Below are 46063 nucleotides of genomic sequence, written 5' to 3'. Positions count from 1 at the left end.
CTCGGCCATGGGCTGTAGCTGGCGCTGATCGTTCACCTCGCAGACCACCTCATGCGCCACGATCACGTGGCTTTGCGTCTCCACCGCTGTCTGCAGGTTGTAGCCCGGACGGCTGTCAAGACTGCGCATCGGGCGTGCCTCGGGCTCGCCGTTGACAATGGTGCTGGCACCGCTGCGCATGAGTTGCTGGGCCTGGTTGGCAATGGCACGGCCCTCGGCCTTCAGGCGCTCCAGGGCGGCGCGTACTTCATCTGATTTGCCAGTGCCCCCTTCGGCGCCATCGCTGCCCTGGTCATCCTCTCTGTCCCGCCTGTCCAGCAACCGCAGATAAGCCGCGATCTCCTGCGCGTTGCGCTGCGCCTGGGCGGCCAACTCACACTGGCCCACCACCGCCTTGCGCGAGGCCACCGCCTGCACCTTCGAGCCATCGATGGCCACGGTGGATCCTTGAATCAGCCGGCTGGCCCGCGCGAACTGCACGAAGGCTGCACAGCTGGCCACCAGGGCCGTCGAGTTCTGGCGCCTGAACTCGGCGATGGTCTTGTGATCCGGGGCCAGGCGCCCCAGCAGCCACATGCACTCCACATTGCGATGGCACTCGCGCTCCAGTGCCCGCGAGGAACGGATCGCGCTCAGGTACCCCCAGAGGTACAGCCGCAAGAGATCGCCCGGGTCGTAGGGCGGTGTTCCCAGACGCTGCGCCTGCGCCTTGGCAAAGCCCAGCGCCTTCAGGTCCAGCGCCTGCACCCAGGCGTCCACCACCCGAACCAGTGCTTCCTGACCTACCAGCTCATCGAGCATCAGTGGGAACAACGTCGCCTGTCCCCGCGCCTGTCCGTGTCGATGTCCCATTGGTCAGCCTCCAATGAAAAATGCCCTCCAGACAACGCCTGGAGGGCACTTCTCGCGGACTCAACGCCGACTATTTACACAGACTGCCTGTGGCCGGCTTTTTTTTGCCTTGGCCAATCAGGCCGCGAGTCGCTGCTCGATGGCGGCCCGGGTCTCGGGCAGCTCCTTCGGCAGGTGGTGCTTGAGCTGTTCGAACAGCTCGGCATGCAGCTTCAGCTCGGCCTCCCAGGCGGCCTTGTCGATGCTGGTGACGCTCTTGAACTGTTCGGCGCTGAAGTCCAGGCCGGTCCAATTGAGCTCTTCGTAGCGCGGGCTGACGCCGAACACATGGTCGACGCCCTCGGCCTTGCCCTCGATGCGGTCGATCATCCACTTGAGCACGCGCATGTTCTCGCCATAGCCGGGCCAGACGAACTTGCCGTCGGCGCCCTTGCGGAACCAGTTGGTGGTGAAGATGCGCGGCTGCTTGGCGCCCGAGGCCTCGAGCTTCTTGCCCAGATCGAGCCAGTGCTGGAAGTAGTCGCTCATGTTGTAGCCCATGAAGGCCAGCATCGCGAACGGGTCGCGGCGCACCACGCCCACCTGGCCGACGATGGCGGCGGTGGTCTCGGAGCCCATGGTGGCGGCCATGTAGACGCCTTCGGTCCAGTTGCGGCCTTCGGTGACCAGCGGCACCGTGGTCGAGCGGCGGCCGCCGAAGATGAAGGCATCGATCGGCACGCCGGCCGGATCGTCCCAGGCCGGGTCGAGCGCCGGGTTGTTGGTGGCGGCCACGGTGAAGCGCGAGTTCGGGTGCGCGGCCTTGGCGCCGGTTTCCTTGGCGATGGCCGGGGTCCAGTCCTTGCCCTGCCAGTCGATCAGGTGCTCGGGCAGCTGCTTGCCGGGCACGTCGTCCTCGAGGCCTTCCCACCAGACGTCGCCGTCGTCGGTGAGCGCCACGTTGGTGAAGATCACGTCGCGGTCCAGGCTCTTCAGGCAATTCGGGTTGGTCTTGAGGTTGGTGCCGGGGGCCACGCCGAAGTAGCCGGCTTCGGGGTTGATGGCGTACATGCGGCCATCCTTGCCGGGCTTGATCCAGGCGATGTCGTCGCCGATGGTGGTGACCTTCCAGCCTTCGAAGCCGGCCGGCGGCACGAGCATCGAGAAGTTGGTCTTGCCGCAGGCCGACGGGAACGCGGCGGCCACGTGGTACTTCTTGCCCTCGGGCGAGGTCACGCCGAGGATCAGCATGTGCTCGGCCAGCCAGCCTTCGTCGCGGCCCATGGTCGAGGCGATGCGCAGCGCGAAGCACTTCTTGCCGAGCAGCGCGTTGCCGCCGTAGCCCGAGCCGTAGCTCCAAATCTCGCGCGTCTCGGGGTAGTGGACGATGTACTTGGTCTTGTTGCAGGGCCAGGAGACGTCCTTCTGGCCGGGCTCGAGCGGCGCGCCCACGGTGTGCACGCAGGGCACGAACTCGCCGTCGGCGCCGAGCACGTCGTACACGGCCTTGCCCATGCGGGTCATGATGCGCATGTTGACGGCCACGTAGGGGCTGTCGGAGAGCTCGATGCCGATGTGGGCGATGGGCGAGCCGAGCGGGCCCATGCTGAACGGCACCACGTACATGGTGCGGCCCTTCATGCAGCCGTCGAACAGCGGCTGCAGCGTGGCGCGCATCTCGGCCGGGGCCATCCAGTTGTTGGTGGGGCCGGCGCTTTCCTTCTGCTCGGAGCAAATGAAGGTGCGGTCCTCGACGCGTGCGACGTCGCTCGGGTCGGACAGTGCGAGGAAGGAATCCGGGCGCTTGGCCGGGTTGAGCTTCTTGAAGGTGCCCGCGTCGACCAGTTTCTGGCAGAGGCGGTCGTACTCTTCCTTGCTGCCGTCGCACCAGTAGATGGACTCGGGTTTGCAGAGCGCGGCCATTTCGGCCACCCAGGCAATCAGCTTCGCGTTCTTGACGTATGAGGGTGCCTGAATGGCGAGGCCCTGCATCGTGGGTGCGTTCATCGGAAATCTCCTAAGTTGAAAAATCGTCTTTCCGAACGGGACGCCGTACCGGCATGGCACGGAGGTCCGTTTGAGAAAACGTTTCGCCTCGCGGAGACTGCGTCACCCGGGGCCACCCGGCCCACGGACGAAGACGCAACCGGCTGTCAGGCCAGGTAGACGGCGATCGATGCCAGGAGGAGCATCAGCACCGCGCCTGCCACGGGGAGCACGACGGGCATCAGGTGCACGACCGATTCGACGGCATCTGCTTCAACGGCCGCGGCATGGCCGGGCTCGACGGGAGTGGTGTTGGACATGGGAATACCTCGAATGCACAAAGACGGAAAAACTGCGGGCATTTTACAGATGGACCCCGTCCATCCGGTCTAGGGGGTTCCGAGCCCCCTTTTTCAGTGCTGCTCCTCGGCCTCGAAACCGGCCTCGTGCAGCGCGCCCAGCACGCTCGCGAGGTGGGCCCGTCCGCGGGTCTGCAGCACCAGCTCGATGTCGACGTTCTGCGCCGCCAGCATGGTGAAGGCGCGCTGGTGATGGACTTCGTCGACGTTAGCGCCCGCTTCTGCCACGGTGGCGGTGATCTGGGCCAGCGAGCCCGGCACGTCGCGCGCGCTCACGCGCACGCGGGCGAGCCGGCCGGCGCGCACCATGCCGCGCTCGATGATCGCCGCGAGCAGCAGCGGGTCGATGTTGCCGCCCGAGAGCACCAGCCCCACGCGCTTGCCCTTGAAGCGCTCGGGATGCCGGATCAGCGCCGCCAGGCCGGCCGCGCCGGCGCCCTCGACCAGCGTCTTCTCGATCTCGAGCAGCATCAGCACGCCCTGCTCGATGTCGCCCTCGTCGACAAGCAGCAGGTCGTCGACGTGGCGCGCGATGATCTCGCGCGTCAGCACGCCGGGCGTGCCCACTGCGATGCCTTCGGCGATGGTGCTCTTGCCCTGCAGGTGCTGCGTGCCCTTGACTGCATTCACCATGCCGGGGAAACGCGTGGTCTGCACGCCGACGATCTCGATGCCGGGCCTGCGGTGCCGCGCCGCGACGGCCATGCCGGCGATCAGCCCGCCGCCGCCCACCGACACCACGAGCGTGTCGAGTTCGTGCACCGCATCGAGCATCTCGAGCGCCACGGTGCCCTGGCCCGCGATGATCGCTTCGTCGTCGTAGGGATGCACGAAGCTGAGGCCTTCGCGTTCGGCCAGCTCGAGCGCATGCGCGCGCGCCGCATCGAGCGTGTCGCCATGCAGCACCACTTCGGCCCCGAAGCCGCGCGTGCGCTCGATCTTCACGCCCGGCGTGAAGCGCGGCATCACGATGAGCGCGCGCAGGCCCAGGCGCTCGGCGTGGTAGGCCACACCCTGCGCATGGTTGCCGGCCGACATCGCGATCACGCCGCGGGCGCCGCCCTCGGACAGGTCGACCAGCTTGTTGCAGGCGCCGCGCTCCTTGAACGAGGCGGTGAACTGCAGGTTCTCGAACTTCAGGAACACCTGCGCGCCGACGATCTCGGAGAGCGTGCGCGACTCCACGCAGGGCGTGTCGAGCACCTGGCCCCGCAGGCGCGCCGCGGCACGCTGGATTTCTTCGATTCCAACCATGGCGGGCATTGTGGCTGGAATCGCACCATCAGGGTTTTTACCGTTCCCGCATCTTCCCGAAGCCAAAACTCTGCGCTATGGTCGCTTCAGTAATTTCCTCATGCCAGGAGGTCGGTGGATGGTCAAGCGCGCGGGTGTCGATGTGGTGGCTGCTGCTGTGCGCGGGCAGGCATTGCCGTCGCCCGGGCTCAAGGGCGCGCCGGTGCTGGAGCTCATGTGCTCGCACTTCGTGCTCACGCTGGCCGCCAAGCAGGGCCCGCGCTTCAACGTGCGCCGCGACATCAACGGCCTGCTCTCGCTGACCGGCCGCCACCTGGTGTGGCCGCTCGCGGTGCTGCAGCGGCTGAGCGAGTTCCTCGGCCGGCGCTGCGCGGGCAACGAGGCCTGGAAGGGCGTCGAAGACCTCGACGGCCGCACGCTGCTCGAGCGCCATGGCGTGTGGCGCGGCCCCTATGAGGAAGGCACGCTGTTCTTCTACCTCGACGAGTACGCGAAGGACCATCCCAAGGACCTGCTCTCGGTGCTGTCCGTCACGCGCGACTGGCTCACGCATGCGCTGCGCAAGCAGTCGACGCTGGTCGAGAAGAACATCGATGCGCTCGCCGGCCTGCTGCAGCTCAACAAGGCCGAGCGTGCGCTGCTGCTCTACGGCACGCTCGCGCGCTACCAGCGCGACCTGCGCTCGCTGCTGGTGGAGTTCAAGGTCAACAACGCGCCCGAGGCCTATGCCGCCATCGCCGACATCGCGGGCGTCAATGCAAGCGAAGTCGGCGAGGCGCTGCGTGCGGGGTCGCGGCTCGAGCGCATCGGCCTGGTCGAGAACCTGATCTCCGAGCACAACATCACCGACCTGGCCGATCTCATGAAGGTCAGCGAGAAGCTGCCGCCGGTGCTGATGCGTGAGTACCGCGACCACAACGAGCTCATGGCCGTGTTCACGCGGCCCTCCGCAAAGAGCACGCTCACGCCCCACGATTTCTCCTTCGTCGAGGAAGACGCGCAGATGCTCGTCACGCTGCTGCGTGCGGCCGTGGCGCGCAAGGAGCCTGGCGTCAACGTGCTGCTCTACGGCCCGCCCGGCACGGGCAAGACCGAACTCGCCAAGGTGGTGGCGCAGGCCGCGGGGCTCGATCTGTTCGAGGTCGAGTACGCCGACCGCGACGGCAACTCGCTGTCGGGGCGCGACCGCTACCGCTCGCTACAGATCGCGCAGGTGTTCCTCAAGGGCAGCGCCCAGGCGGCGCTGCTGTTCGACGAGGTGGAAGACGTCTTTCCGCCCATCAGCACCGAGGCCGCGCAGTTCATGGCGCGTGCCGAGCAGGTTCCGGCGCCCCCGAGCGGCAGCGTGAGCGGCAAGGCCTGGGTCAACCAGATCCTCGAGGCCAACCCCGTGCCCACGCTGTGGGTCACCAACCGCATCGAGCAGATCGACCCGGCGTTCCGGCGCCGCTTTGCCTACCACCTCGAACTCAAGTCGCCGCCGCCCGGCGCGCGCGAGCAGCTCGTCAAGAAGACGCTCGACGGCATCGTCGTGTCCGAGGCGTTCACCGCCAAGCTGGCAGAGCGCAAGGGGCTCACGCCCGCGCAGATCCGCACCGCGGTGCGCTTCGCGGGGCTGGCCTGCACCGACGGCGCGTCGATGGAGGCGCTGATCGAGCGCCAGCTGCGCAACGCCGACCTCGCGCTCGGCACGTCCGATGCCGGGCTCGGCGAACGGCGCAACGTCACCACCTACGACCTCGACATGCTCAATGTCGAGACCCGCTTCGAGGTGCCGCGCATCGTCGCGGCGCTGAAGGCGCGCGGCCACGGCACGCTGTGCTTCTATGGCGCGCCGGGCACCGGCAAGACCGCGCTCGCCGAGCACATCGCCCGAGCCATCGGCCGGCCGCTCATCATCAAGCAGGCCAGCGATCTCATGAGCAAGTACGTCGGCGAGACCGAGCAGAACATGGCTGCCATGTTCCGCGAGGCGGAAGCCGAAAAGGCCGTGCTGCTGCTCGACGAGGCCGACAGCTTTCTGCAGGACCGCCGCGGCGCCCAGCGCACCTACGAGGTGACCGAGGTCAACGAGATGCTGCAGGGCATGGAGCGCTTCAACGGCGTGTTCGTGTGCACCACCAACCTGCTCGAACGGCTCGACCAGGCGGCGCTCAGGCGCTTCACGTTCAAGATCAAGTTCATGCCGCTGACCGCGCAGCAGCGCGAGCGCATGTTCGTGACCGAGGCGCTCGCGGGCGATGCCGCGCTGCTCACGGGCGAGACCCGCGCGCGGCTCGCGCAACTGCGCCAGCTGTGCCCGGGCGACTTCGCTGCGGTGAAGCGGCAGACCGACATCCTGGCGGTCGAGTTCTCGGCCGCCGAATTCCTCGACCAGCTCGAGGCCGAACACCGCATCAAGCCCGAGGTGCGCGAATCGCGCGGCATGGGTTTCGTGCAGTAGGTAGCCAGGCAGCAGTGAGCGAACGCCGGCGGGGGGCCGGCCGCACGCAGAAAAAAAGAACACAGGGAACGCAGCGACAGGAGGAGGCTTTCGATGACAGAGCAAAAGACACATGCCGCAGCGGCAGGGGGCATGCCGCGTTTCACTTTATGGCGGTTCGCGGCATTCGCAGGGACGGGCCTGCTTTGCGGCGCGATCGCCGCATGCGGTGGCGGTGGGGGAGGTGGCGGCGGCGGCGGGTTTCCGATCATCCCGGGCGGGGGCAATCCCCCGGTCGGCGACGGCGGCGGCGACGGGCCGGGCGACCCCGATGCGATCGTGGCCTCGGCGAGCGTGGCCGGCCTGTGCGCCGCGCCGCGCGCCGGCACCAATCCCGCGACCGGTGCCGCCTACCCCGACCGGCCCGGCACGCTGACCGACGAGAAGCGGTGGGTGCGCGGCTGGATCGACGAGACCTATCTCTGGTATGGCGAGGTGCCGACCACGCTCAAGGCCGCCGACTACGCCACACCGGTCGCGTATTTCAACGTGCTCAAGACGCCGGCGCTCACGCCCTCGGGGCGCGCGAAGGACCGCTACCACTACGTCGTCGACACCGAGCGCTATCGCCAGCTCTCGGAAGCCGGCGTGTCGCCGAGCTACGGCATCGAGCTTGCCGTGCTGCGCAGTTCGCCGGCGCGCAACATGCGCATCGCCTTCGTCGAGCCGAACTCGCCGGCCGGCAGGGCCGGACTGCCGCGTGGCGCCAAGCTGGTGGAGGCCGACGGCGTCGATGTGGTACGCGCCACCGGCACCGCCAACGTCAACGTGATCAATCGCGCCATCTCGCCGCAAGAAGCCGGCGAGTCGCACACCTTCGTCTTCGAGGTGGGCGGCGTGCGGCAGGCGCCGGTCCAGCTCACGGCCGAGCAGGTCAGGCGCACGCCCGTGCAGTTCGTCAAGAGCATCGACACCGGCAGCGGCCGCGTCGGGTACCTGCTCTTCAACGACCACATCACCACCTCGGAGGCGCAGCTCATCAATGCGGTCAACCAGCTGCGCAACGACGGCGTGCAGGACCTGGTGCTCGACATGCGCTACAACGGCGGCGGGCAGCTCAACATCGCGAGCCGGCTCGCCTACATGGTGTCGGGGCCGGCCGCGACCGACGGCAAGGTCTTCGAGCAACTGGTGTTCAATGACAAGAACCCGTTCCACCTGCTGCCGGCGCAGACGCAGATACCGTTCTACGGCACCAGCCGCACGGGTGCGGCGCTGCCCCGGCTGGGGCTGTCGCGCGTCACCGTGCTCGTCGGTCCGGACACCTGCTCGGCCAGCGAGTCGGTCATCAACGGCCTGCGCGGCGCCGACGTGAGCGTGAACCTGGTCGGCGGTACAACCTGCGGCAAGCCTTACGGCTTCTCGCCGCAGGACAACTGCGGCACCAGCTATTTCGCGATCCAGTTCCAGGGCGTGAACGCGAAGAACTTCGGCGACTACGGCGACGGCTTCCGGCCCGACTGCGCCGTGGCCGACGACTTCGCGCATCCGCTCGGCGACCCGGCCGAGGCGCGGCTCGCCGCGGCCCTGGCGATGCGCAATGGCGGCGCCTGCCCGGCGATATCCGCCAAGACCCTGCCGGGGGTCGAGAAGCCCGGCATGTCGGAAACCGAGCCCTATTTGCGCGACCGCTCGCCGCTGCGCGAGATGCGCGTGCTCGACATGCCGGGCGCGCCGGCAGCACCGGGATGACCGGCGCCGGATTGGCGTAAACCCTGCGGTCTTTCGACTCTCTTGCTGCGCAAGCGCGCGGCCGATAGAGTGGCCTTCATCAGTAGCAAACGTTTGCGCAAACGTTTGGCATTTTGTTCTACACGGCTTCGGCCGCGATGAGGAGACCACGATGAAGATGCGAATCCAGCGCCGCCGGTGGCTCGGCGCGGCCTTGCTCGCCACGGTACTTTCGGCCTGCGGCGGGGGCGGCAGCGGCAACGACGGCTTTGCGCTCGCGCCGGGTTTCGGCGCCGCGCCGCCGCCCGCGCAGAAGATCATCATCGACAGCGACTACAACACCATGAGCGACGACGGCCAGCTCGGCGTGATGGCCGCGCAGCTCCAGGCCGAGGGCAAGGTCGAGGTCCTCGGCATCACCGTGGTGTCGGGCAACAAGTGGCTGCGCCAGGGCGTGGCCGAGGCGCTGAAATCGGTCGAGCGGCTCGGTGTGGGCCACCGCATCCCCGTGTTTGCGGGCGAGAACTACGCCTTCAACCACGACCGGGCTGCGATCGAGGCCGAGCTGGCGGCCGGGGCCGGCGGCGACGGCTATCTGGGCGCCTGGAGCACGCCCGAGCCCAGGACCGACGCCGAGCTGGCGCCGATTCCCGACGGCTTCGCCACGCACACGCGGGTGCAGCCGCGCAGCGCGGTCGACTTCATCATCGACACGGTCAAGGCGCATCCGCACGAGGTGACCCTGCTCGCGATCGGCCCGCTCACCAACATCGCCAAGGCGGTGCAGCGCAGCCCCGAGATCGTGCCGTTGATCAAGCAGATCATCTACATGGGCGGCGCCGTCCATGTGCCCGGCAACACCACCAAGGCGGCGGAGTTCAACTGGTGGTTCGATCCCGACGCCGCGCAGTTCGTGGTGCGGCTGCCGATCCCGCAGGTGGTGGTGCCGCTCGACGTGACCGACACCGTGCTCATGGACAAGGCGATCTACGACCGCATTGCGCACCCGCCCCGCCCCACCGCGGTGACCGAGGCGTTTCGCCAGGAGTGGTTTGCCGCCGACTTCGAGAAGGACCCGAACCACACCTCGAACATCTGGGACACGCTGACCATCGCCTACCTGCTCGATCCCGCCTACGCGACCCAGGTCTCGGAAGAGTACGTGGACGTGATTGCGCGGCCGGGCGATCCCGAGAACGGCCGCTCGGTTGGCTACACGACGCCGCCGGCGGGCGCGCCGCTGCAGAAGATGAAGGTGGTGACGCGTTTCGACAACGCGCGGTTCTTCGCGCTCTACGTGGATCTGCTCACGCGGCCGGTGCCGGTGCGCCTGCCGCGCTGAGGCCGCCTAGAAAGCCGAGCACACCCGCAGCACCTCGCTGCCATAGGCCTCGAGCTTCTTCGTGCCGATGCCGCTGATGCCCTGCAGGTCTTCGAGCGTGGCCGGTGCGCGCTCGGCGATCGCGGCCAGGGTGGCGTCGTGGAAGATCACGTAGGCCGGCAGGTTGTGCTCGCGCGCCACTTCGGCACGCCAGGCCTTGAGCGCCTCGAAGCGCTTCTGGCCCTCGGCGTCGAGGGCGGCCGCGGCCGGTGAGGGCGCGCCGCGCGCGGCCTTCTCGCGCCGCGTCTTGCCGCTGCGTGTGGCGGGCGACGAGATCGATTCGCGCAGCGACACCAGCGTCTCGCCGCGCAGCACCGCGCGCGAGGCTTCGGTGAGCTTGAGCGTGTTGTAGGCCTCGGCATCGACCGCCACGGCGCCGATCGCGATGAGCTGGCGCAGCACGCCGCGCAGCTGCACCTCGCTGAACTCCGCGCCGAGCCCGAAGGTGCTGATGCGCTCGTGCCCGTACTGGCGGACCTTGTCGGTCTCCTTGCCGCGCAGGATGTCCATCACATGGCCCGAACCGAAGCTGATGCCGCTTTGCTGCTGCACGCGGTACACGGTCGACAGCAGCTTGCGCGCCGCATCGGTGCCATCCCACACCTGGGGCGGCGCGATGCAGTTGTCGCAGTTGCCGCAGGGCGTGCTCTTCTCGCCGAAGTAGCCCAGCAGCCGCACGCGCCGGCAGTCGCTCGCCTCGGCCAGCGAGAGCAGCGCGTCGAGCTTGCCGCGCATCACCTGCTTGAACTCCTCGCCCGCGGGGCTCTCGTCGATCATGCGGCGCTGGTTGACCACGTCCTGCAGACCGTAGGTCATCCAGGCATCGGCGGCTGCGCCGTCGCGGCCGGCGCGGCCGGTCTCCTGGTAGTAGCCCTCGATGTTCTTCGGCATGTCGAGGTGCGCCACGAAGCGCACGTCGGGCTTGTCGATGCCCATGCCGAACGCGATGGTCGCGACCATCACGATGCCTTCCTCGCGCAGGAACCGGTCCTGGTGCCGCTGGCGCACCGCTGCGTCCAGGCCCGCGTGGTAGGGCAGGGCATTGATGCCGGCGCCCTGCAGCATCACGGCCACGTCTTCCACGCGCTTGCGCGACTGGCAATAGACCACGCCCGCATCGCCCTCGTGCTCGCGTTCGATGAAGCGCAGCAGCTGCGTGGTCGCGTCCTTCTTCTCGACGATGGTGTAGCGGATGTTCGGCCGGTCGAAGCTCGAGACGAACTGGCGCGCCTCTTCGAGCTGCAGCCGCTCGACGATGTCGGCCCGCGTGAGCGCGTCGGCCGTGGCCGTGAGCGCGATCCGCGGCACGCCGGCATAGCGCTGGTGCAGCACCGTGAGCGCGCGGTACTCGGGGCGGAAGTCGTGGCCCCACTGGCTCACGCAGTGCGCCTCGTCGATCGCGAACAGCGAGAGCTTGCCGCGCGCGGCAAGCGCGTCCATCAGCTCGAGGAAGCGCGGCGTGGTCACGCGCTCGGGCGCGGCGTACAGCAGCGTGATCTCGGCGCGCGCCATGCGGCGCTCGACGTCCTGCGTCTGCTGCCAGTCGAGCGTCGAGTTGAGGAAAGCCGCGTCCACGCCGGCCTCGTGCAGTGCGCCCACCTGGTCGTGCATCAGCGCGATCAGCGGCGAGACCACCACCGCGAGGCCGTGCCCGGCGCGCTGCCGCGCGATGGCCGGGATCTGATAGCACAGCGACTTGCCGCCGCCGGTGGGCATCAGCACCAGCGCATCGCCGCCGGCCACCACATGCTCGACGATGGCTTGCTGCGGCCCGCGGAACTGCGCATAGCCGAAGACCTCGTGGAGGATGTCGGCGGGCGCGCTCGACGTGCTGTGGTCGGCGTCGGAGGGGAGGGGGGCAAGCGAGGACACGGGCGGCAGGCGGGCGGCGGAAGAACGGAACGAACGAAGGAAAAGGCGAAGAGGGAGCGCGGCCGTGGATTGTCCCCCAGCCACCAGGAAATGACCGTGGCACGAGGTTTGCAATCGCAACGCCAGTCTCGAAGCCCTTCTTGTATAGACAGCAAAGTGGTGCATTGTCGTCCTGCCATGCACCGAATAGGTTCTCTCGGGTTATCCTGTATATACAAGTTGGGGCACACGGCAACAATGCGAGGCGCGCGCCACCCGGACGGACGACGGGGGCGCATCGCCGAGCCATCTCTTTCTCAAGAACGGAACCAGGAGTCCCCATGGTCAAGACGCTAGTTGTGAAGATTTCCCCGCTGCTGGCAGCGCTCGCCTGCACCGCAGGCCTGGCCGGCACGGCCGCTGCGCAGGAAACCAAGATTGCGCTCGGCATGTCGGGCTGGACCGGCTTTGCGCCGCTCACGCTGGCCGACAAGGCGGGCATCTTCAAGAAGAACGGCCTCGACGTCGAGATCAAGATGATCCCGCAGAAGGACCGGCACCTTGCGCTGGCCGCGGGCGCGATCCAGTGCGCCGCCACCACCGTGGAAACGCATGTGGCCTGGAACGCCAACGGCGTGCCGATCGTGCAGATCTTCCAGATGGACAAGTCCTACGGCGCCGATGGCATCGCGGTGCGCAACGACGTGAAGAGCTTCGCCGACCTCAAGGGCAAGACCATCGGCGTGAGCGCGCCCGGCACCGCGCCGTACTTCGGCCTGGCCTGGATGCTCAACAAGAACGGCATGACCTTGAAGGACGTGAAGACCGTCTCGCTCGAGCCGCAGCCCGCCGCGCAGGCCTTCGTGGCCGGCCAGAACGACGCGGCCATGACGTACGAGCCGTACCTGTCGACCGTGCGCGCCAATCCGGCGGCCGGCAAGATCCTGGCCACCACGCTCGACTACCCGATGGTGATGGACACCGTGGGCTGCGCGCCGACCTGGCTCAAGGCCAACCCCAAGGCCGCCGCCGCGCTCACCAAGTCGTACTTCGATGCGCTCGAGATGATCAAGGCCGACCCGGCCAAGTCGAACGAGATCATGGGCTCGGCCGTCAAGCAGAGCGGCGAGCAGTTCGCCAAGTCGTCGGCCTACCTGCGTTGGCAGGACAAGGCCGCGAACCAGAAGTTCTTCGCAGGCGAGCTCATGAGCTTCATGAAGGAGGCCACGACGATCCTGCTCGAAGCCGGCGTGATCCGCAAGGCGCCCGAAGACTACGCCGCCACCTTCGATGCCAGTTTCGTCAAGTAAGGCCCTGCCGCCGATGGCGCCACGCGCGGCGCCTGCCGGCGAGGTCACGCAGCCCGCAGGGGCCGCGCCCGCCGCAACGGCACCGCCCCTGCGGCGGCGCCGCGCATTCGCGCCGCTCGAACCCATCGGCGCGCGTGCGCGGGTGCTGCTCGGGCTCGGCTTCTTCGTGGTGTTCGTGCTCGCGTGGTCCGTCGCCACGCTCGGTGGCTTCGTCTCGCCGACCTTCCTCGCAAGTCCGCCGACCATGGTCAAGGAAGGCTGGCTGCTCTTCACCGAGTACGGCTTCAGCCTGGACGTGGGCATGACGGTCTGGCGCGTGTTCGGCGGCTTCGTGCTGGCGGCCGTGTTCGCGGTGCCGCTGGGCATCGCCATGGGCACGTGGAAGACGGTCGAGGCCTTCTTCGAGCCCTTCGTCTCGTTCTGCCGCTACCTGCCGGCCTCGGCCTTCATCCCGCTGCTCATCCTCTGGGCCGGGCTCGGCGAAATGCAGAAGCTGCTCGTGATCTTCATCGGCTCGTTCTTCCAGATCGTGCTGATGGTGGCCGTCACCGTGGGCGGTGCGCGGCGCGACCTCGTCGAGGCGGCGTACACGCTGGGCGCCAAGAGCCGCGGCATCGTCGCGCGCGTGCTCATCCCCAGTGCCGCGCCGGGCATCGCCGAGTCGCTGCGCCTGGTGCTCGGCTGGGCCTGGACCTACGTGATCGTGGCGGAGCTGATCGGCTCGTCCTCGGGCATCGGCCACATGATCACCGACAGCCAGGCGCTCCTGAACACCGGCCAGATCATCTTCGGGATCATCGTGATCGGCGTCATCGGGCTGGTGTCCGACTTCGCTTTCAAGGCGCTCAACCGCCGCCTCTTCGCCTGGGCCGCACTGTGAAGACGATGATGAACAACCAGCTTTCGATCCAGGGCGTGTCGCGCGTCTTCACCGGTGCCAAGGGGCAGAGCACGCAGGCGCTGCTGCCGATCGATTTCGAGGTGCGCGAGAACGACTTCGTCACCATCCTCGGGCCTTCGGGCTGCGGCAAGTCGACGCTGCTGCGCATCGTCGCGGGGCTCGACTTTCCCACCACCGGCCAGGTGCTGCTCGACGGCGAGCGCATCGAGGGGCCGGGTGCCGACCGCGGCGTGGTGTTCCAGAGCTACACGCTGTTCCCCTGGCTCACGGTGGCCCAGAACATCCGCTTCGGCCTGCGCGAGCGCGGCATGAGCGAAGCCGAGCAGAAGGAGCGCAGCGCGTTCTTCATCGCCAAGGTGGGCCTGCGCGGCTTCGAGAACCACTATCCGAAGCAGCTCTCGGGCGGCATGCAGCAGCGCACCGCCATTGCGCGCGCGCTCGCCAACGACCCCAAGATGCTGCTGCTCGACGAGCCCTTCGGCGCACTCGACAACCAGACCCGGGTGCTGATGCAGGAACTGCTGCTCGGCATCTGGGAATCGGCGCAGAAGACGGTGCTGTTCGTCACGCACGACATCGACGAGGCCATCTTCATGGCCAACCGCGTGGCCGTGTTCAGCGCCAGGCCGGGCCGCATCAAGACCGAGATCGCGGTCGACTTCCCGCATCCGCGCAAGTACACGATCAAGACCTCGCCCGAGTTCATGGCCATCAAGGCGCGCCTGACCGAAGAGATCCGGGCCGAGTCGATGGCGGCTGCGGAGCATTGAGATGAGTCACCTGGCCGCGTGGGCTCCTCGTCTTCTTTCTCCCTCCCCCTCTGGGGAAGGGCAGGGGTGGGGGCACGACGGCCCCGGGCGATACGAAGCGCCTGATTGGCGCGCTGCCCCCATCCCCGCCTTCCCCCAGGGGCGGAAGGCGCAAGACCAGACAGGGGCCGCACGATGAAACGCGACCTGCCGTCCCTCGCGCTCTATGCGCAGGTCAAGGACCACATCTCGCGCAAGATCCAGGACGGCACCTGGCCGGCCGGCCATCGCCTGCCGTCCGAGAGCGAGCTGGTCGCGCAGTTCGGCATCTCGCGCATGACGGTGAACCGCGCACTGCGCGAGCTCGTGGCGCAGGGGCGCATCGTGCGCATGGCCGGCGTCGGCAGCTTCGTGGCCGAGACCAAGCCGCAGTCCACGCTGCTGCAGATCGCCAACATCGCGAGCGAGATCCGCCAGCGCGGCCACGACTACCGCTGCGAGATGCTCGCCGTCGAGCGCCTCGCGGCCTCGCCCGACGTGGCCGCCTGGCTCGACATGCGCGCGGGCAGCTCGGTGTTCCACAGCGTCTGCCTGCACCTGGACAACGACACGCCGGTGCAGCTCGAGGAGCGCTACGTCAACCCGCAGGTCGTGCCCGACTACCTCGCGCAGGACTTCGCCGCGGTGCCGCCCAGCGAATACCTCGTGCGCCACGTGCCCTTCGACCAGATCGAGCATGTCGTCGATGCCGTGCTGCCCACACCCGAACAGGCCGGCCACCTCGCGATGGCGCCCGCCGACCCCTGCCTGCTGCTGACGCGCCGCACCTGGACGCGCAACATCCCGGTGACGTGGGTGCGCTGTCTGCACCCGGCCTCGCGCTACAGCCTGGGCAGCCGCTTTCGCGCCGACGGCAATCCTTCATTCGGCTGAGCCCGCGACGGCAACCAAAGTCTTCTGACGCAACCACTTGTATAGACAGGTTCACATGGCCCAACCTTCCACTCCCGCCACCCTGACCCTCATGCCCGGCCAGGTCGACCTTGCGATGCTGCGCCGCATCCACCAGCACAGCGGCCTGCGCCTTGCCCTCGATCCGTCGGTGCAGGAAGGCATGGCCCGTGCCGAAGCCGCCGTGCGCCGCATCGTCGAGAACGACGAGGTGGTCTACGGCATCAACACCGGCTTCGGCAAGCTCGCGAGCACGCGCATCGGCAACGACCACCTGGCCGACCTGCAGCGCAACCTCGTGCTCTCGCACAGCGTGGGCACGGGCGAGCCGCTGGCCGCGCCGGTGGTGCGGCTGGTACTCGCCACCAAGGCCGTGAGCCTGGCCCGCGGCCATTCGGGCGTGCGGCCCGCGCTCGTCGATGCGCTGCTGGCGCTCTTCAATGCGGGCGTGATGCCGCGCATCCCGTGCAAGGGCTCGGTCGGCGCCTCGGGCGACCTCGCGCCGCTCGCGCACATGGCCTGCGTGCTGATCGGCGAAGGGGAAGCGACCCTGCCCGACGGCCGCGTGGTCGGCGGTGCCGAGGCGATGCGCAGCGTGGGCCTCGAACCCTTCGTCCTCGGCCCCAAGGAAGGCCTGGCGCTGCTCAACGGCACGCAGGTGTCGACCGCGCTCGCGCTCGCGGGTCTTTTCGGTGCCGAGAACGTGTTCGCCTCGGCCTTGATGTCGGGCGCGCTGTCGCTCGAGGCGATCCAGGGGTCGATCAAGCCCTTCGACGCGCGCATCCATGCGGCGCGCGGCCAGCCGGGGCAGATGGCGGTCGCGGCGGCGGTGCGCACGCTGCTCGACGGCAGCGAGATCGTGCCCTCGCACGCCGACTGCGGGCGCGTGCAGGACCCGTATTCGGTGCGCTGCATTCCGCAAGTGATGGGCGCCTGCCTCGACAACCTCGCGCATGCCGCGCGCGTGTTGGCGATCGAAGCCAATGCGGCATCGGACAACCCACTGGTGTTCTGCGACACCGGCGAAGTGATCTCGGGCGGCAACTTCCACGCCGAGCCGGTGGCCTTCGCGGCCGACATCATTGCGTTGGCCGTGAGCGAAGTGGGCGCGATAGCCGAGCGCCGCATCGCGCTCTTGCTCGACACGGGCCTGTCGGGCCTGCCGCCGTTCCTGGTGCACGACGGCGGCCTGAATTCGGGCTTCATGATCGCGCAGGTCACGGCCGCGGCCCTTGCGTCGGAGAACAAGTCGCTCGCGCATCCCGCGAGCGTCGACAGCCTGCCCACGTCGGCCAACCAGGAAGACCATGTGTCGATGGCCACTTTCGCGGCGCGCCGGCTCGGCGACATGGTGAACAACACGGCGGTCGTGGTGGGCATCGAAGCGATGGCCGCCGCGCAGGGCATCGAACTCAAACGCGGCGTGGCCCCCGGCGGCGGGCTCAAGAGCTCCGCGCTGGTCGAAGCCGAATTCGCCAACATCCGCCAGAAGGTCGCCTTCCTCGAGCGCGACCGCTACCTCGCGCCCGACATCGAAGCCATGCGCCAGTGGGCGCTCGCGGCCGAGCTGCCGCGCGCGCTGCGCGACATCCTTCCCAGCCATTCCTGAAACTGGAGATCCACCGATGAATGCTCCCGACACCCTCGCGCTGCAAGGCGCCGACCCCCGCCACGACCCGACGCGCGTGATCCGCGCCCCGCGCGGCAGCCAACTGAACTGCAAGAGTTGGCTGACCGAGGCGCCTTTCCGCATGCTGCAGAACAACCTCGACGCCGAGGTCGCCGAGCGGCCGCAGGACCTCGTGGTCTATGGCGGCATCGGCCGCGCCGCACGCAACTGGGAATGCTTCGACCAGATCCTCGCGTCGCTCAAGGAGCTGGACGACGACGAGACGCTGCTGATCCAGTCGGGCAAGCCGGTCGGCGTGTTCAAGACGCACCCGGATGCGCCGCGCGTGCTGCTCGCCAACTCGAACCTCGTGCCCAAGTGGGCCAACTGGGAGCACTTCAACGAGCTCGACCGCCTCGGCCTCTTCATGTACGGCCAGATGACCGCGGGCAGCTGGATCTACATCGGCAGCCAGGGCATCGTGCAGGGCACCTTCGAGACCTTCGTCGAGGCCGGCCGCCAGCACTACGGCAACAGCCTCGCGGGCAAGTGGATCCTGACGGCCGGCCTGGGCGGCATGGGCGGCGCGCAGCCGCTCGCGGCCACGCTCGCGGGCGCGGTGTCGCTCAACATCGAATGCCAGCAGTCGAGCATCGACTTCCGCCTGCGCACGCGCTACGTCGACAAGCAGGCGCGCGACATCGACCATGCGCTCGAACTCATCCGACAGCACTGCGATGCGAAGGAGGCGGTGTCGATCGCACTGCTCGGCAACGCGGCCGATGTGCTGCCCGAACTGGTCAAGCGCGCGAAGGCCGGCGGCATCCGGCCCGACCTCGTGACCGACCAGACCTCCGCGCACGACCTGATCAACGGCTACCTGCCCGCGGGCTGGAGCGTTCCGCAGTGGCAAGCAGCGATGAAGGACCCGTCGCAGCACGACGCCCTCCGGACCGCCGCCGCCAAGTCGTGCGCCGTGCATGTGCAGGCCATGCTCGACTTCCAGGCCATGGGCATTCCCACGGTCGACTACGGCAACAACATCCGCCAGGTCGCGTTCGACGAGGGTGTGGGCAATGCCTTCGACTTCCCGGGTTTCGTGCCGGCCTACATCCGGCCGCTGTTCTGCGAGGGCAAGGGCCCGTTCCGCTGGGTGGCGCTCTCGGGCGACCCCGAAGACATCTACAAGACCGATGCCAAGATCAAGGAACTGTTCCCCGACAACACCCACACCCACCGCTGGCTCGACATGGCGCGCGAGCGCATCGCCTTCCAGGGCCTGCCCGCGCGCATCTGCTGGCTGGGCCTCGGCGAGCGCCACATCGCGGGGCTGGCATTCAACGAGATGGTGAAGAACGGCGAACTCAAGGCGCCCATCGTCATCGGCCGCGACCACCTCGACACCGGCTCGGTCGCGAGCCCCAACCGCGAGACCGAAGCGATGAAGGACGGCACCGATGCGGTGTCCGACTGGCCGCTGCTCAACGCGCTGCTCAATACCGCCGGCGGCGCGACCTGGGTCAGCCTGCACCACGGCGGCGGCGTCGGCATGGGCTATTCGCAGCATTCGGGCGTGGTGATCGTCTGCGACGGCACCGATGCGGCGGCGAAGCGCATCGCGCGCGTGCTCTGGAACGACCCCGCCAGCGGCGTCATGCGCCATGCCGATGCGGGCTACGACATTGCCGTCGCCACCGCGAGGAAGCAGGGGCTCAAGCTGCCGATGGTCCGCTGAGGGCGCGCGTTGCGGCCGACAAAGGTAAGCCGAAGGTAGGAAGAAAAACCCAGCCAATTCCCATTCAATGGGAATGAAGCCTTGGACGTGGGAACGGCCGGCCAGATACTGCAGACCGCATTCCGCCACTCCATCCGACGCCCACGCCCTTTCCGATGACGCCGCCGACCGATGCCTCCGCCCACAACGACCGCGCACTGCGCGTGCTGTCGGTGCTGGCGCAGTGCAATTCGGCCCTGACCGCGGCGCAGCTGGTGGAGGAAACCGGCTTGTCGAAGAGCACGCTCTATCGGCAGATCGCGATGCTGCGGCGCTGGGGCTTCGTGATGGAGTCCGACGGGCGCTATTCGCCGGGCCCGGTGAGCGTGCAGCTCGCGAGCGGCTTCGACGGCAACTCCGACCTCGTGATGGCCGCGCGTGCCGACATGCGCGCGCTCGCGCAGCAGAGCCATGAAAGCGTCGCGCTGGTCACGGCCGTGAACGACCGCGTGGTGTGCCTCGAGATGATCGACAGCGAGCATTCGCTGCGCTGCTCGTTCGACCGCGGCCGCAGCGTGCCGGCGCGCGACGGCGCGAGCGCCAAGTGCCTGCTGGCCCACATGCCGGCCGAGCAGCGCGATGCGCTGCTCGACGCGCTCGGCGAACCGCCTGAACAACGCGCGCGGCGCGCCAGCGAACTCGACGCGATCCGCGAGGCTGGCTACGCGGTGACGCAGGGCGAGGTCGATGCCGGCGTCTGGGGTGCCAGCGCACCGCTGCTCGCAGCCAACCGGCGCCTGCGCGGAGCGATCACGCTGATGGCGCCGCTCACGCGCGTCGAAGGCATGGAAGCTGCATTGCGCCACATGGCCGTCGTCACAGCGGCGCGCATCTCTCGCGCGCTGCAGTAGCCCGCAGCGCGCGCACCCCTCGTCTTTCCCTTTTTTCTAACCACGAAAGCTCCTCAACATGAACACCCGTCGCACCCTCGTCGCCGCCGCACTCGCCGGCCTCGCCTTCTTCGGTCTTGCCGGCGCTGCACAAGCGCAGGGCGAGCCGCTGCGCGTGGCCACTGATGCCACCTTCCCGCCGATGGAGTTCGTCGAGAACGGCAAGCGCACGGGTTTCGACGTGGAGCTGGTCGAGGCCATCGGCAAGACCCTGGGCCGCAAGGTCGAATGGATCGACATCGACTTCAAGGGCCTGATCCCCGGACTGATCTCGCGCCGCTTCGACATGGCCGTGTCGGCAATCTACATCACCGAAGAGCGCAGGAAGGTCGTCGACTTCACCGCGCCCTACTACGCGGGCGGCCTCGTCGTGATGGTGAAGGAGGGCAACACGTCGATCCAGAAGCCGGCCGACATCAACGGCAAGAAGGTCAGCGTGCAGGTGGGCACCAAGTCGGTCGCCTTCACGAAGGAGAAGTACCCGCAGGTGCAGCTGCTCGAAGTCGAGAAGAACCAGGAGATGTTCAACCTCGTCGACATCGGCCGCGCCGATGCCGCCGTGACCGGCAAGCCTGCCGCCTACCAGTACGTGCGCACGCGCGGCGGCCTCAAGGTGCTGCCCGAGCAGATCACCACCGAGGAATACGGCATGGCGATCCGCAAGGACACGCCCGAGCTCACCAAGGCGGTGAACGGCGCGATCGAGAAGCTCAAGGCCGACGGCACCTATGCGCAGATCGTGAACAAGTGGTTCAACAGCAGCGCCAAGTAAGCGCGCCATGGATCTGGATTTCTCGCCGGTCTGGCAGGGCTGGCCCGCGCTGCTTCGCGGCGCGCTCGTCACCGTGGAGATCACCGCCTGCGCGCTGCTGCTGGGCTGCGTGGTCGGCCTGCTGGTCGGCATCGGCCGACTGAACCCGAAGCGGCGCTGGCTCTACGGCATCTGCACCGCCTATGTGGCGGCCATCCGCGGCACGCCGCTCCTGGTGCAGCTGTTCATCCTGTTCTTCGGCCTGCCGCATTTCGGCATCCTGCTGCCCGCCTTCCTGTGCGGCGTGCTGGGGCTCGGCGTGTATTCGGGCGCCTATGTGTCGGAGATCGTGCGCGGTGCCATCCAGTCGATCGACCGCGGCCAGACGATGGCGGCGCAGTCGCTCGGCATGACGCCGGGCGTGGCGATGCGCGAGATCGTGCTGCCGCAGGCGGTGATCCGCATGATCCCGCCGCTCGGCAACGAGTTCATCGCGCTCATCAAGAACTCGGCGCTGGTGTCGCTGCTCACCATTCACGACGTGATGCACGAGGGGCAGAAGATCATCAGCGTGTCGTACCGCTCGCTCGAGGTCTACCTGGCCATCGCGCTCGTGTACTTCGTGCTCACGGGCACGATGACGCTGGTGCTCCGGCACTTCGAGCGCAAGCTGGGGCAGGGCGGGCTGGTGCGATGAGCGTCGCGTCTGATTCGGTATTTCTCCCTCCCCTTCCGGGGGAGGGCCGGGGTGGGGGCACGACGGCCTTGCCCCTTGCGCGGCGCTCGTTGGGCGCTGCCCCCATCCCAGCCTTCCCCCGGGAGGGGAAGGAGCAAGAGGGCCGGTCATGAAAAGCGTGCAGCGCTTTTCCCGCGCCACGCTCCCCGCCGCGCCCTGGAAGAACGGCGGCGGCACCACGCAGGAGATCGCGAGCTGGCCGCCGGGCGCGGGGCTCGACGGCTTCGGCTGGCGCGCGAGCATCGCGACCATCGCGCAGCCCGGCCCGTTCTCGGTCTTCGCGGGCATCGACCGCCAGATCATGCTGCTCGAAGGCGACGGCGTGCGCCTCTTCACGCACGACGCGCGCATCGACCACCGGCTCGACGTGCCGCACCGGCCGTTCGCCTTTCGCGGCGACGAGGCTATCGATTGCACGCTGCTCGGCGGCGCCTCGAACGACTTCAATGTGATGGTGCGCCGCGGCCAGTGGCGCGCCGAGCTGCAGCTGCTCGACGACGCTGCAACCATCGCGCCCGCGCCGCATGGCGTGCTGCTCGCGCTGCGCGGTGCCTGGCGCATCGGCGACGCCCATTGCGCCGAAGGCGAGGGCCTGTACTGGACCGACGAGCACACGGCGGCATGGCAGGCCGTACCCGCCGAGCCCGGTGCACGGCTTCTCGCGGTGCGCATCATGCCGGCGTAAGCTGCGGAAAGACAACCCCACACACATGACATCCGCCAACCGATTTCCCTCGGCCGACGGCCTCTGGACCGCGCTGCGCCTGGCACCGGGCGCAGCGCCCGGCGCGACTACCGAGGCCGACGCCACGATCGCCGTCACCGGCGGCATGGTGCGCTGGGTCGGCGCGCGCCATGCGGTGCCGGCCGAGTTCGCCGGCCTCGCACCGCACGATGGCGGCGGCGCGCTCGTCACGCCCGGCCTCGTCGACTGCCACACGCACCTCGTCTACGGCGGCCAGCGCGCCAACGAATTCGCGATGCGGCTCGCGGGCGCCAGCTACGAGGAAGTGGCGCGTGCCGGCGGCGGCATCGTGTCGTCGGTGCGCGCCACGCGCGAGGCCGACGAGGACACGCTCTTTGCCGCGGCCGCCGCACGCCTCGAGCAGCTGCTGGCAGACGGCGTCTGCGCGATCGAGATCAAGTCGGGCTACGGCCTCTCGCTCGAACACGAGCGCAAGCAGCTGCGCGTGGCGCGGCGCCTGGGCGAAGCCTACGGCGTGACCGTGCGCACCACCTTCCTCGGTGCGCATGCGCTGCCGCCCGAGTACGCCAACCGCAGCGGCGATTACATCGATGCGGTGTGCCGCGAGATGCTGCCCGCGCTCGCGGCCGAAGGGCTGGTGGACGCGGTCGACGTGTTCTGCGAGCGCATCGCCTTTTCGCTCGACGAGACCGAGCAGGTGTTCCAGGCCGCGCAGGCGCTCGGCCTGCCCGTGAAGCTGCATGCCGAGCAGCTCTCGGACATGGGCGGCGCCGCGCTGGCCGCGCGCTATGGCGCGCTCTCCTGCGACCACATCGAGCACCTGTCGGCCGAGGGCATCGCGGCCATGCGCCGCTCGGGCACGGTGGCCGTGCTGCTGCCCGGCGCCTACTACACGCTGCGCGACACGCACCTGCCGCCCATCGAAGCGCTGCGCGCCGCCGGTGTGCCGATGGCCGTGTCGACCGACCACAACCCCGGCACCTCGCCCGCGCTCTCCTTGCTGCTGATGATGAACATGGCCTGCACGCTGTTTCGCCTGACCGTGCCCGAGGCGCTGGCTGGCGTCACCGTGCATGCGGCGCGCGCGCTCGGCCTGCAGGCCACGCACGGCGCCATCGCGCCGGGCATGCCGGCCAACTTCGTGCTGTGGAACGTGCGCGATGCGGCCGAGCTCGCCTACTGGTTCGGCCAGCGGCCGGTGCGCTGCGTGGTGCGGCAGGGGCGTATTTCTTTTCCCTCTCCCTCTGGGAGAGGGCAGGGTGAGGGCCTGCGGCCATGAATACGAGCCCTCACCCCAACCCTCTCCCAGAGGGAGAGGGAGCAGGACAAACGCTCTTCGCAGCCGATGCGCTGCTGCCCGCAGGCTGGGCCAAGAACGTCCTGCTGACGTGGAACGACGCGGGCCAGCTCACGCAGGTACAAGCCGGTGCGCAACGCAGCGCCGACACGCCGGACGCCCACGGCCCGGTGATCCCCGGCATGCCCAACCTGCATTCGCACGCCTTCCAGCGCGCGTTCGCGGGGCTCACCGAACACCGTGCCGAGGCCACCGACAGCTTCTGGAGCTGGCGCACGCTGATGTACCGCTTTGCCGCGCGCCTCGGCCCCGCGCACATGGAGGCGATCGCCACCTGGCTCTATGCCGAGATGCTCGAGGCGGGCTACACCAGCGTGTGCGAGTTCCAGTACGTGCACCACGACATCGGCGGGCGCCCGTATGCCGACGATGCGACGCTGAGCCTCGCGTTGCTGCGCGCCGCGCAGAACGCCGGCATCGGCTTCACGCTGCTGCCGGTGCTCTACCAGGCGAGCGGCTTCGGCGGCCAGCCCCCCAATGAAGGCCAGCGCCGCTTCATCCGCAGCACCGACTCGATGCTGCGCCTGCTCGAGGCCCTGAAGCCCGCCTGCGACGCGCAGGGCGCGCGCCTGGGCCTTGCGCCGCATTCGCTGCGCGCGGTGCCGCCCGGGGCGCTGGCCGAGGCGCTCGCGGGGCTCGACGCGATCGACCCCACCGCGCCGATCCACATCCACATCGCCGAACAAACCAAGGAGGTCGACGACTGCATCGCCTGGAGCGGGCAGCGTCCGGTCGCGTGGCTGCTCGACCATGCGAAGGTCGATGCGCGCTGGTGCCTGGTGCATGCCACGCACATGGACATGGCCGAGTACGAGCGCGGCGCGGCAAGCGGCGCGGTCGCGGGGCTGTGCCCGACCACCGAGGCCAACCTCGGCGACGGCATCTTCGACTTCACGGCCTGGCGCCGGCACGGGGGCGCCTGGGGCGTCGGCTCCGACAGCCACGCCACCGTCAATGCCGCGGAAGAACTGCTGATGCTCGAATACAGCCAGCGGCTTGCGCGCCGGCAGCGCAACGTCGGCGCCGAGCCCGCGCATCCGCACGTGGCCACCGCGCTCACGCTCGGCGCGGTGCAGGGCGGCGCCCAGGCTTCGGGCCGCGCCATCGGCGGGCTGGCCGCGGGCCAGCAGGCCGACTTCGTCGTGCTCGATGCCGCGCACCTCGCGCTGCAGGGCCTCGGCGCCGCCGATGCGCTGTCGTCGCACGTGTTCGCGAGCCACCGCACCTCCGCCATCGACGCGGTCTGGGTGGCGGGCCGGCCGCGCGTCGTGGCCGGACGCCATGCGCTGCACCACGAAGCCGCCGCCGCGTTCGCCGCGGCGCGCAGCGAACTGCTGAAAGAGAATTGAGATCCTCATGCCCTTCACCACCACCGAACCCCCTTTCCGCTTCCGCCAGGGCACGCGCCCGCTGCTGATCTCGATGCCGCACGTCGGCACCCATGTGCCGCCCGCGCTCGCCGCGCGCCTGACCGACGAGGCGCGCCACGTGCCCGACACCGACTGGCACCTCGAGCGCCTCTACGACTTCGCAGACGAACTCGGCGCCTCGGTGCTCGTGGCGACGCATTCGCGCTACGTGATCGACCTGAACCGTCCGCCCGACGGCGCGAGCCTGTACCCGGGCCAGAGCGTCACGGGCCTGTGCCCGGTCGACACTTTCGACGACACGCCGGCCTATGCCTCGCGCGACGACCTGCCCGGCGGGGCCGAGGTCGCCGAGCGCCGCGAGGCGATCTGGCAGCCCTATCACCGGCAGCTCGCGGCCGAGCTCGCGCGCCTGAAGGCCGCGCACGGCACCGTCGCGCTGTGGGACGCCCATTCGATCCGTTCGGTGCTGCCGCGCTTCTTCGAAGGCAAGCTGCCCGACCTGAACCTGGGCACCGGCAAGGGCACGAGCTGCGACCCGGTGCTGGCCGCGCAACTGCTTGAGATCGGCAAGGCGGCGAAGGGCTACACCGCGGTACTCAACGGCCGCTTCACCGGCGGCTACATCACGCGCGCCTACGGCAACCCGGCCGCGGGCGTGCATGCGGTGCAGCTCGAGATGACGCAGTCGAGCTACATGCAGGAGCAGCTGCCCTTCGACTACCTGCCCGACGTGGCCGCGGGCGTTCAGCCGCATGTGCGCCGGATGATCGAGGCGATGCTGGCGTTCGTCGAAGCCGCGCCAAAGGGCTGACAGCCGCCAGGGCCAGCGCCCGCTTCCTACAATCGGGGGCTATGAAGCCCCTCGTCTATACCCGTGGCCAGGCCCTTGCCGGCATCCTCGAAAAGCGCATCGCCATCCTCGATGGCGCGATGGGCACGATGATCCAGCGCTTCAGGCTCACCGAGGCGCAGTACCGCGGCGAGCGCTTCAAGGACTTCGAGCGCGACGTCAAGGGCAACAACGAGCTGCTCTCGCTGACCCGGCCCGACGTAATCCGCGACATCCACGAGGGTTACCTCGCCGCGGGCGCCGACCTGGTCGAGACCAACACCTTCGGCGCGACCACCGTCGCGCAGGAAGACTACAAGATGGCGCATCTCGCGCGCGAGATGAACTTCGAATCCGCCAGGCTCGCGCGCGCGGCCTGCGACAAGTTCAGCACGCCGGACAAGCCGCGCTTCGTGGCCGGCGCGCTCGGCCCCACGCCCAAGACCGCGAGCATCAGCCCCGACGTGAACGACCCCGGCGCGCGCAACGTCAGCTTCGAGGAACTGCGCGCCGCCTACTACGAGCAGACCGAGGCGCTGGTCGAGGGCGGCGCCGACCTGCTGCTGGTCGAGACCATCTTCGACACGCTCAATGCCAAGGCCGCGCTGTTCGCGGTCGACGAGTACTTCGAGGCGAGCGGCGAGCGCCTGCCGCTGATCATCAGCGGCACCGTCACCGACGCTTCGGGCCGCATCCTCAGCGGCCAGACCGTGACCGCGTTCTGGCACAGCGTGCGGCATGCCCGGCCGCTGGCCGTGGGCCTGAACTGCGCACTTGGCGCGGCGCTCATGCGGCCCTACATCCAGGAGCTGGCCAAGGTCGCGGGCGACACCTTCATCAGCTGCTACCCGAACGCGGGCCTGCCCAACCCGATGAGCGAGACCGGCTTCGACGAGACGCCCGACGTCACCTCGCGGCTGCTGCACGAATTCGCGGCCGAAGGGCTTGTCAACATCGTCGGCGGCTGCTGCGGCACCACGCCCGACCACATCGCGGCGATCGGCCAGGCCGTGGCGCCGATGCCCGTGCGTTTGTTGAACAACAGCGCTGGCTTCTACCGCGAAGCCGCCTGACTGTCCCACCCCCGAAGCGGCTCACTTCGTGTAGCCGCCTCCCCCTCAAGGGGGCAACACCAGCGGCCTGGCAGAGCCGGTTCCGCGGTGTTCGCACGGAGGGAGGAAGAGCGCGCCGTCGGCTGATTGACGGTGATGGAGGCTGCGCCTAGGCTGGGCGCACACAAGAAAGCCCCTTCGCCATGAACCCCAAGCATTCCTTCTCCTTGCGCTGGCTCGGCATCGGTGCGCTGGCGTTTGCGCTGCCGTTTTTGGCGGCCGCGCAGCAGGCCTACACGCGCGCGTCGGTCAACCTGCGCGCCGGCCCGTCGGGCGACTATCCGCTGGTGGCGCGCCTGGCGCCCGGCCAGCCGCTCGATGTGATCGGCTGTACCAGCGGCTACGGCTGGTGCGACGTGGTGCTGCCCGACGGTGGCCGCGGCTGGGTCTGGTCGCGCAGCCTCGATTACGCGTGGCAGGAGCAGCGCGTGCCGCTCGCGACCTATGCCGCAACGATCGGCGTGCCCGTCGTGACCTTCGTGATCGGCAACTACTGGGCCAACTACTACCGCGACCGGCCCTGGTACGGCGAGCGGCGTTGGTGGGGCCAGAGGCCGCCGCCGCCGCCCGTGGCGGGCTGGCGTCCGCCACCGCCGGTGCGGCCGGCCTGGCAGCCGCGGCCCTGGCCGGGGCCCGGCTTCAAGCCCGGGCCAGCGCACGGCGTGCGCCCCCCGCACGCGCCGGGCCACCCGCGCCCGCACCCGGGGCCGGGCTTCCGCCCACCCGGCGACCCTGGCTTCAAGCCGCCGCGGCCCCAGCCTGTGCACCGGCCCGGACCGCCATCGCGCCCGCCGCAGATGCACCCCGGTGGCGGGCGGCACGAAAGTGGCGGCGGCGGACGCGGACGCGGGCGCGGGGAAGGCAAGGGCGGTGGCGGTGGTGGCCGGGGCGGTGGCGAAGGCGGCGGCCGGGGTGGCGGCCACGGGAACCGCAACTGAGCGTTGGCCAGGCACGTTAGGCACCGGCAGCGATCCCCGCCGCCGCCTGCCGGTCCCGCGCAATCAACGCCACGAAGCGTTGCGCGCCCAGCCCCAGCGGCCGCTCGCGCGACCACACTACGTCGACCCACAGGTCGAGCCCGTTGCTGAGGTTCTCGAACGGAATCTCGACCAGCGCACCGGTCGCCACATGCGGCCGCGCGAAATTGCGCGGCAGCCAGCCCCAGCCGAGGCCGGCGGTGATCAGGCTCAGCGCGGCCAGCGCGTTGTCGGTGCGCCAGACATGGCGCGCGAACACGAAGCGCGGGTCGCTGGTGGCGAGGTCGCGCCCCGCCACCACGATCTGCCGCGTGTTCGTGAGGTGCTCCTCGCGCAGGCGCTGGCCGGCGGCCGCCTGCAGCACCGGATGGCCGGGGGCCATGACCGCCACCATGGTGTCGCTGCCCACTTCCTGGAATCCTTCGCGGCCGTCGAGGCTCGGCCGCTCGAACACCAGCGCCAGCTGCGCGCGCCCGCTGTGCAGCAGGGCCAGCGCATCGGCCTGCGGCGCCGCCAGCACCTCGACCTGCAGCAGCGGGTATTCGTCGGCGAGCGCCGCGAGCGGACCGCTCCAGGGCGCCGCCAGCAGTTCGGGCGCGATCGCCAGCGTGAGGCGGTCTTCGAGCCCGCGCGTGAGCGCGAGCGCCTGCACCTGCAATTGCTTGAGCTGCGCCGCGAGCAGCCGCGCCTGCGGCTCGAGCGAGCGCGCGGCGGCGGTCGGCTGCGGTTCGCGGCCGCTGCGGTCGAACAGCGACAGCGCCAGCTCGGCCTCGAGGTTGGCGATCGCCATGCTCACCGCCGACGGCACCTTGTGCAGCGCACGCGCCGCGGCCGAGAAGGAGCCGTGGTCGATCACGGCCAGAAAGACTTCGACGCTGTCGCTGGAGAAGGCCATGGGTGTCGATCTATCAATAAAACTGAAACAAGTTAACTTTTTATATCAGCAAATCACAAATAAAGTCCAGGCATCGCTTTTTCATTTGCCAGAGGAACAGGTCATGCAGGGCATCCAACGCCGCGTCGTCTACATCGCTCTTTACGAAGGGATCGCCATCGTGGCCGCCAGCGCCGGGCTGGCGCTGATGACGGGCGCGGGGCTCGGCCATTCGGGCGCGCTGGCCGTCGCGGCCTCGGTGGTCGCGGTGATCTGGAACCTGCTGTTCAACGCGCTTTTCGAGCGCTGGGAAGCGCGCCAGGCCGTGCGCGGGCGCAGCCTGCGCCGCCGCATCGCCCACGCGATCGGCTTCGAGGGCGGGCTGATCGCGGTGCTGGTGCCGCTCTTTGCCTGGGGCCTGGGCGTGACGCTCTGGGAGGCGCTGGTGATGGACCTGGGCCTGGTGGTGTTCTTCCTGGTCTACACCTTCGCCTTCAACTGGGGCTTCGACCGCGTGTTCGGCCTGCCGGCCTCGGCCGCCCCCGCCGCACCCGCGTCGGCGGACGGGATGGCGCGCCAGGGCGCCTGAACGCCCCCGCGCGGCCGCGGCGCCTGCCGCAGCCGGTAAAATCACGCTCCCTTCCAAGGAGCGTTGCAGCGGCGGCCCACACAGCGGCCCGCCGTCAGGCTTGGAAGGCGCCCTGCTGGCCGGGGCGCAAGCCGCCAACGACGCTCACCTGCCGTTTTTCCCTGCACAGGTGAGCCCCGATGAGCGATGTTTCCACGACCCCCGTTCCCGCGATGAAGCTGTCCGGCCTCGAGCCGGTGGCCATCGGTGCCGGCTCGCTGTTCGTCAACATCGGCGAGCGCACCAACGTCACCGGCTCGAAGGCCTTCGCGCGGATGATCCTGAACGGCCAGTTCGAAGAGGCGCTGGCCGTGGCGCGCCAGCAGGTCGAGAACGGCGCGCAGGTGATCGACATCAACATGGACGAGGCCATGCTCGACAGCAAGGCCGCGATGGTGCGCTTCCTGAACCTGATCGCGAGCGAGCCCGACATCGCGCGCGTGCCCGTGATGGTCGACAGTTCGAAGTGGGAAGTCATCGAGGCGGGCCTGCGCTGCATCCAGGGCAAGGGCATCGTCAACTCCATCTCCATGAAGGAAGGCGTCGACAAGTTCAAGCACGAGGCCCGGCTCGTGCGGCGCTACGGCGCCGCGGCGGTGGTGATGGCCTTCGACGAGAAGGGCCAGGCCGACACCTACGAACGCAAGATCGAGATCTGCGAGCGCGCCTACCGCATCCTTGTGGACGAGGTGGACTTTCCGCCCGAGGACATCATCTTCGACCCGAACATCTTCGCGATCGCCACCGGCATCGAGGAGCACGACAACTACGCGGTCGACTTCATCAACGCGGTGCGCTGGATCAAGCAGAACCTGCCGGGCGCCAAGGTGTCGGGCGGCGTCTCCAACGTGAGCTTCAGCTTCCGCGGCAACGACCCGGTGCGCGAGGCGATCCACACCGTGTTTCTCTACCACGCGATCCAGGCCGGCATGGACATGGGCATCGTCAACGCCGGCATGGTCGGCGTGTACGACGACCTCGAGCCGACCTTGCGCGAGCGGGTGGAAGACGTGGTGCTGAACCGCCGTTCCGATGCGGGCGAGCGCCTGGTCGAAGTGGCCGAGACCGCCAAGAGCGGTGCCAAGGACGACAGCAAGAAGCTCGAATGGCGCGGCACGCCGGAGCATCCGGTGCACGTCAACCAGCGCCTTTCGCACGCGATGGTGCACGGCATCACCGACTTCATCGTCGAGGACACCGAAGAGGCCTACCAGCAGATCCTCGCAAAGGGCGGCCGGCCGCTGCACGTGATCGAAGGCCCGCTGATGGACGGCATGAACATCGTGGGCGACCTGTTCGGCCAGGGCAAGATGTTCCTGCCGCAGGTGGTGAAGTCGGCGCGCGTGATGAAGTCGGCCGTGGCCCACCTCATTCCCTACATCGAGGAAGAAAAGCGCCAGGACGAGGCCGCGGGCCGCGACGTGCGCACCAAGGGCAAGATCATCATCGCCACGGTGAAGGGCGACGTGCACGACATCGGCAAGAACATCGTCACCGTCGTGCTCCAGTGCAACAACTTCGAGGTGGTGAACATGGGCGTGATGGTCCCGTGCCACGAGATCCTGGCCCGGGCCAAGGTCGAGGGCGCGGACATCGTCGGCCTCTCGGGCCTGATCACGCCGAGCCTCGAGGAGATGCAGTACGTGGCCGGCGAGATGCAGAAGGACGACCATTTCCGCATCCGGAAGATCCCGCTCATGATCGGTGGCGCCACCACCAGCCGCGTGCACACGGCCGTGAAGATCGCACCGCACTACGAAGGCCCCGTGGTCTACGTGCCCGACGCCTCGCGCAGCGTGAGCGTGGCGCAGAGCCTGCTGTCGGATCAGGCGGCCGCCTACATCGGCGAGATCAACGCCGACTACGACAAGGTGCGGCTGCAGCACGCCAACAAGAAGCAGGTGCCGCTGTGGCCGCTCGCCAAGGCGCGCGCCAACAAGACGCCGATCGACTGGTCGAACTACGTGCCGCCGGTGCCCAAGTTCATCGGCCGGCGCGTGTTCAAGAACTTCGACCTGACCGAGCTCGCGAAGTACATCGACTGGGGCCCGTTCTTCCAGACCTGGGACCTGGCCGGCCCGTTCCCCGCGATCCTCAAGGACGAGGTCGTCGGCACCGAGGCCGTGCGCGTCTATGCCGACGGGCAGCGCATGCTCAAGCGGCTGATCGAAGGGCGCTGGCTCACCGCGAGCGGCGTGGTGGGCTTCTGGCCCGCCAACACGGTGAACGACGACGACATCGCGCTCTATACCGACGAGACGCGCAGCGAAGTGGCGCTCACCTGGTACGGCATGCGCCAGCAGGCCGAGAAGCACGTGATCGACGGCGTGATGCGCCCGAGCCGCTGCCTGGCCGACTTCGTCGCGCCGAAGGACAGCGGCCTCGCGGACTACGTGGGCGTGTTCGCGGTCACCGCGGGGCTCGGCGTCGAGAAGAAGGAGAAGTACTTCACCGACGACCTCGACGACTACTCCGCCATCATGCTCAAGGCGCTGGCCGACCGGCTGGCCGAGGCCTTCGCCGAGGCGCTGCACCATCGCGCGCGCACCGACTTGTGGGGCTACGCGAGCGACGAGGCGCTCGGCAACGACGAGATGATCGCCGAGAAATACCGCGGCATCCGCCCCGCGCCCGGCTACCCAGCCTGCCCCGACCACAGCGTGAAGCGCCCGATGTTCGACCTTCTGGGTTGCGCGGACATTGGCATGACGCTCACCGAAAGCCTCGCTATGATGCCGGCCGCCAGCGTGAGCGGTTTCTACCTGAGCCACCCCGACGCCACGTACTTCAACGTCGGCAAGATCGGGCACGACCAGCTGCAGGACCAGGCCGCGCGGCGCAAGCAGAGCGAATCCGAACTCGAGCGCCTGCTGGCACCCAACCTTTGAACCCGCCGGCCGCCCGGCACCGGGAGTCGTTATTCAGAAGCTGATGTTTGCAGCCGCGCAGTACGCGGCATGGGCGGTCTTCGTGGTCGCCTGCTGGGGCGCGGGACGCGCGCTGCTTGCGCACCTGGCGCCGCCGCCCCGTCGCGATGCCTGGCTCGAGGCGGCCATGGCCGCGGCCCTCGGGGTCGGCTTCTTCATCTGCGCCTTCCAACTGCTCGCGGTCTTCGGCCTGTTCAAGCCGCAGGCCACGGCGGCGCTGGTCGGCGCGGGCGTGCTGGCGGCGGCGCTGCAGGCAAGGCCCTGGTGGCGCGCGCTGCGGGTGCTGCGCGGCACTGCGGCCGTCGCCGCCCGGGCGCCCTGGACGCGCAACGAGAAGATCGCCGCCATCGCGCTCGCGCTGGTGGCGCTGCCATCGATCGTCGCGCCGCTCGCGCCACCGGCCGCGTTCGACGAGCTCATGTACCACCTGCCCTATGCGCGCCTGGTGGCCGAGCAGGGCAGCCTCGGCATCCACGAGTGGCTGCGCTACCCCTGGTTCCCGTACAACTACAACCTGCTCTATGCGGCCGCGCTGCAACTCGGCGACGACGTGCTGCCGCACCTGCTCAACGGACTGGCCGGCGCGCTCTCGGTGCTGATGGTCTTTCGCCTCGGCATGCAGCATGCGAACCGGCTCACCGCCTGCATCGGCGCCGCGATCTGGCTCGGCATCGGCGACTATTCGAATGCGCTCATCGACATGGGCGTGGCGCTCTTCGTGCTCACGGCCTGCGTGGCGCTGTGGTGGTGGCGCGAGTCCGAGCCGGTGGCGGGCGGCATGCGCTGGCTCGGCGTGGCGGCCTTCGCGCTCGGCGTGGCTGCGGGTTCCAAGTACCAGGCGCTGACCTTCCTGCCGCTGGTGGCGCTGTTCGTCGTGTGGCACGAGCGGCGGCCCAAGGCCTGGGCGCTGGCGCTGGCCTGCTTCCTCGTGCCCTGCATCTATTGGTATGCCCGCAATGCCGTGATGACCGGCGACCCGTTCAACCCGATCGGCGCCCGCGTGTTCGGCTTCACCGACTGGATCCCGGCCGACTACGTGCAGCAGGTCGCCGATGTGCGCGACCATGCCGCGCGGCCCAACCTGCTGATCTGGGCCGTGTTCCTCGCGCCCTTCGGCCTGCTCTGGAAGCGCTCGTCCGCGCTGCGCGCCGCCGGCTGGTTCAGCTTCTATTCAGTGGCCGTCTGGCTCATCACTTCGCGCTATCCGCGCTACCTCACGGCCTCGTATCCGCTGATCGCGCTGACGGCGGCCATCGGCTGGCAGGTGCTGTTCGGCTGGATCGTGGGCGGCCTGCGCCGGCTGTTCGGCGCCCGCGGTGCGCCGGCCGGCGCCGCTGCGGCGGCGGTGGCTTCGCCGGGGCGCTTCGGCCTCGTGGCCGACTGGGCGGCCGTGCTGCTGCTGGCCGCGCTCGCCGCGGTGTCGATGCGGCAGACCGCCGAGAGGATCGCGATGATCTCGCCCACACAAGAGACGCGCGAAGCCTTCCTGCGGCAGAACGTGCCCGGCTATGGCGCCATGGATTACCTGCGCCGGAATGCCGACGGGCGCGTCTACCAGATCGCGCTCAACGAGGCGATCTACTACGGGCCAAACCCGATCTGGGGCGACACGCTCGGCCCCTGGCGCTACCGCGACTTTTTGCTGCTGCCGCCGGGCGACATGGCGCGCAAGCTGGCCGGAATGGGCTTTACCGCCATCGTCATGCCGACCTCGCTGGTGCCCACGCTCGCCACCCGGCCCGGCTTCGACGCGCACTTCACCCTGCTGTACGAACAGGATGGCGGCCGGGCGTACCGTATCCTCTCAAGCGCACCATGAACGAGCCCCAGACGCCAACCACCGCCCCGATGCGCATCGCCGCGGTCATCCCCTGCTACAACGAGGCGCTTTCCATCGCGCAGGTGATCGCCGAGTTCCGCGCGGCGCTGCCCGAGGCCGAGATCCACGTCTTCGACAACAACTCGACCGACGACACAGGCACCATCGCGCGCGCGAACGGCGCCTGGGTCACGCACGTGGCCGCGCCCGGCAAGGGCAACGTGGTGCGCCGCATGTTCGCCGACGTCGAGGCCGACGTTTACGTCACGGTCGACGGCGACGCCACCTACGACGTGGCCAGCGCGCGGCGGCTGGTCGATGCGCTGGTGGAGGGCAACCTCGACATGGTGGTGGGCAGCCGCGTCGACGATGGCCAGAACGCGCTCACCTACCGCACCGGCCACCGCTTCGGCAACCGGCTTCTGACCGGCGCCGTCGCGCAGCTCTTCGGCGGCGGCCTGACCGACATGCTCTCGGGCTACCGCGTGTTCTCGCGCCGCTACGTGAAGTCGTTCCCCGCGCTGTCGCAGGGCTTCGAGATCGAGACCGAACTCACCGTGCATGCGCTCGAACTGCGCATGCCCTATGCCGAGATCGCGACCGCCTACACCACGCGCCCCGAGGGCTCGCACAGCAAGCTCTCGACCTACCGCGACGGCTGGCGCATCCTCAGGACCATCTGCAAGCTGTTCATCAGCGAGCGGCCGCTGCAGTTCTTCTCGATCTTCGCGGCGGTGCTGGGCATCGGCGCGATCGCGCTGGCGATCCCGCTCCTCATCACTTACATGCACACCGGCCTGGTGCCGCGCCTGCCCACCGCGGTGCTCGCGACCGGCGCCATGCTCGCGGCCATGCTGTCGATGGTGTGCGGCGTGGTGATGCACGCGATCCGGCTCGCGCGCCGCGAAACCAAGCGGCTGCGCTACCTCGGGGTGCCGGGCGTCGGGCTGTTCCGCCGCGGGGCATGAAACCCGGCCGCGAGTTCCTGCTGTTCGCCGCGGTCGGCGCAGCGGGTTTCGTGGTCGACGTGGCGGTGCTGTACCTCGCCGCGCCCTGGCTCGGCTGGTACGGCGCGCGCGTGGTGTCGTTCCTGGCGGCGGCCACCGCGACCTGGGCGCTGAACCGGCGCTACACCTTCGCGGCGCGGCCGTCGGGCAGCTCGCTCGTGCGCGAATACCTCGGCTATCTCGTCACCATGCTCGGCGGCGCGGCCGTGAACTACGGCGCCTACGTGGGGGTGCTGCATGCCTTCGAAGGCCGCTGGGTGCCGGCGCTCGGCGTCGCGGCCGGCAGTTGCGCGGGGCTCGTGGTCAATTTCGTGGCCGCGCGGCAACTCGTCTTCAAGGCGCGCCGCCGGCCCTAGCCTCTCAGTGCGCGCCCGAGACCACCACCGGGATCTCGGTCGCCGGCGGCGTGTTGCGGCTGCGGCCGCAGCGCACGATGCCGTCGATCATCACCATGCCCACGCCCGGGATGTCGCCGAGCTGCACGCTCTCGAGCAGGCCCGGCGCGGGCGAATGCTGGGCCCGGTCCATGAACACGAAGTCGGCATCGCGGCCCACTTCGACGAGGCCGCAGTTGAGCTTGCGTATCTTCGCGGTGTTGCCGGTGGCGAAGCAGAACACCAGCTCGGCCGGGATGTTCGCGATCGAAGACAGCATCGCAATCATGCGCAGGATGCCCAGTGGCTGCACGCCCGAGCCCGCGGGCCCGTCGGTGCCGAGGATCACGCGGTGCGGGCACTTGAGCTCGAGCGCCGCCCGGGCCGCCGCGATGGCCACCTTCTCGTTGCCGTTGTGCACGATCTCGATCGCGCGCGAGCTCTTCTCGCACAGCTCGCACACGTGCGCCTCGGGCAGCGAGGTGTGGCCGCCGTTGATGTGGCCGATCACGTCGGCGTCGGCCTCGAGCACCACGTCCTTGTCGATCAGGCCCGAGCCCGGAATCGAGGGCCCGCCCGTATGGATCGTGCTCTGGATGCCGTACTTGCGCGCCCAGGCGACCATCTCCTTGGCCTCGTAGCCGGCCTTGACCGAGCCCAGGCCGACTTCGCCGAGCAGGCTCACGCCGGCTTCGGCGAGTTCCTTGAAATCGCTCTCGACCATGCCCTTCTCGATCACCGGTGCGCCGGCCAGCACCTTCACGCCGCCGGGACGGAAGTTGTCGAACGCACGCTGCGCGGTGATGGCCAGCGCCTTCAGGCCCACGATGTCCTTCGGCCGGCCCGGCAGGTGCACTTCGCCGGCCGAGATCATGGTGGTCACGCCGCCGTGCATGGTCGAGTCGATCCAGCCGATCTGTCCCTGGCGCGGCGTCCAGTCGCCGAAGACCGGATGCACGTGGCTGTCGATCAGGCCCGGCGCGACGCAGGTCTTCTTCGCGTCGATGACCGTCTTCGCGCCTTCGAGGTCGCAGTCCTTCTGCTTGCCGACCGCGACGATCAGGCCGTCGTTCACCACGATGGTGTCGGCGTCGAGGATGGGCCGGTCGATGTCGCCCGACAGCAGGAGCCCTATGTTCTGGATGACGACCTTGCCCGACTTGCCGCCGGTTGCGATTTCTGCCATGGGGTTTTGTCCTCGTCGTGGGGTGGAGTGATGTTGTTGGGGGCCTGGCCTTCGTCGGCCCGCACGGTGCGCAGCAGCGTCTCGATCACGAACGCTTCCCAGTGCGCGATCGCCTCGGGCGACTCCAGCGGCTCGCCGAGAAAGGCCGTGAGCGTGTGCCGGTTCGAGGTGTAGAAGTAGCCGGTCGAGGCGATCAGCAGGTAGATGTCGCGCGCCACCAGGTCGCGGCGGAACAGCCCCTGCGCCGCGCCGCTCGCAAGGATCTCGGCAAGGATCGACACCGCGCGCGACGAATACTCGCGCGCCCGCAGCGACTTCGAGATGTGCCGGCCCTTGTGCAGGTTCTCGGTGTTGAGCAGCGTCACGAACTCGGGGTTCCTGCGGTAGTAGCCGAGCACGAAGCGGATCACCTCGGTCAGCGCCTCGACTGGCCGCGAGGCATCGAGCGCGATCGCGGCCTCCGCATCGTCCATGCGCTGGTAGATGCCTTCGAGCACCGCGATGAACAGGCCTTCCTTGCTGCCGAAGTAGTAATAGATCATGCGGTCGTACGACTTCGCGGCCTTGGAGATCTTCTCCACGCTGCCGCCGTCGTAGCCGTATTTCGCGAAGACCTTGGTCGCCGCCTTCAGGATGCTGTCGCGCGTGGCCTGCGCCGCGGCCTCGCGCACGCCGGTGCGGCGCTGGGGCTTGGCGGCTGCGGTGCTGCGGCTGTCGGCCATCGTTCGCGCGGCGGGACCTGGCTACTTCTCGGCGAAGGCGCGCTCGACGACGAAGTCGCCTGGCGTGGAGGTGTTGCCTTCCTTGAAGCCGCGCTTCTCGAGGATGTGCTTCAGGTCGACCAGCAAGCCGGGGCTGCCGCAGAGCATGACGCGGTCTTCCACCGGATTGATCGCGGGCAGGCCGAGGTCGTCGGTGAGCTTGTTGGTCTCGATCAGGTCGGTGATGCGGCCCTGGTTGCGGAACTCCTCGCGCGTGACCGTGGGGTAGTAGAGCAGCTGCTTCGCAACCATCTCGCCGAGGAACTCGTGCTTGGGCAGGTGGTCGGTGACGAGGTCGTGGTAGGCCAGCTCGTCGACCTGGCGCACGCCGTGCACCAGGATGACCTGTTCGAACTTCTCGTAGGTCTCGGGGTCTCGGATCACGCTCATGAACGGTGCGAGGCCGGTGCCCGTGCCGAACAGGTAGAGGCGCTTGCCCGGCAGCGTGTAGTCGATCAGCAGCGTGCCGGTCGGCTTGCGCCCGACGATGATGGTGTCGCCGACCTGGATGTGCTGCAGCTTCGAAGTGAGCGGGCCCTCTTCGACCTTGATGCTCAGGAACTCGAGGTGTTCCTCGTAGTTGGGGCTCACGATGCTGTAGGCACGCAGCAGGGGCTTGCCGTTGACCTTCAGCCCGATCATCGTGAAATGGCCGTTCGAAAAACGCAGCGCCGGGTCGCGCGTGGTGGTGAAGGTGAACAGGCGGTCGGTCCAGTGGTGGACGCTCAGGACGCGTTCTTCGCTGAATGCACTCATACGGAACTCAAGAGTTGTTGGGTTGTGGACAGTGAGGATGGCTGAGCCGGAATGCACCTTGAAGGGGCGGCAAGCACCGGCCGGCTGCGAACCCTCCATTGTCGTTGGTCGGAAAAACCCCGATGAACACCGCGAGAAAACACCATTGCAAGCACCGGGCCCGTTTGCTACATTGGTCTCGAATGTAGTGAACGCAACATGAAAGTGTAGGGAATGCTACACAAACGGCAGGCGGCGCACAAGCGGGCGGACGGCACGTTTGTTGCAAACCCCACCGGACCTGCTGCCTCCGCACACTGCCCACGAGATCGCCCCGATGACCGAACACACCAAGACAGACGGACTGCCCGGCATGGACATGCCGGTGGCCTTCGAAGCCGGCGCCAGCGCCTTCGGCAAGGCCCCGCCGCGCAACGAGAAGATGAGCACCGCCAAGGTCGAGTGCAACGCCTGCCCGGTGCTGTGCCAGATCTCCGAGGGCCGCACCGGTGCCTGCGACCGCTATGCCAACCGCGAGGGCGTGCTGGTGCGCGTCGACCCCGTGGTGCTGCTGCGCCGCGAGCTCGCCGCCGAGACGCCCGCGCTGGTGCCCTTCGACCGGCCCGGCGCCACGGCCGCCGAGGGCGCCGAGGCCGGCGCTCCCGACTGGAACGGCGACCTGCTGCATGCCGACCAGGTCTTCGTGACCGGCGTGGGCTCGTCCACCACCTATCCCGACTACAAGCCCGCGCCCTTCATCGTGGCCTCGAAGGCCGAGGGCGTCGACATGGTCACGGTCGTCACCGAAGGCATCTTCAGCTACTGCAGCTTCAAGGTGAAGATCGACACCGACCGCTTCCTCGGCCCCGAGCAGGCCAATGTGCGCTACCGCGGCGAAGTCGTGGGCCATGTCACCACCGCCGAATACGGCTCGCAGATGCTGTCGCTCGGCGGCGTGCACCACCTCACGGGCGGCAGCAAGAAAGAGGGCCGCATGACGGTCGAGCTGATGCAGCTGCTCGGCAACAAGAAGGCGGTGGAGTGCACCATCGACGGCGGCTCCACGCTCGTGGTCCAGGCCGGCCGCGCGCCCATCGTCAACGGCGTCGAGGAGCAGCGCATGCGCGTGGGCTGCGGCTCGGCCGCGGTCGGCATCTTCGCGCGCCAGTTTGCGGGCGTGGCCGACGAGGTGGTGGTGGTCGACGACCACATCACCGGCGTGCTGACCGAGCACCAGGCCGGGCGTTGCCTCGACATGCCGCCTTCGGGCATCCAGATGCTGGGGCGCAAGTCCACGCCGGGGCGCTACTTCCAGGTCGCGAACCCGGGCAACGGCTGGGGCGGCACCGACATCGCCGATCCGCTCGCGATCATCGAAGGCTGGGAGGAGGGCGTGGCGCGCCCCGGCCTGCGCCTGTTGATGACATCGACCACCGGCGAGCATGCGCAGTGGTACGTGCTCGACGATGCGCTCAAGCCCGTCGAGCAGCCGATGCCGCTCGACGTACGCCGCATCGTCGAGCGCATCGGCGAGAACTGCGAACCATCGCTGTGCACGGTGCTGTTCCTCGGTGGTGCGGGCGGCAGCTTGCGCGCCGGCGTGACCGAGAACCCGGTGCTGCTCACGCGGGCGATCAAGCGCGCGCTCGTCAACGTGACCTGCGGCGGCGCCCCGGCCTATGTGTGGCCCGGCGGCGGCATCACGGTGATGGCCGACGTCATGCGCATGCCCGACAACAGCTTCGGCACCGTGCCCACGCCGGCCATCGTGGCGCCGATCGAGTTCAGCATGCGGCGCGCCGACTACGAGGCGCTCGGCGGCCACGTGGCGCACATCTTCCCACTCGAGCAGGCGCTCGCGCGCGGCGCATGGCAGGAGGACGGCGCGCCGCTCGCACGCCAATGGCTCGCGATGGACGCGGCCAATCCGTGGCCGCTCGGCCACGCGCCGATGCTGGGGTGAAGCATGTCCACCTCGACGTGCGCCGCGGCTGTTGCTCCTTCCCCCGCTGGGGGAAGGTTGGGATGGGGGCGGGCAGAGCGCCCGATGGATGCGCCGCGAGCCCCCACCCCAGCCCTCCCCCGGAAGGGGAGGGAGGAATACCGCGCCGCTCAGGCGCGTCTGTTGCCATGAGCGCCCAACGCACCGCGCTGGACGAGCGCCGCTGGCATTTCCAGCACGGCCCGATCGACATCGTGGTCGAGGCGCACGGCGATCCGTACGCCGTCGCCGCCGCGCACGACGCGGCATGGGCGCGCTTCGTCCATGTGCTCGACGAACTGGTGCGCGAGCTGCCGCTGCTGCGCCTGCCCGCGAGCGACAACAGACGACCGCGTGGCGCCGTCGCGGCGCGCATGTGGCAGGCCTGCGCCGCGTTCTCGCCGATGTTCCTCACGCCGATGGCGGCCGTGGCAGGCTCGGTGGCGCAGGAGCTGGTTGCCTTCTACGAACGCCCCGGCATCGAGCGCGCCTGGATCAACAACGGCGGCGACATCGCGCTGTACCTTGCGCCGGGCCAGTCGGCACGCGTGGGCGTGTATGCCGACCTGGCGCGCTTCGACTGGCGCAGCCACGCGCGCGAAGGCGGCCTCCTCACCACCGACGGGCAGTTCGAGATCCGCGCCGCCCAGCCCGTGCGCGGCGTGGCCACGAGCGGCTGGCGCGGCCGCAGCTTCTCGCTCGGCATCGCCGACAGCGTGACCGTGCTCGCCGCCACTGCCGCCCAGGCCGATGCCGCCGCCACCGTGATCGCCAATGCGGTCGACGTGGACGATGCCGCGGTCGTGCGCCGGCCCGCCAACGAATGCAAGGACGACAGCGACCTGGGCGATTTCCTGGTCACGGTCGACGTGCCGGCGCTCGCGCCCGCGCAGGTGCGGCGTGCGCTCGACGCCGGCGCCGTGTGCGCGCAGGCGCTGCAGAAAAGCGGCCTGGCCTGGGCCGCCCTGCTCGTTTGCCAGGGGCAGTTTCGAGTCGTCGAGCCCTTATGCTCCAAGTCGCTGCCCGCTGCGCAGGCCGATGCAGTTGGTTCAGTATTTGCTTAACGAAAAGCAAGGTTCTTTCCCATGATCGATATACGCCGCGTCTTCACCCAGGTCGAGCACATCCACCACGAGTTCGGCCCGCGCGCCGAGACGCCACTGGTGCGCGGTGCCATCGGCGCGGTGCTGACCAATCCGTTCGCCGGCCGCTACGAGCCCGACATCCTGCCGATGATGGCGCTGCTCGATCCCGTGGGCGTCGACATGGCGCACCGGCTGCATGCGGCCATGGACGTGCCGCTCGCACAGATCGCCACCTACGGCAAGGGCGCCATCGTTGGCGCAGCGGGCGAGCTCGAGCATGGCGCGCTCTGGCACGTGCCCGGGGGCTATGCGATGCGCGAGCTGCTCGGCTGGAAGGGCGACCGCGCCGCCTACACCGCGGGCAAGGGCGAGGCCAAGACCGGCCAGCCCGGCAATGCGCTGTCGATCGTGCCCTCGACCAAGAAGGTCGGCCCGCCGGGCGCCGCGCTCGACGTGCCGCTCACCAACATCAATGCGAGCTACGTGCGCGGCCAGTTCGATGCCATCGAGGTGCGCGTGCCCGGCGCGCCGGCCGCCGACGAGATCGTCTTCATCCTCGCGATGAGCACCGGCTACCGCGTGCATGCGCGCGTGGGCGGGCTGCTGGCCGAGAACATCAGCAAGTGGGACGGCCTGAGATGAAGTACTCCCCCAAGCTTGCCCACTTCGTGTGGCCGCCAACCCCCTCGCCGGGGGCAACACCAGCGGCCCGGCAAAGCCGGTTCCGCGGTGTTCCCGCATTTCAGAGACAAGGAATCAAGAGAGCATGACCACAGCCAACATCCGCAAGCTCGTCATTCAAGTCGACGAAACCCGCAAGGAAATGGGCCGCGAGATCACGCCGCCCACGCGCCGCGCCGTCGCCATCGCGGTGATCGAGAACCCCTACGCAGGGCGCTACAGCGAGAACCTCGACGAACTCATCGCGATCGGCGAGGAGCTCGGCGCGCTGCTCGGCCAGAAGGCCGTGAAAGCGCTCGGCATCGAGCCGGGCCAGGTCCAGAGCTACGGCAAGGCTGCCATCGTCGGCGAAGGCGGCGAGCTCGAGCATGCGGCGGCGATCCTGCATCCCAAGCTCGGCGCGCCGCTGCGCGTGGCGGTCGAGAAGGGCGCGGCGCTCGTGCCCTCGGCCAAGAAGCGCGGCACGCTCGGCACCGCCATCGACGTGCCGCTCGGCCACAAGGACGCGGCCTTCGTGCGCAGCCATTTCGACGCCGTCGAGGCGCGCGTGTCCGACGCGCCGCGCGCCGGCGAGATCGTGGTCGCCGTGGCCGTCACCGACAGCGGCCGGCCGCTGCCGCGCATCGGCGGCCTTCAAGCTAGCGAGATCAAGGGCGAAGACGGGTTGAGATGAGTACTCCCCCCAGTCTTCGCGCACTTCGTGTCGCTTCGCCAACCCCCTCACCGGGGGCAACACCAGCGGCCCGGCAAAGCCGGTTCCGCGGTGTTCCCCGTAAAGACCTCGTTTTTCTTGTCCCTTCCAGGAGCTTCCCGATGAACCCACTGCGCCATGTCTTCTGCGCCGCTTCCGCCCTCACGCTGGCGACCGCGGCCCTCGTTCCTGCGCACGCCCAGGGCGTGATCAAGATCGGCGAGATCAACAGCTACAAGGCGCAGCCCGCCTTCCTCGAGCCCTACAAGAAGGGCATGGAACTCGCGGTGGACGAGATCAATGCCAAGGGCGGCGTCAACGGCAAGAAGATCGAACTCATCAGCCGCGACGACAACGCCAACCCCGGCGACGCGGTGCGCGTGGCCGAGGAGCTGGTCTCGCGCGAGAAGGTCGACGTGCTCGCGGGCGCCTTCCTCTCGAACACCGGCCTGGCGCTGACCGACTTCGCGAAGCAGAAGAAGTTCTTCTACCTGGCCGCCGAGCCGCTGACCGACAAGATCGTCTGGGCCAACGGCAACAAGTACACCTACCGCCTGCGCCCCTCGACCTACATGCAGGTCGCGATGCTGGTGCCCGAGGCCGCCAAGCTCAAGAAGAAGCGCTGGGCGGTCGTGTACCCCAACTACGAATACGGCCAGTCGTCGGTCGCCACCTTCAAGACGCTGCTGAAGGCCGCGCAGCCCGACGTCGAGTTCGTGGCCGAGCAGGCGCCGCCGCTCGGCAAGGTCGATTCGGGCAGCGTGGTGCAGGCGCTGGCCGACGCCAAGCCCGACGCGATCTTCAACGTGCTGTTCGGTGCCGACCTGTCGAAGTTCGTGCGCGAAGGCAACACGCGCGGCCTGTTCAAGGGCCGCGAGGTAGTGAGCGTGCTGACCGGCGAGCCCGAGTACCTCGACCCGCTCAAGGACGAGGCGCCCAACGGCTGGATCGTGACCGGCTACCCGTGGAACGGCATCAAGACGCCCGAGCACAAGGCCTTTCTCGATGCCTACCAGGCCAAGTTCAAGGACTATCCGCGCCTGGGCTCGGTGGTCGGCTACAGCGCCATCTACTCGATCGCCGAAGGCGTCAAGAAGGCCGGCGGCACCGACACCGAGAAGCTCGTCGCGGCCTTCAAGGGCCTGCAGGTCGACACACCCTTCGGCAAGATCAGCTATCGCGCGCAGGACAACCAGTCGACCATGGGCGCGTATGTCGGCAAGACGAAGAACGAAGGCGGCAAGGGCGTGATGGTCGACTACGTCTACCTCGACGGCGCCAAGTTCCAGCCGACCGACGACGAAGTCAAGAAGATGCGCCCCGCAGACTGACTGCGCGGCTCCTGCACCGCGTCCGCGGCCCTTCTTGCATGAAGGCGCGGAGGCGGATGTCTCCCGTTTCCTCAGGGTCCTTATGAGTTTTTCAGGCTTCGTTGTTCAGTTGCTCAACGGGTTGGCCGGCGCGTCCTCGCTGTTTCTCGTGGCCGCCGGCCTTTCGCTGATCTTCGGCGTGACGCGCATCGTCAATTTCGCCCATGGCTCGTTCTTCATGGTGGGCATCTACATCGCGTACACGCTGGTCGACAAGCTGGGCTCGAGCCTGGGCTTCTGGCCCGCGCTGCTGGTCGCGGCGCTCGCGGTCGGCGTGCTAGGCGCGCTGATCGAGGTGCTGCTGCTGCGCCGCATCTACAAGGCGCCCGAGCTGTTCCAGTTGCTCGCCACCTTCGCGCTCGTGCTGGTCATCAAGGACGCGGTGCTGTGGCTCTGGGGGCCCGACGAACTGCTGGGGCCGCGTGCGCCGGGCCTCAAGGGCTCGGTCGAGATCCTCGGGCGGCAGTTTCCGTCGTACGACCTGTTCCTGATCGTGGTCGGGCCGGTGGTGCTCGGGCTGGTGTGGCTGCTGCTCACGCGCACCCGCTTCGGCACGCTGGTGCGCGCCGCCACGCAGGACCGCGAGATGGTCAGCGCACTCGGCGTGAACCAGGCCTGGCTCTTCACCGCGGTGTTCGCGCTCGGCGCGCTGCTCGCGGGACTGGGCGGTGCACTGCAGTTGCCGCGCGAACCCGCGACGCTCGAGATGGACCTCAACACCATCGGCGCGGCCTTCGTGGTGGTGGTGGTCGGCGGCATGGGGTCGCTGCCCGGCGCCTACGTGGCTGCATTGCTCATCGCCGAGATCAAGGCGGTGTGCATCTGGCTCGGGGTGGTGGAGATCTTCGGCGTCGACGTGTCGTTCTCGAAGCTCACGCTGATGGTCGACTTCCTCGTGATGGCCGCCGTGCTGGTGTGGCGCCCGTGGGGCCTGTTCGGCCGCGCGCAGGCACCGAGCCGCTACGTCGGCATGCAGGAGGAGCCGCTGCGCCGCCCCGGCAACGCCTACATGGCGGGCGCTGCCGTGCTCGCGCTGCTGCTCGCGGGGCTGCCGCTGCTCACGGCCGATTCGCCCTACACGCTGGTGCTCATGATCGACCTGATGATCGCGGCGCTGTTCGCGACCAGCCTGCACTTCATCATGGGCCCGGCCGGCATGCATTCGTTCGGGCATGCGGCGTACTTCGGCCTCGGTGCCTACGGTGCGGCGCTGCTCGCGCGCTCGCTGAACCTGCCGATGGAACTCACGCTCGTGGTCGCACCGCTCGTGGCCGCGCTCGGCGCCTTTGTCTACGGCTGGTTCGCGGTGCGGCTGTCGGGCGTGTACCTGGCCATGCTCACGCTCGCCTTCGCGCAGATCACCTGGGCCATCACCTACCAGTGGGACAGCTTCACGGGCGGCAGCAACGGCCTCACCGGCGTGTGGCCATCCGACTGGCTGTCGGACAAGCGGGCCTATTACTGGCTCACGCTGGTGCTGGTGGGTGCGGGCGTGTGGTGGTTGCGGCGCGTGCTGTATTCGCCGTTCGGCTATGCGCTGCGCGCGGGCCGCGACTCGGTGCTGCGCGCCGACGCGATCGGCATCGACGTCAAGCGCATGCAGTGGGCCGCCTTCGTCATCGCAGGTGCGGTGGCAGGGCTCGCAGGCGCGCTGTTCGCATTCTCGAAGGGCAGCATCTCGCCGGAGACCCTGTCGGTGGGCCGCTCGGTCGACGGGCTCGTGATGGTGCTGCTCGGTGGCATCCAGACGCTCGCGGGGCCGGTGGTCGGTGCGGTCACCTTCACCTGGCTACACGACACGGTGGCGCGCAACACCGACTACTGGCGCGCGATGCTCGGGGCGATCATCCTGCTGCTGGTGCTGTTGTTTCCGCAGGGGATTGCGGGGGCGATCAGGCAGTTGTGGGGGCGTTTTTCTTCTTCGCGTGAGGTGGGGGAGGTGCGGACGTGAGGGATTCTTTTGGGTTTCGGGGCCGGGTTTCGCCCCGGCGGGCGAGCTACTTTCTTTTGCTTCGCCAAAAGAAAGTAGCCAAAGAAAAGGCGACCCCGCTGTCTGCGACCCCTTCGCTGCGCTACGGGGCAACCTGCGGTGCTCGCGTTTCGCGGG

At 68.8% G+C, this 46063-nt stretch carries 38 protein-coding genes and 1 riboswitch; of the genes, 29 read left to right on the top strand and 9 right to left on the bottom strand.

What is annotated here, in order from left to right:
- The 4 genes from AC3A6G_RS26845 to AC3A6G_RS26830 form a co-directional block, all read right to left on the bottom strand.
- Positions 1-852 (bottom strand): transposase (locus AC3A6G_RS26845; protein ID WP_487875033.1); only part of this gene is annotated, 852 nt, incomplete at its 3' end.
- Between the two features lie 117 nt (positions 853-969).
- Positions 970-2838 carry a phosphoenolpyruvate carboxykinase (GTP) gene (locus tag AC3A6G_RS26840; RefSeq protein WP_487875032.1) on the bottom strand — a complete coding sequence of 623 codons (1869 nt, stop codon included), beginning with the start codon at positions 2836-2838 and terminating at the stop codon, positions 970-972.
- A gap of 146 nt (positions 2839-2984) precedes the next feature.
- Entirely contained in the window at positions 2985-3137 is a 153-nt protein-coding gene (locus AC3A6G_RS26835) for a hypothetical protein (RefSeq protein ID WP_487860644.1), read from the bottom strand.
- Positions 3138-3230: 93 nt separating this feature from the next.
- Entirely contained in the window at positions 3231-4430 is a 1200-nt protein-coding gene (locus AC3A6G_RS26830; protein ID WP_487875031.1) for a threonine ammonia-lyase, read from the bottom strand.
- A 118-nt stretch (positions 4431-4548) separates the two neighbouring features.
- Between AC3A6G_RS26830 and AC3A6G_RS26825 the strand changes: the two genes are divergently transcribed.
- The 3 genes from AC3A6G_RS26825 (at position 4549) to AC3A6G_RS26815 (ending at position 9925) form a co-directional block, all read left to right on the top strand.
- Entirely contained in the window at positions 4549-6873 is a 2325-nt protein-coding gene (locus tag AC3A6G_RS26825) for an ATP-binding protein (protein WP_487875030.1), read from the top strand.
- 93 nt (positions 6874-6966) lie between these two features.
- On the top strand, positions 6967-8604 hold the full coding sequence (locus AC3A6G_RS26820) for a S41 family peptidase (protein WP_487875029.1): 1638 nt from the start codon (positions 6967-6969) through the stop codon (positions 8602-8604).
- A gap of 151 nt (positions 8605-8755) precedes the next feature.
- The gene (locus tag AC3A6G_RS26815) at positions 8756-9925 is read left to right on the top strand and encodes a nucleoside hydrolase (protein WP_487875028.1); all 1170 of its coding nucleotides are present in this window, start codon (positions 8756-8758) and stop codon (positions 9923-9925) included.
- A gap of 6 nt (positions 9926-9931) precedes the next feature.
- Here AC3A6G_RS26815 and recQ read toward each other — a convergent pair whose 3' ends face one another.
- Entirely contained in the window at positions 9932-11836 is a 1905-nt protein-coding gene (gene recQ / locus AC3A6G_RS26810; RefSeq protein ID WP_487875027.1) for a DNA helicase RecQ, read from the bottom strand.
- A 320-nt stretch (positions 11837-12156) separates the two neighbouring features.
- Here recQ and AC3A6G_RS26805 point away from each other — a divergent pair, with 320 nt between their 5' ends.
- The 15 genes from AC3A6G_RS26805 (at position 12157) to AC3A6G_RS26735 (ending at position 27798) form a co-directional block, all read left to right on the top strand.
- A complete protein-coding gene (locus AC3A6G_RS26805; RefSeq protein ID WP_487860639.1) occupies positions 12157-13125 on the top strand; it encodes an ABC transporter substrate-binding protein in 969 nt (322 codons plus the stop codon).
- A 13-nt stretch (positions 13126-13138) separates the two neighbouring features.
- The gene (locus AC3A6G_RS26800) at positions 13139-14005 is read left to right on the top strand and encodes an ABC transporter permease (protein WP_487875026.1); all 867 of its coding nucleotides are present in this window, start codon (positions 13139-13141) and stop codon (positions 14003-14005) included.
- 8 nt (positions 14006-14013) lie between these two features.
- Positions 14014-14796: an ABC transporter ATP-binding protein gene (locus AC3A6G_RS26795; RefSeq protein ID WP_487875025.1), complete on the top strand. Its 783-nt coding sequence runs from the start codon at positions 14014-14016 to the stop codon at positions 14794-14796.
- A 174-nt stretch (positions 14797-14970) separates the two neighbouring features.
- Positions 14971-15708 (top strand): histidine utilization transcriptional repressor HutC, encoded by a 738-nt coding sequence (gene hutC, locus AC3A6G_RS26790; protein WP_487875024.1) that lies wholly within the window; start codon positions 14971-14973, stop codon positions 15706-15708.
- Positions 15709-15763: 55 nt separating this feature from the next.
- Positions 15764-17335 (top strand): histidine ammonia-lyase, encoded by a 1572-nt coding sequence (gene hutH, locus AC3A6G_RS26785; protein WP_487875023.1) that lies wholly within the window; start codon positions 15764-15766, stop codon positions 17333-17335.
- A 16-nt stretch (positions 17336-17351) separates the two neighbouring features.
- A complete protein-coding gene (gene hutU, locus AC3A6G_RS26780; RefSeq protein WP_487875022.1) occupies positions 17352-19070 on the top strand; it encodes a urocanate hydratase in 1719 nt (572 codons plus the stop codon).
- Between the two features lie 155 nt (positions 19071-19225).
- Positions 19226-19960, top strand: coding sequence for an IclR family transcriptional regulator (locus tag AC3A6G_RS26775; RefSeq protein ID WP_487875021.1), 735 nt, complete (start codon positions 19226-19228; stop codon positions 19958-19960).
- Positions 19961-20018: 58 nt separating this feature from the next.
- Entirely contained in the window at positions 20019-20771 is a 753-nt protein-coding gene (locus AC3A6G_RS26770; protein WP_487860632.1) for a transporter substrate-binding domain-containing protein, read from the top strand.
- Positions 20772-20778: 7 nt separating this feature from the next.
- Complete coding sequence (locus AC3A6G_RS26765) at positions 20779-21447, top strand: amino acid ABC transporter permease (RefSeq protein WP_487865949.1); 669 nt, start codon at positions 20779-20781, stop codon at positions 21445-21447.
- A gap of 148 nt (positions 21448-21595) precedes the next feature.
- Positions 21596-22171: a HutD/Ves family protein gene (locus AC3A6G_RS26760; protein ID WP_487875020.1), complete on the top strand. Its 576-nt coding sequence runs from the start codon at positions 21596-21598 to the stop codon at positions 22169-22171.
- A gap of 25 nt (positions 22172-22196) precedes the next feature.
- Complete coding sequence (gene hutI / locus AC3A6G_RS26755; RefSeq protein WP_487875019.1) at positions 22197-23471, top strand: imidazolonepropionase; 1275 nt, start codon at positions 22197-22199, stop codon at positions 23469-23471.
- A complete protein-coding gene (locus tag AC3A6G_RS26750; RefSeq protein WP_487875018.1) occupies positions 23468-24898 on the top strand; it encodes a formimidoylglutamate deiminase in 1431 nt (476 codons plus the stop codon). The genes hutI and AC3A6G_RS26750 overlap by 4 nt, the downstream gene beginning before the upstream one ends.
- Before the next feature lie 7 nt (positions 24899-24905).
- Entirely contained in the window at positions 24906-25730 is an 825-nt protein-coding gene (gene hutG / locus AC3A6G_RS26745; protein ID WP_487875017.1) for an N-formylglutamate deformylase, read from the top strand.
- 41 nt (positions 25731-25771) lie between these two features.
- A complete protein-coding gene (locus AC3A6G_RS26740; protein ID WP_487860626.1) occupies positions 25772-26821 on the top strand; it encodes a homocysteine S-methyltransferase family protein in 1050 nt (349 codons plus the stop codon).
- Positions 26822-27003: 182 nt separating this feature from the next.
- Positions 27004-27798, top strand: coding sequence for an SH3 domain-containing protein (locus tag AC3A6G_RS26735; protein WP_487875016.1), 795 nt, complete (start codon positions 27004-27006; stop codon positions 27796-27798).
- A 16-nt stretch (positions 27799-27814) separates the two neighbouring features.
- Here AC3A6G_RS26735 and AC3A6G_RS26730 read toward each other — a convergent pair whose 3' ends face one another.
- A complete protein-coding gene (locus AC3A6G_RS26730) occupies positions 27815-28732 on the bottom strand; it encodes a LysR family transcriptional regulator (protein ID WP_487875015.1) in 918 nt (305 codons plus the stop codon).
- A 103-nt stretch (positions 28733-28835) separates the two neighbouring features.
- On the opposite strand from AC3A6G_RS26730, the gene AC3A6G_RS26725 reads away from it, so the two are divergent.
- The 5 genes from AC3A6G_RS26725 (at position 28836) to AC3A6G_RS26705 (ending at position 35448) form a co-directional block, all read left to right on the top strand.
- Positions 28836-29300, top strand: a complete 465-nt coding sequence (locus tag AC3A6G_RS26725) for a PACE efflux transporter (protein ID WP_487875014.1) — start codon at positions 28836-28838, stop codon at positions 29298-29300.
- Between the two features lie 49 nt (positions 29301-29349).
- Positions 29350-29453: riboswitch (S-adenosyl-L-homocysteine riboswitch) on the top strand.
- A gap of 59 nt (positions 29454-29512) precedes the next feature.
- A complete protein-coding gene (gene metH / locus AC3A6G_RS26720; protein WP_487875034.1) occupies positions 29513-32227 on the top strand; it encodes a methionine synthase in 2715 nt (904 codons plus the stop codon).
- Positions 32228-32270: 43 nt separating this feature from the next.
- Positions 32271-34085, top strand: coding sequence for an ArnT family glycosyltransferase (locus AC3A6G_RS26715; protein WP_487875013.1), 1815 nt, complete (start codon positions 32271-32273; stop codon positions 34083-34085).
- Positions 34082-35053: a glycosyltransferase family 2 protein gene (locus AC3A6G_RS26710; protein WP_487875012.1), complete on the top strand. Its 972-nt coding sequence runs from the start codon at positions 34082-34084 to the stop codon at positions 35051-35053. Before AC3A6G_RS26715 ends, AC3A6G_RS26710 begins: the two co-directional genes overlap by 4 nt.
- Positions 35050-35448, top strand: coding sequence for a GtrA family protein (locus AC3A6G_RS26705; RefSeq protein ID WP_487875011.1), 399 nt, complete (start codon positions 35050-35052; stop codon positions 35446-35448). The genes AC3A6G_RS26710 and AC3A6G_RS26705 overlap by 4 nt, the downstream gene beginning before the upstream one ends.
- A 4-nt stretch (positions 35449-35452) precedes the next feature.
- Here the strand turns inward: AC3A6G_RS26705 and AC3A6G_RS26700 are convergent, their stop codons facing one another.
- Genes AC3A6G_RS26700 through AC3A6G_RS26690 form a run of 3 tightly spaced genes read right to left on the bottom strand, consistent with a single transcriptional unit; the run spans position 35453 to position 38169 of the window.
- Positions 35453-36652 (bottom strand): amidohydrolase family protein, encoded by a 1200-nt coding sequence (locus tag AC3A6G_RS26700; protein WP_487860617.1) that lies wholly within the window; start codon positions 36650-36652, stop codon positions 35453-35455.
- Positions 36598-37374 carry a TetR/AcrR family transcriptional regulator gene (locus AC3A6G_RS26695; RefSeq protein WP_487875010.1) on the bottom strand — a complete coding sequence of 259 codons (777 nt, stop codon included), beginning with the start codon at positions 37372-37374 and terminating at the stop codon, positions 36598-36600. Before AC3A6G_RS26695 ends, AC3A6G_RS26700 begins: the two co-directional genes overlap by 55 nt.
- Before the next feature lie 21 nt (positions 37375-37395).
- Positions 37396-38169 (bottom strand): ferredoxin--NADP reductase, encoded by a 774-nt coding sequence (locus tag AC3A6G_RS26690; protein WP_487865944.1) that lies wholly within the window; start codon positions 38167-38169, stop codon positions 37396-37398.
- A 316-nt stretch (positions 38170-38485) separates the two neighbouring features.
- Between AC3A6G_RS26690 and AC3A6G_RS26685 the strand changes: the two genes are divergently transcribed.
- The 6 genes from AC3A6G_RS26685 to AC3A6G_RS26660 all read left to right on the top strand — a co-directional run bounded on the left by AC3A6G_RS26685 (position 38486) and on the right by AC3A6G_RS26660 (position 45907).
- Positions 38486-40111: a 6-hydroxynicotinate reductase gene (locus tag AC3A6G_RS26685; RefSeq protein ID WP_487875009.1), complete on the top strand. Its 1626-nt coding sequence runs from the start codon at positions 38486-38488 to the stop codon at positions 40109-40111.
- A 167-nt stretch (positions 40112-40278) separates the two neighbouring features.
- Positions 40279-41193, top strand: a complete 915-nt coding sequence (locus tag AC3A6G_RS26680) for a UPF0280 family protein (RefSeq protein WP_487860613.1) — start codon at positions 40279-40281, stop codon at positions 41191-41193.
- Between the two features lie 21 nt (positions 41194-41214).
- On the top strand, positions 41215-41856 hold the full coding sequence (locus AC3A6G_RS26675; RefSeq protein ID WP_487860612.1) for an amino acid synthesis family protein: 642 nt from the start codon (positions 41215-41217) through the stop codon (positions 41854-41856).
- Between the two features lie 124 nt (positions 41857-41980).
- Complete coding sequence (locus AC3A6G_RS26670) at positions 41981-42568, top strand: amino acid synthesis family protein (RefSeq protein WP_487860611.1); 588 nt, start codon at positions 41981-41983, stop codon at positions 42566-42568.
- Positions 42569-42708: 140 nt separating this feature from the next.
- Complete coding sequence (locus tag AC3A6G_RS26665) at positions 42709-43917, top strand: ABC transporter substrate-binding protein (RefSeq protein WP_487860610.1); 1209 nt, start codon at positions 42709-42711, stop codon at positions 43915-43917.
- An 82-nt stretch (positions 43918-43999) separates the two neighbouring features.
- A complete protein-coding gene (locus AC3A6G_RS26660; RefSeq protein ID WP_487875008.1) occupies positions 44000-45907 on the top strand; it encodes an ABC transporter permease in 1908 nt (635 codons plus the stop codon).
- Positions 45908-46063 lie beyond the last annotated feature (156 nt).

Source organism: Variovorax sp. Soil_C_26 (assembly GCF_057657075.1).
This window is presented reverse-complemented; position numbering and strand designations above follow the sequence as displayed.

Bases quoted from the DNA above. Each gene is read 5' to 3' on its own strand.
- AC3A6G_RS26705 (WP_487875011.1), top strand. From the start codon at position 35,050: ATGAAACCCGGCCGCGAGTTCCTGCTGTTCGCCGCGGTCGGCGCAGCG.
- AC3A6G_RS26765 (WP_487865949.1), top strand. From the start codon at position 20,779: ATGGATCTGGATTTCTCGCCGGTCTGGCAGGGCTGGCCCGCGCTGCTT.
- AC3A6G_RS26715 (WP_487875013.1), top strand. From the start codon at position 32,271: ATGTTTGCAGCCGCGCAGTACGCGGCATGGGCGGTCTTCGTGGTCGCC.
- AC3A6G_RS26675 (WP_487860612.1), top strand. From the start codon at position 41,215: ATGATCGATATACGCCGCGTCTTCACCCAGGTCGAGCACATCCACCAC.
- AC3A6G_RS26835 (WP_487860644.1), bottom strand. From the start codon at position 3,137: ATGTCCAACACCACTCCCGTCGAGCCCGGCCATGCCGCGGCCGTTGAA.
- hutH (WP_487875023.1), top strand. From the start codon at position 15,764: ATGGCCCAACCTTCCACTCCCGCCACCCTGACCCTCATGCCCGGCCAG.
- AC3A6G_RS26805 (WP_487860639.1), top strand. From the start codon at position 12,157: ATGGTCAAGACGCTAGTTGTGAAGATTTCCCCGCTGCTGGCAGCGCTC.
- AC3A6G_RS26740 (WP_487860626.1), top strand. From the start codon at position 25,772: ATGAAGCCCCTCGTCTATACCCGTGGCCAGGCCCTTGCCGGCATCCTC.
- AC3A6G_RS26700 (WP_487860617.1), bottom strand. From the start codon at position 36,652: ATGGCAGAAATCGCAACCGGCGGCAAGTCGGGCAAGGTCGTCATCCAG.
- hutI (WP_487875019.1), top strand. From the start codon at position 22,197: ATGACATCCGCCAACCGATTTCCCTCGGCCGACGGCCTCTGGACCGCG.
- AC3A6G_RS26825 (WP_487875030.1), top strand. From the start codon at position 4,549: ATGGTCAAGCGCGCGGGTGTCGATGTGGTGGCTGCTGCTGTGCGCGGG.
- hutC (WP_487875024.1), top strand. From the start codon at position 14,971: ATGAAACGCGACCTGCCGTCCCTCGCGCTCTATGCGCAGGTCAAGGAC.
- AC3A6G_RS26685 (WP_487875009.1), top strand. From the start codon at position 38,486: ATGACCGAACACACCAAGACAGACGGACTGCCCGGCATGGACATGCCG.
- AC3A6G_RS26660 (WP_487875008.1), top strand. From the start codon at position 44,000: ATGAGTTTTTCAGGCTTCGTTGTTCAGTTGCTCAACGGGTTGGCCGGC.
- AC3A6G_RS26690 (WP_487865944.1), bottom strand. From the start codon at position 38,169: ATGAGTGCATTCAGCGAAGAACGCGTCCTGAGCGTCCACCACTGGACC.
- AC3A6G_RS26800 (WP_487875026.1), top strand. From the start codon at position 13,139: ATGGCGCCACGCGCGGCGCCTGCCGGCGAGGTCACGCAGCCCGCAGGG.
- AC3A6G_RS26670 (WP_487860611.1), top strand. From the start codon at position 41,981: ATGACCACAGCCAACATCCGCAAGCTCGTCATTCAAGTCGACGAAACC.
- AC3A6G_RS26830 (WP_487875031.1), bottom strand. From the start codon at position 4,430: ATGGTTGGAATCGAAGAAATCCAGCGTGCCGCGGCGCGCCTGCGGGGC.
- AC3A6G_RS26760 (WP_487875020.1), top strand. From the start codon at position 21,596: ATGAAAAGCGTGCAGCGCTTTTCCCGCGCCACGCTCCCCGCCGCGCCC.
- AC3A6G_RS26730 (WP_487875015.1), bottom strand. From the start codon at position 28,732: ATGGCCTTCTCCAGCGACAGCGTCGAAGTCTTTCTGGCCGTGATCGAC.
- AC3A6G_RS26815 (WP_487875028.1), top strand. From the start codon at position 8,756: ATGAAGATGCGAATCCAGCGCCGCCGGTGGCTCGGCGCGGCCTTGCTC.
- hutU (WP_487875022.1), top strand. From the start codon at position 17,352: ATGAATGCTCCCGACACCCTCGCGCTGCAAGGCGCCGACCCCCGCCAC.
- AC3A6G_RS26695 (WP_487875010.1), bottom strand. From the start codon at position 37,374: ATGGCCGACAGCCGCAGCACCGCAGCCGCCAAGCCCCAGCGCCGCACC.
- AC3A6G_RS26725 (WP_487875014.1), top strand. From the start codon at position 28,836: ATGCAGGGCATCCAACGCCGCGTCGTCTACATCGCTCTTTACGAAGGG.
- AC3A6G_RS26820 (WP_487875029.1), top strand. From the start codon at position 6,967: ATGACAGAGCAAAAGACACATGCCGCAGCGGCAGGGGGCATGCCGCGT.
- AC3A6G_RS26750 (WP_487875018.1), top strand. From the start codon at position 23,468: ATGAATACGAGCCCTCACCCCAACCCTCTCCCAGAGGGAGAGGGAGCA.
- AC3A6G_RS26775 (WP_487875021.1), top strand. From the start codon at position 19,226: ATGACGCCGCCGACCGATGCCTCCGCCCACAACGACCGCGCACTGCGC.
- AC3A6G_RS26680 (WP_487860613.1), top strand. From the start codon at position 40,279: ATGAGCGCCCAACGCACCGCGCTGGACGAGCGCCGCTGGCATTTCCAG.
- metH (WP_487875034.1), top strand. From the start codon at position 29,513: ATGAAGCTGTCCGGCCTCGAGCCGGTGGCCATCGGTGCCGGCTCGCTG.
- AC3A6G_RS26795 (WP_487875025.1), top strand. From the start codon at position 14,014: ATGAACAACCAGCTTTCGATCCAGGGCGTGTCGCGCGTCTTCACCGGT.
- AC3A6G_RS26840 (WP_487875032.1), bottom strand. From the start codon at position 2,838: ATGAACGCACCCACGATGCAGGGCCTCGCCATTCAGGCACCCTCATAC.
- AC3A6G_RS26735 (WP_487875016.1), top strand. From the start codon at position 27,004: ATGAACCCCAAGCATTCCTTCTCCTTGCGCTGGCTCGGCATCGGTGCG.
- AC3A6G_RS26770 (WP_487860632.1), top strand. From the start codon at position 20,019: ATGAACACCCGTCGCACCCTCGTCGCCGCCGCACTCGCCGGCCTCGCC.
- AC3A6G_RS26710 (WP_487875012.1), top strand. From the start codon at position 34,082: ATGAACGAGCCCCAGACGCCAACCACCGCCCCGATGCGCATCGCCGCG.
- hutG (WP_487875017.1), top strand. From the start codon at position 24,906: ATGCCCTTCACCACCACCGAACCCCCTTTCCGCTTCCGCCAGGGCACG.
- AC3A6G_RS26665 (WP_487860610.1), top strand. From the start codon at position 42,709: ATGAACCCACTGCGCCATGTCTTCTGCGCCGCTTCCGCCCTCACGCTG.